Genomic DNA, 57,671 nt, shown 5'->3' with positions numbered 1-57,671 from the left:
TGCTCCTCTGGGTGGTCCTGGTGATGACGTTCGTGGTGATGTGGCAGTTCTTGAGCCCCGGGCATGCGCCGGAGGCTCCCCGCGTCGAGCGCGTGCGGGCGGAGCCGCTCTTCGACTTGCTCGACCTTGTCTGGCTGTCCCCGCTCGCGTTCATCGCGATGTTCGTCGGCATCGCGTTCGTCCACGTGGCGCGCATGCGGAAGGTCTCGCAGCGCTTCGTGGCCGCCCAGGTCGCCCTCGCGCGGGGGGAGGAGCAGCGCGGGAAACGTGAGCTCGAGGGCCTGACCGCGGGCAGGGCTCCCGTGGTCGCGGCGCAGGCCCACCTCTCGCTGGCCGAGCTGTCGGAGCGGCAGGGGGAGCTCACCGCGGCGCTCGCGGCGTGCGAGGCGGGGCTCGCGCGGCTCGACACCAACGTGGCGCGGGTGATGGCGGCGGACATCCTGCTGCCGGCGCTCCTGGCCGAGCGCGCTTTCCTCTTCGCGGCGATGGAGCGGAGCGCCGACGCGCGCGCCGAGATGGCGCTGCTCGCCGAGCGGTACGCGTCGTACCCGTACCTCGAAAGGGCGAGGCTGCGGGTCGCGCTCGCGCTGCGGGCGCGCGAGGGTGACATCGCCGGGGCGGCGCGCCTCACCGAGCGGGACGCGGACGTGCCGCTCAACGCGCGCGACGAGCTGCTCGCCGACGTGTGCCGCGCGGCGGCGAGCCCGGGGACCGCGGGTGCCGGCGAGGTGGAGCGGCTCCGCGAGGAGCTGCGCGTCGACGCGGCGAGCCGGCGCTGGCTCGCCGCGATCGCGCCGGCGGCGCTCGAGGCGTTCGAGAGGGTCGGCGACCCGGGAGATGCGGAGGCGAGCGCGGAGGCGGAGGCGCTCGCAGAGGCGGAGGCGAGCGCAGAGCGCGCCTGGGCGCCGGCGCGCGGCGCCGGGGCGGCGTGATCGAGGCGGCGCGTGGGTCGCGGGCGTGCGGAGCGGCCGCGGCGGCTCGAGGCCCGCGCCGAGCGCCTGGCGGCGCAGCGGAGGGCGCTCCGCGTCGAGCCAGACGACAGCGGCCCCTGAGCGCCCGCCTGCAGCCAGGCAGACGGTTCGCGGCTCAGTCCTTCTGCGCAGGCGCCTGCATCGGCTCCCTCGGCGTGCCTTGCTCCATCGGTTTTTCGGCCGAGCCCTCCACGGCGTCGCCGATGTCGCGCGCCACCTTCTCCACGGTGCGCAGGCTGATCCGCCCCGCGAGCACCAGGGTCGCGCCGAACTCGCGGCAGTCGATCGGCTCCAGCCGCACGGGTGACGTGAAGGCGTTGACCGCCGCCATCTGCCCCGCGGCGTAGTCGAGGCGCGCGCCGAAGACGAGATCGCCGTACCGGGTATACGACACCATGCCGAGCGACGCGTGCACGCCGCTCATCCGCTCGAGGAAGAGCCTCGAATCTGCGGGCACGGGCCCTCGCGGGCCGGACAGCGCGTTGAAATCGGAGACGACGCCGCCCAGCAGGCTGAGGTCACGCGTGAGGAACAGCTCGGCGCCGAGCCCCACGTTGACGATGGGCGCCGACGCCTCGACCATGTCGAGCCGGCTCTGCCTCCGGCTCGCCACCGCTCCCCCCTCGATCGCGACCTCCTCCCGATCGGCGGCGACCCGCGCGAACTCGCGCTGGCCCATGTAGAAGAAGCCGTCCAGCTCCAGCCGCAGCCTGCTCCACTCCGCGCTCGCGCCCAAGGCCACGCGGGTCGGAGAGGGAGCCGTGAACTCCCCCTCACCGGCCCAGTAGCGCACCGTCGCCGTCTCGGCGGCGAGCGTGTCCTGGTGGCTCGCGTCCAGCGAATCGAAGACATGGAGGCTGGGCGTCCGCAGGCTGATCCCGGCCGAGAACACCTTGCTCAGCCGGTACGTGACCCCGAGGTGCGCGAGGACATCCCAGGAGTCCGCCGACAGCGCGGCCAGGTACGTCGCGCTGCTCGCCGAGCGCGTCCCGGTGTCCTCGACGAGGCTGGCCACGCTGAGCTCGCTCGAGTAGCGGGTGCGCACGACGGAGAGCGAGACGCCCAGCGCGAGGCGCTCGGTCGCGCTGTAGCTCCACGAGGGACCCGCGCTGTAGCGTCCCCACTCGTAGCGGAGCGTCTGCGCCTGGTTCACGCGGCGTGACGCGGACTCCCCCGAGAACCCGAGCGCGTCGAACCCGAACTCGTTCTGCTCCGTCTTCGCGAGGCATGCAGCGAGGGTGTGGCGACCGACCGGCACGCGCGTCCCGTCCCCTGCTCGCGCGCCGCTCCTCAGGTCGAAGAAATAGCAGGTCGCGTCGGGCAAGGTGCTCAGGCCCTGGTCGATCACCGTCGTCTCATCGAGCCGGAGCTCCCCGTACCGGGCGGCGTCGACCGGGCCTGGCTGGTGCCACGACTCCAGCGTTCGATGCCTGTAGCGGAAGAACGCTGACGAGAACGCGATGTTCCGGTCCTCGATGCGGACGATCGTGGCCGGGTTCAGGAAGGGCGCGGCGCCGTCGACGCCCAGCACCACCCCTGTGCTCCCCAGGAGCGCCGATCGCCCGCCGAGGAGCGCGGACTCGTACCTTCCCTGAGCCTGCGCGGGAGCGCTGCCCAGCGCGCCGAAGACGCCGAGCAGCGCGCCGGCGACGCCGAGCAGAGCTACGCGACCTCCGGAGCGGCGCAGGCGAGCGCACGGCCTCAGCGGCATGGCAGGCGCCAGCATGGATCGCGGCGCCGTGACCGCAACGGCAGCAGCGCCCCGCTGTGGCAGGACGCGACGTGCGCGCGCGTCGGAAGCTCCCTCGGGGCTCTGGTGGAGCGCATGCCCCCTGATTAACGTCGCGCCGCCAGCGCGCCCAGGCCGAAGGCGATGGCGTCCTCGACCATCGCTCCGACCGGGGCGGGAACGCGGGTCCTGCGGTTCAGCCACACGCGGGCGCGGTTCCCGACGACGGCGCCCACCGCGGCGGCGACGGCGCCGACCACGGCGCCGGCGATGCGCATGTTCTTCTCGGGGCTCTGGGAGCCGACGGCGGCGCCCAGGAGCGCCCCGATCACGAGACGTCCGCTGAGCGGGCCTCTCGAGAGGCGGCTCGGCGCGGACGGCAGCTTGTCCATCAGGAGCTCTCCGCCCGCGAGCAAGCTCATCACGCGCTGCGCGACGGGCGAGCGAAGCGTGCGCCAGAAGCTCCCGCGCTGCCCGTCGAACGCGCCGCGCTCGGCGCTGGACGCGAGGATCCTCACGCCCAGCATGGAACGCATGCCCGTCACCAGTCCGAGCCCTGCCGCCTGCCCCAGGATGACCATCTCCGAGGAGCGGGGTCGCAGGGCGCCTCCCATCACCGTTGCTGTCGCCATGGCGACCGATACAAGCAACGCACATGCCCCGGTCGGGGTGCCCCTCTTCGTCTGAAATGCGGCGCGCTCCGGACGACCTACGCCCGCGCCGCGCCGGCGTTCTCCCGCTGCCGGCGGGCGTCGACGCCGCCGCCGCCGCGACGCGGAGCTCCCTGCGTCCGCCCGCTCCGCGCCGCCCTGAGAAGCGCGGCGACCTCGCGCCGCTCCGGAGAACGCAAAGGGCGCAAAAGTGCCTCGGCCGGGGCGATGGCCGACCCCGCTGCACCTCTGGCATCGCGGTCGAAGGGAGCGCGGAGTACGCTACGAGAGCCATCTCGTCCGGATCCCGGAGAACGGTCCGCCATGCCTGTGACACCTCTCACCACGCTGAAGACCGTTGATCTCGAGGAGGAGCGGCTGAAGCGCCTGAACGCGCTCGGGCATTTTCTGGACAACGCGATCCGCATCCCCGGCGTGGGTTACCGGGTCGGCTACGACGCGGTGATCGGGTTGATCCCGGGCGTCGGTGATCTCATCGGTTTCGGGCTCTCCGTGTACATCGTGCTCGCGTCGACGCGTTACCGTCTCCCTGCGTCGACGTTGCTGCGCATGGTGCTCAACGTGGGGCTCGAGACGGTGATCGGCACGGTCCCCCTCCTGGGCGACCTGTTCGACGCGACCTACAAGGCGAACGCGCGCAACCTCGACCTCTTGCGGGCGCACCTCGCCGCGCGCAGCCAGGGCGGCGCGCGGCCCTCGGATGCCCGCTTCTACGCGGGGCTGCTCCTCGCGCTGGCGGGCGTCCTCGCGCTGGCGGGCCTGCTGCTCTTCACGTTGGTGCGAGCGGCGCAGGGCCTCCTCGGCTCCTGAGCGGCGCCGCCGATCGGCCCTGGAGGGGCAACCTCGCTACTGGACCGATACCGACAGGTGCGCCTGAAGCGACGCCATCTGGGGTGCGTCGGCCCCGCCTCGCGGCTCGAGCGACGTGAAGTAGCTCTTCCAGGAGGGCCCTGCGGCCCAGTAGGTCCAGCCCACGTAAACGTCGCTGTTCTGCTCGAGGTAGACCACGACGTTGGCGATGGCCTTCAGGCATACGGCGCCCGATCCGCCGCTGAACTCGCCGAGGAACCCCTTCTTCCCGTGCTTCCTGAGCCACGCCGTGAACACCTTCAGGCGCTCCACCCCGACGGTCTCGCTGACGCAGTCGGGCGATTTTCCCGAGGAGTCGTCGTCGAGGTGCTGGTGGACCTCGAACGCGACGTGGTGCTTCGGGTCGGCGACCTTGAGCAGCGCCTCGGCGTTCGACGTCCCGTAGAACGTCGCCTCGAAGCTGTGCGCCCCTGACCACCCGTTGCCGGGGACGATGATGAGGTTCGTCGCGCCGGAGCTGCGGATGGAGACGATCGCCGCGTTGGCCGCCTCGATCCACTGCTCGGTCGGCATGTCGTGCGGCTCGTTCATGAGGGCGAAGACGACCCTCGCGTTGCCCTTGAACTCGACGGCCAGCCGCCCCCAGAACTCTGCGAAATCCGCGATCGGGATCTCTGCGCCGACGACGCCCGTCCCGTAGCGACCGTAGTTGTGCACATCGAGCACCACGTAGGCGCCCTTCGCGACCAGGTTGTTGACCGTGGTCTTGAGCCGGTTCAGCTCCGCGGCGTTGAGCGGCTGGTTGCGCGCGGGCTGCAGGCGCTCCCAGCGGAACGGCACCCGGAAGGTGTTCATCCCCTTTGCGAGGAAGTAATCCGCGGACGTGTAGCCCTTGGAGAACGCGGGATCCGGATAGGCGTAGTGGACCCCCGGGTTCCCTGGCAGGGACCCCTTCCCGAAGGGGTCCACCGCGAACTCTGCCCCTGCGAGGCTGATTCCCCGGAGCGAGAGCGGCTGCGCGAGCAGATCGACGCCGGCCGCGCCGCTCACGTTGACGGCGGCGTTCGCAGTGGCGGCTGGCTCAGCCTTCTTCTCCGAGTCCTGCCCCCGGCACCCTGGAGCAACGGCTCCGAGCCCCACCAGCGCCCACGCCAACGCTTTCCTCACAGCTCCACCTCGGCCCCGCATCAGACCCCGGCGTGAGCTGCCGCGCAAGCGTCCCGCCCACCGCTCCGTCCTCCCCCGCAGCGACCGCCCTCCCCCGCGCCGTCCACGCGGAGGACGTCGAGCGGGGCGCGCCCGCACAGGAGACGGGCCCAGATCGGCGTTTTCGGCGCGCAGGCGTACTCCTGTACGCCGAGCACCGAAAACGTCGAGGTGGGCCCGTCTCCTGTGCGGGCGCGCCCCGCTCGCTCAGTCGCGGGAGCTGATGAAGAGCCGGAGGATGTACCAGAAGAGCATGGCGACGGACGCGAAGAGCTCGAGCGCGGCGCCGACGTACCGGTCCTCGGGGAAGTGGTGCAGCACGTTCGACGTGTCGTAGAGGATCGCGGCGCCGGCGAACGCGACCATGGCGACGCTGAAGAACGTGCCGAGCTGGAAGCTGAAAAGCGCTCCGGCCAGCATCAGGACGATCGCGCAGATGCCGCCCCAGCGGAGCAGGGCGCCGAGGAAGGAGAAGTCCTTGCGGGTCACGAACGCGATCGCGGTGAGCCCGGCGAAGCCGGCCATCGTCGCGAGCCCGGCGCTCTGGATGGCGCCGGGAGCGACCATGTCCGCGATGTAGAGGAGCGGCACGAAGATGATCGCCTGGGCGAGCACGTAGCCGAACAGCGCGGCATACTGCACCGGCTTCGACAGGGAGGTGTGCGCCGCGCGGCTGGCCAGCCAGCTCACGAGCATGAACGCCCCGAGCACCAGCAGCCAGCTCGTGCCCATCATCGCCCTGGCGATGACCGAGGCGGCGCCGGTCTTGAAGAGCGCGAACTCGATCCCCGCGAAGAGAACGATCGCCCCGAACAGGTGATTGTACGTTCGCACGATGAAGCGCTCGCGCGAATCGGCGCCGGCACGGAGCACCGAAGAACGGTCCCCGTATCCTACGTAGTTCTGGTCCATGTTCCCTCTCGTCGGTAGTAGGCCTCGACCCTGGCGACAGCTGACGATAGCACGCCGCATGCCGACGATGCCGTCGCCGGGCGAAGACGCGTGGCGCCACGGTACACGGAGCGCAGGCGCCCGTGCGCGGCCTTTTCCGGCGCTCGCCGGTCGCAAGAAGCCGGGCTGATTCCACCAGCGCCGGTACCGCTGGAGGCCGTCAGGGGACTCCCGCAGCGACCGCGGCGGATGATGGAAAGGCTGACGTAACTCCGTCCGGGACCTCGTCGAGGTCCCCCATGAAGAGCTGACTTAGATCCCCTTCGGGATCTTGTCGAGGTCCACCTGGGAGAGCGCGTGCCGGATCAGCGCGCTCCGGTTGGCCTTCGTCATCCCGCGCCCCTTGAGCGCGCTGACCATCTCGTCCAGGCGCACGAGATCCTCGGTGTACATCGAGATGCAGATGACCTTGTAGTGCTGCGGCCTTTCGGGCGCCGGCGCGGCGCCTGGCTCGGACGCGGCGCCCGCCCGGGCTGGCCGGCTCTTCGCGCGCGAACGGGGCCCTTCCGTGGGCGTATAGAATGCCCCGGACAAAACACCTTCCACCTCATCGCGATCGAGCAGCGCCCGCGCGGCGCCCCCGAGATCGCCTTCGCTCTTCATTGCTTCCTCCAGCTCCCTGCCCGCTCCAACCCCGGCCGGGACTCCGCGTCAGCGGGTCCCTTCGTCCTGTGGGACTCCGCGTCCGCGGGTCCCTTCACGCACCCGCCGCCGCGCCCGGCCGCTCCGTCGCCGCGCCCGGCCGGTCGGTGCTCCACGACCCCCCTGCCTCGGAGCCGACGACGCCGCGCTCGCGGCTCTCGATGATGCGGTCGACCACGGCGAGGTAATCGTCCGCCGCCGGAGTCCCCGGCGCATACTCGAAGATCGTCTGTCCCTGCGCGGGCGCCTCCTTGACCTTGATCGCCTGGCGGACCGGCGCGAGGCAGCGCTCCCCGAAGTGCTGCTTCATCGTGCTCACCGCCTCGCGCGCGATCTTCGCGCGACCGTCGAAGAAGGTCGGAAGCACGCCCCAGATGTGCACCGGATGGTGCAGCAGCGCGTTCACGTTCTTCACCGTCTTGATCACCTGCCGGACGCCGACGAGCGACAGGTAGTCGCACGCGACCGGGACGAGCACGCTGTCGGCGAACACAAGCGCGTTCTGGTTCATCAGCGAGAGGCTCGGCGAGCAGTCGAGCACCACATAGTCGTAGTCGACCGCGGCGGCAGAGAGCCGATCCGAGAGCACGCGATCCCGGTTCTGGCGACCCGCCAGATAGAGCTCCGCCGCGGCGAGCGTCTCGTTGGAGGGCAGGAGATCCAGGTTCGGGCGCACCGTCTTGATCGCGTCCGAGATCCGGAGCCCCATCACGAGCACGTGGTAGAGCGACCGCTCCGCGCCGGCGCCGAGCGAGACGGAGACGTTCCCCTGTGCGTCGGTGTCGACGAGGAGCACCCGCTTGTCGCGCGCCGCGAGCCCGGCCGCCACGCTCACGGCCGTGGTCGTCTTGCCCGTGCCGCCCTTGTGGTTGAAGACGGCCAGATACCGCGGCACACCGGCCGGCCGCGGCGGCGGCGACGCCGCCGCCCGCTTCGCGCCCCCCGCCGGCGACAGGGACACCGCGACAGCGCCCTGCTGCCCGCGAGGCTCCGCCGGGCGCGCAGCAGACGCGGCCGGAGCGGCCGGCGCCCCGACCGCCCCTTGCGCGCTCGCCCAGGCGGCGGCCAGCTCCGGGGACGCCGGCTCGCCCGCCTCCTCGGGGGCGCGGGCGCCGGCGCGGGCCGCCGGTGCCTCACGGCGGGTCGGCGGCAGCCCCTCCGCAGGCGCAGGCGCAGGCGCCGAGGCCGCTGCCGCGATGTCGCCGAGGCGCACCCCCTTCGCCTCACGGATCAGCTGCGTCCGGCACCCCAGCGAGCACGCGTAGTGCCGCCGCCCGGTCACGTAGAGCACCTGCGACACGAGATCCGGGGTGAAGCGCTTCGCGCACGCGTCGCACGTGGCGAGCGCGGCGCCGGTTTCCCCGCCGAGCTGGCTATTTTCCAGGCACTTCTGCGAGCAGAAGAAGGAGAAACCGCCGTCCTTCTCCTCCATCTGGTACCGGAACTGGACCTCGAATCCGGTCCCGCACACGCTGCACGTCTCGCTGATTCCGCCCACAGCTAGCTCCTTCGCGCCGCGCACAGCGCTTTGCCCAGGCGCAGCGTTGACCATCATCACAGTCAAGGACCAAAGGTCAACTTTTCTGCGAGCGGTGCACACGCTTCCCCCGGATGGAGGAACGCGCAGCGCGCCTCCGCCGCAGGGCGGGGCGCGCCAGGGGCGGCGCAAGGGCCGCGCCGGGGCGGGGCGTGCCGGCGTGGCGCCAGGCTGAGGAAGCCCCTCATTTGCAGCCATTTTCAGCAGGGAAATTGAACAGGGAGGCGGGGAGACAGGGAGTATTTTGAAGGTTTTCCTCCCCGCCTCCCCGCCTCCCGGTGAATTTCCGAAGAATTTGAGGGGATGCCTCAGGGCGCCAGGGCCGCGCCGGGCCGGCTCAGTGACGGAAGTGCCGGGTCCCGGTGAGGACCATCGCGACCCCCGCCGCGTCGGCAGCGGCGATGACCTCCGGGTCCTTCACGCTACCTCCGGGCTGCGCGACAGCGGTGATCCCGTGCTCGGCGGCCACCATCAGGCCGTCCGGGAACGGGAAGTAGGCGTCCGACGCGAGGACGCTCCCGCGGGCCCGCTCGCCCGCCTTGCTGCAGGCGATGCGCACGCTCTCGACCCGCGACATCTGCCCGGCGCCGACCCCGACCGTGCTCCCGGGCACCGCGAGCACGATCGCGTTGGATTTCACGTGCTTGCAGACGCGCCAGGCGAGCTCGAGCGCCTCGATCTCCCGCTCCGTGGGGGCCCGCTTGGTCGCGACCCGGCCCCCGCGCACCTCGCCGGCCGCGGTCGCGTCCCGGTCCTGGACCACGAGCCCCCCGCCGACGCGCTTGAACGTCAGCTCCCGATGATCCGCGGGCAGGAGCGCGCCAGTCGCGAGCACCCGCAGGTTCTTCTTGGTCCGGAGCACCTCCAGCGCCTCGGGCGCGTAGGCGGGGGCGATCACGCACTCCAGGAACGTCTCGACCAGCACCTCGGCGGCCGCGCGGTCGACCTCGCGGTTCAGCGCGACGATCCCGCCGAAGGCGCTCACGGCGTCCGCGTTGCGCGCCGTCCTGTAGGCGGTCGCGAGGTCGCTGCCCGTCGCGACGCCGCACGGGTTCGTGTGCTTCACGACGACCGCCGCGGGCTCGCTGAACTCCCGCACTGCCTCGAACGCGGCGTCCACGTCGACGAGGTTGTTGAACGAGAGCTCCTTGCCGCCCGCGCCCAGCGACTCCGAGAGCGCGAGCGAGCCCGCGGCCGCGCCCCGCTCGCGGTAGAAAGCGCCCGACTGGTGCGGGTTCTCGCCGTACCGGAGCGGATAGGCCCGCTCGAGGGCGAGCGTCAGGAAGCGCGGATACGTCTCGCGCTCCGCGGCGCTCGGCTCGCCCTCCTCGGGCAGCGAGGAGAGGTAGCCGGCCACCATCCCGTCGTACGCCGCCGTGTGGGCGAACGCCTTCGTGGCGAGCCGGCGGCGGGTGGAGCTCGACACCGCACCTTCCCTGTCGATCTCGGCGAGCACAGCCTCGTAGTCGGCCGGGTCGACCACCACCGCCACGCGCGCGTGGTTCTTCGCCGCGCTCCGCACCATCGACGGGCCGCCGATGTCGATGTTCTCGATGATCTCGGCGTGCGAGACGCCCGGCCTCCGGACCGTCGCCTCGAAGGGGTAGAGGTTGCAGATCACGAGATCGATCCGCTCGCCCCCGAGCCGCGCGAGGTCCTCGTCGTCGATCGCGCCGCGCATCAGGATGCCGCCGTGCACCCTGGGGTGGAGCGTCTTCACCCGGCCATCCATCACCTCGGGAGAGCCGGTATAGGCCTCCACGCCGACGACCGGCACGCCCGCGTCCTGGAGCGCCCGCTGCGTCCCCCCGGTCGAGAGGAGCTCCACGCCCCTGTCCGCGAGCCGCCTGGCCAGCGGGAGCAATCCCGTCTTGTCGGATACCGAAATCAGTGCGCGTCGAATCATCGCGACGCCAGCTAGTGCGTCTCGGCGCCCGCCGCCAGTCTATCCGTCCAGCGCCGCGCCCGTGGGCCGCGACGCTCGCGCGAGCGGCGCCGCGCTCGCGCTCGGCGCCGCTCAGGCGGCGGGCGGCGCGGCCGGCGTCGGCTCGCCCGCCGGGCCCGGAGGCGCCATGACCGGCGCTTCCTCGGTGACGAGCTCGCCGTCCCGGTACTCCAGGACGCCCTTCGGCGGCCCGAAGATCGCGTTGGGATCGGGCAGCATGAGCGCCTCCCGGAGCACGTCGTCGACGTGCTCGACGAGCACCAGCCGCAGCGACTTCAGCACCCGCCGCGGCACGTCCCGGAGATCCTTCCGGTTCTCCTTTGGCAGGATCACGGTCTTGATGCCCCCGCGGTGGGCCGCGAGCAGCTTCTCCTTGAGCCCGCCGATCGGCATCACGCGGCCGCGCAGGGTGATCTCGCCCGTCATCGCGAGGTCCCGCCGGACGGGCACCTTCATCAGCGCGCTCACGAGCGCGGTCACCATGGTCACGCCGGCGCTGGGCCCGTCCTTCCGGACGAAATCGGGGAAGTGAATGTGGACGTCGACCTTCTGATAGACGTCCGGCTCGAGCCCGAGCCGATCGAGGCGCGAGCGCACGTAGCTCATCGCCGCGTGCCCGCTCTCCTCCATGCCCTTCTCGAGCAGCCCCGTGATCACGAGCTTGCCCTTGCCCGGGACCACCGTCGCCTCGGCCGGGAGCAGGTCGCCGCCGACGTTGGTCACGGCCAGGCCGTTCACGAGCCCCACCTCGTCGCGCTCCTCGCGCCGGCCGAGCCGGTACTTCGGCACCCCGAGGTACTTCGGGATGCTCTTCGCGACGACCTCGATCGGCTTCTCCTTGCCGTCCGACACGACCTTCCGGGCCACCTTGCGGCACACGCTCGCGATCTCGCGCTCCAGCGAGCGCACGCCGCTCTCCTTCGTGTAGTGGTGGATGATCGTCCGGAGCGCCCCCTCCGTGAGGTCGAGCGACACGTCCTCCAGGCCGCACTCCTTCCGCTGCCTGGGCACGAGGTACTTCACCGCGATGTTCAGCTTCTCGAACTCCGTGTAGCCCGAGAGCTGGATGACCTCCATGCGGTCCTGGAGCGGCACCGGGATGCCAGAGAGCGTGTTCGCCGTCGTGATGAACATCACGTCGGAGAGGTCGTAGTCGAGGTCCAGGTAGTGATCGTTGAAGGTGTGGTTCTGCTCCGGATCGAGCACCTCGAGCAGCGCCGCCGCCGGATCCCCGCGGAAGTCCGTCGACATCTTGTCGACCTCGTCGAGGAGGAAGACGGGGTTGTTCGTCCCGACCTTCTTGAGCGACTGGATCAGCTTGCCAGGCAGCGCGCCGATGTACGTGCGCCGGTGGCCGCGGATCTCCGCCTCGTCGCGCACGCCGCCGAGCGACAGCCTCACGAACTTGCGCCCCGTCGCGCGCGCGATCGACTTCGCCAGGCTCGTCTTGCCGACGCCGGGCGGGCCCACGAAGCAGAGCACCGGGCCCTTGAGCTTCTTCGTGAGCGCCTGGACCGCGAGGTACTCGAGGATCCGCTCCTTGATCTTCTTGAGCCCGTAGTGATCCTCATCGAGGATCCGCTCGGCCTCGACGAGGTCATAGCGCTCCTCGCTCTTGTCGTACCAGGGGAGCTCGAGGATCCAGTCGATGTAATTGCGCACCACGGTCGCCTCGGCGCTCGTGGGGTGCATCATCTTGAGCTTCTTGAGCTCCTTCTTGACCTTCGCGGCGGCCTCCTTGCTCATCCGCTTGGTCTTGAGGGCCTCCTCGATCTCCTGGATCTCGTTCTTGAACTCGTCGCGCTCGCCGCCGCCCAGCTCCTTCTGGATGGCCTGCATCTGCTCGTTGAGGTAGTACTCCTTCTGCGTCTTCTCCATCTGCTTCTTGACGCGACTCCGGATCTTCTTCTCCACCTGGAGAATCTCGATCTCGGCCTGCATCAGCTCGATGAGACGCTCTAGCCGCTTCTGCGGCTCCTCCATCTCGAGCAGCGCCTGCCGGTCCGTCAGCTTGATGGTCGGCAGGTTGGCGATGATCGTGTCGGCGAGCCGCGAGGCCTCGTCGATGGCCTGCACCGCCATCAGGACCTCGGGCTGGATCTTCTTGTTGAGCTTGACGTACATCTCGAACGTCGACTGGACCGAGCGCATCAGCGCCTCGACCTCGACGCTCGCGACCGAGCTCTCGACGATCTCGTCGTACTCGATCAGGAAGTACGCATCGCTCTGGACGTAGCGGCGGATGCGCGCGCGGCGCTTGCCCTCGATGAGGACCTTGACCGTCCCGTCCGGCAGGCGGAGCAGCTGCATGATCGCGCCGACCGAGCCGACGCCGAAGATGTCGTCGGGCGTCGGATCGTTCGTCTTCGCGTTCCGCTGCGCGGCGAGGAAGATCTCCTTGCCGCGGTTCATCGCCTCGTCGAGCGCGGCGATGCTGCGCTCGCGGCCGACGAACAGCTGAGAGACCATGTGTGGAAAGACGATGATGTCGCGTAGCGGGAGCAACGGGACGATCCCGCGCTCGGGTGCGTTCTTGCCGCGATCACTGTCGTTCTTGAAGAACATCCGCCGTCTTTCCGGGAGTGTCAGGAGGCCGGGGCAGCCCCGCCTCGGTTGTCACGAGTGTCCTGGTCTACTGCTGATCCGCCGCCGGGTCGGCCCGCGTCCTCGAGGGACGCGCGCGGTGCCGGCATGCTCGAGGGGCTCTGGGGGGCGAAGGCGAAGGCGCGCTGCGCGCGCGCCCTTCATCGCGGTGACCGCGGCGCGGGCTCGCGCCGTGGCCCACGACCCCCCGGGGGAAAGCGCTACGCGAGCTCCGCCTCCTTCGTGTACACGATGAGCGGCGGCTCGTGCTTGACGATCACGTCCTCGCTGACGACGACCTCCTTGATCCCGGTGCGGGACGGGACGTCGTACATGATGTCGAGCATCGCCGACTCGAGGATGGCGCGCAGGCCGCGGGCGCCGCTGTTCCTCTCGAGGGCCAGGCGGGCCACCGCCACGAGCGCCCCGCGGGTGAACTTGAGCTTCACCCCGTCCATCTCGAAGAGCTTCTGGTACTGCTTGACCAGGCTGTTCTTCGGCTTCGTGAGGATGTCGATGAGCGCCTCCTCGTTGAGCTCGTGGAGCGTCGCCACGACCGGCAAGCGCCCGATGAACTCCGGGATGAGCCCGAACTTCAGGAGGTCCTCCGGCTGGACGACGCTGAGCAGGTCGCCCAGCTTGAAGTCCTTCTTCGCCTTGATGTCCGCGCCGAACCCGAGGGTGTTCTGGCCGATGCGCCGCTGGATGATCTGATCGAGCCCGACGAACGCGCCGCCGCAGATGAACAGGATGTTCGTCGTGTCGACCTGCAGGAAATCCTGCTGCGGGTGCTTGCGGCCGCCCTTCGGGGGGACATTGGCGATCGTCCCCTCGATGATCTTGAGCAGCGCCTGCTGCACGCCCTCGCCGGAGACGTCGCGCGTGATGCTGGGGTTGTCGCTCTTCCTGCTGATCTTGTCGATCTCGTCGATGTAGACGATGCCGCGCTGCGCGCGCTCGACGTCGTGATCCGCGTTCTGCAGGAGCTGGACGATGATGTTCTCGACGTCCTCGCCGACGTAGCCGGCCTCGGTCAGCGTCGTCGCGTCCGCGATCGCGAAGGGGACGTTGATGATCTTGGCGAGCGTCTGCGCGAGGAGCGTCTTGCCGGAGCCCGTCGGGCCGAGCAGCAGGATGTTCGACTTGGACAGCTCCACGTCGTCCGAGGAGACCCGGCTGTCGATGCGCTTGTAGTGGTTGTGCACCGCCACAGCGAGGATCTTCTTGGCGCGGTTCTGGCCGACGACGTACTCATCCAACGTCGCTTTGATGTCGGCGGGCTTGGGCACCGGGGTCGACCCCGCGTACGGCTCGTCCTTCTCGACCTCCTCCGCGATGATGTCATTGCAGAGCCCGATGCACTCATCACAGATGTACACCGTGGGGCCCGCGATGAGCTTCTTCACCTCTTTCTGCGATTTGCCGCAGAAAGAGCAGCTTAGATTGCCATTCGAGTGATCGTCCCGCCTTCGCTCCACTTCGACCCTCAGTGCGGTCTGCCGACGCTGCCGCTTCAACGAGAGGTGGGGTTCCGCCGTCGCGGCCCCGCCAACTAGGGACGGGGACGGCTTCCACCGTCCCCTGGATTTTCAGCGATGCGCAGCCAAACGCCGCGCTCGGATTCTAGTCCGGTGCCCGTACCGTCGCAAGCTAACGGGGGTGGTCTCCAGCCTGTGGCCGAAGTCAGGGAATCGCCCTATGGCGCCCCGGCGCGAGCCGCTGACGAGATCGCACGCCGCGGGAGGAGCAGCGGCTCGAGCGAGCGCCTCACGGCGCGCCAGCCGCCGCCGCGCGCCGCGATGCCGCGCGCCCACGACGTAGCCCCCGCGGCGGCGCACCTGCGCGCTGCGCGCTCCGCGGCGGCACGTTCCCACGCCGCCCCTCCGCGCGAGCACCCCCGCCAGCCGAGGGGGCGCAGGCACCTACTTGTTCCGCTTCGGGAAGACCTCGTCGATCAGGCCATACTCCTTGGCCTGCGTCGCGCTCAGGTAGAAGTCGCGCTCGATGTCCTTCGCCAGCTCGTCCCGGTTCTTGCCGGTCGCTTCGACGAGGATGTCGATCAGCGTCTCCTTGATCTTCTTGATCTCGCGCGCCTGGATCTCGATGTCCGTCGCCTGGCCGCGCGCGCCGCCGAGCGGCTGGTGGATCATCATCCGCGCGTGCGGCAGCGCGAAGCGCCGGCCCTTGCGGCCCGCGCTGAGCAGCACGGCGCCCATCGACGCGGCCTGACCGATGCACATCGTCGACACAGGGCAACGCACGTACTGCATCGTGTCGTACATCGCGAGGCCCGACGTGACCACGCCGCCCGGGCTGTTGATGTAGACCTGGATCTCCTTCTCGGGATCCTCGCTCTCCAGGAAGAGGAACTGCGCGATCACGGCGTTCGCAACGAAGTCATCGATCTCCGTGCCGATGAAGACGATGCGATCCTTGAGGAGGCGGCTGAAGATGTTCCACTCTCGCTCGCCGCGGTGGGTCACCTCCGTGACCGTCGGGAGGATGTAGGCCTTCTCGCGTTCGAGAAACTCGATGGCTTGGGTGCGGGTTTCGACTCGTCGGGTCATCCGGTGCTCCGGGGGGTTTCCTGCCGCGCGGCAGGGTCTCTACTCCTGGGCCAGACTGCGTCCGATCGCAAGACCGAACGCGCCCGAGGTTACCGGAAATCTCGGCCACACGCAGGGCGACGCACGGAACACGCGCCGCCCGGCGAGCGATGGACGCGCCCGATGCCGTCCGGTGAGCGCGCCGCGACCCGGACGATCAGCGCGGGTCGCGGCAGGTCGGCCAGCGATCGGCCGCGGCTAGCCCGCGTCCGTGACCTTCGCCGCGGCCTCGATGATGTCGAGGATCTTGTCCTCGAGGATCATCCCGGCGAAGAGCTCGCGCTTCTGGGGCTCGCGGTACTCGGCCTTGATCTTCGCGACGTTCTTGCCCGTCTGCTCGGCGAGCTCCTCGTAGCCCTTCTCGAGGTCGGCCTCGGTGATCCTGACCGCCTTCGCCTTCGCGATCTCGGCCATGACCAGGCCCGCGCGCACCTTCATCTCGGCGTCGAGCCGCACGCGGGCGCGGAACTCCGGCGTCGGATCGACCCGCTGCCCCTGGCGGCGCGCCGTCGCGAGCAGCTCGCGCTCGGCGAGCTGCGCCTGCTGATCGACGAGCGACGGCGGGACCGGGATCGGGTTCGCCTTGCAGAGCTCGACCACGAGCTGCTCGGCGACCGCGTCGCTCGCCCGCTGCGTCAGCTCCTTCTCGATCTTCTTGCGGACCGACTCGCGCAGCGCGGGGAGGCTCTCCTCGCCGCAGTCCTTCGCGAACTCGTCGTCGACCTCGGGGAAGATGCGCTCGCGGACGTCCTTCAGCGTGATGTGGAAGAGCGCCTCCTTGCCCCGGAGGTCCGCGTTCGAGTGCTGCTCGGAGAACGTCACCGGCACGTCCTTCGACTGCCCGGGCGTCATCCCGAGCAGGCCGTCCTCGATCTCCTTGAAGATCTGCCCGCTGCCGAGCTCGGTCTCGATCTCCTGCGCCTTCGTGTCGCGCAGGGCGCCGCCGATCTCCAGCGTGAACGAGATCGTCGCCAGGTCCCCCTTCGCGGCGGGGCGCTCCGGCTCCGGCGCCTGCAGCGTCGAGTGCTCGCGGCGCAGGGAGGTGATCTCGGCGTCGATCATCTCCTCGCTCGGCGTGGTCGAGGGGCGCTTCACCTCGAAGCCCTCCCACTTCACCTCGGCGATGTCGGGGCGGACCTCGAACCGCGCCTTGTAGGAGAAGTTGTCGTCGGGGCGGAGCTCGGTGGGCGCGATCGCCGGCTGAGACAGCGGCTGCACCTGCTTGTCGGCGAGCGCCTGGTTCAGCGTGGCGTCGACGAGCCGCTGGGCGACATCGGCGTGGATGCGGCCGCCGTAGAGGTGCGCGAGCACCTGGCGCGGCGCCTTGCCAGGCCGGTAGCCCCGGACCCGAGCCGTCCGCTGGAGCGCCGTATAGGCCTTGTCGACCTCGCTCCGGACGCGGTCCGCGGGGACCTCCACCTGAAACTCCATCAGCACGGGAGAAAGCTTTTCGACGTTGACTTGCATGGCGTTCTTTTCGAAGGGCGGCACTCGTGCCACGCGTCGCCGGGGGGGTCAAGACGACCGACAGGACGCTGCTTTAAAAAAAGGAGCCCCGGCGGAGAGGCGGCCGCCGGGGCTCGGGATCCCGGGAGGGATCGTGCAAGCTGATGTGCATCGCCGCGCCGCGCGGCGATGCAGCGACGGGCGCGCGCGGGGAGCCGAAGGGGCTCGTCCGCGCCGCGCCTCGCGCTCAGTCGTCGTCCGAGACGTCGAAGGGGTCCTTCTCGAAATCGAGCTCAGCGTCGAAGGACCCTTCGTCCTCGACGATGTCCTCGAGCGAGAAGCCCACGCGGCTCGGGCGAAGAATCTCCCGCTCGAACTCGGCGAAGTTCTGATACGACCTGGGAAGCGGCATCTGTCCTCCTCACATGTGCCGAGGCGACGTCGGGGCGTCGGTCTGCTCGGCGAAGCTGGGCGTCACGTCCGTGGATCAAGGGCGGTCAGCGCCGGTCCTCGACGCGCGTCGAGGGCGGACGGCGGAGCGGAGCCGATCGCCGACCTGCGTTGAAGCGAAGGCGAAAGCACGAGGACCTGCGCAGGAGCGAGCAACGTAGGCTCGCGCCCGTCGCACCAGAACGCGCGGGCAAGGACGCGATCGATCGGGCCGGCGTCGCCGCGAGCCAGCAGCGCCCCCCCGAGGCCGAAGCAACGGCCCCGCCTCGAGGCACGCCCGCGGGTCGACGGCCCCGTCGTTCGCTTACCCTTGCACACACCAAGCGACATGTGGGTCACTGTAGATGGGCCTGCCGTTCAGGCCAACAATCCGGCGCGCGGATGGCCAGCCCACGGCGGGGGCGCGGGCGGTCCGGCGGTGGGAGCGCGGCGAGCCGGAGGTCGCCGCGGGTCGCTCGAGCGCTTCCTGGGGCAGGACCGGACCGGTGCGTCCGGTCGAACCTGCGGCCGAGACGCCCGCATCTCTCGACGTGCCGGTAGGGGTCGTGTAAGCAGCCGGGTCGGACGCGACACAGCACGATGCCATCGCCCAAAGAGGGGGGCGCGCCCGGCAAGCCCGGCGCCGCCTCCAAGCCTTCGCCTGTCGTCTTTGCCGTCGCCAACCAGAAGGGGGGCGTCGGCAAGACCACGACCTCGGTCAACCTGGCCGCGAGCTTCGCCGCGGCGGAGCACCGGACGCTGCTCGTCGACTGCGATCCGCAGGGGAACGCGTCGAGCGGCGTCGGCGTGCGGCGCGGGAGCTTCGAGCTGTCGCTCTACGACGTCCTGATCGGGCAAGCGACGCTGAAGGAGGCGATCGTCGCCACCGAGGTGCCGCTGCTCGACGTGGTGCCCGCGACCCAGGACCTCGTCGCGGCCGAGCTCGAGCTGGTCGACGCGGACGATCGCGCGGTGCGGCTGCGCCACGCGCTGCGCCCGCACCTCGACGGGTACGCCTTCGTCGTCCTCGACTGCCCGCCGTCGCTGGGGCTGTTGACGCTCAACGCGCTCACCGCGGCGCACCGGGTGCTCGTGCCGCTCCAGTGCGAGTACTACGCGCTCGAGGGGCTGACGCACCTCATGGCGACCATCGACAGGGTGCGGAGCGCCTTCAACCCGGAGCTCACGGTCGAGGGCGTCGTCCTCACGATGTTCGACGGGCGCAACTCGCTCACCCACCAGGTCGCCGACTCGGTGAAGGCGCATTTCCGCGTCTTCGACTCGATCATCCCGCGCAACGTGAAGCTCAGCGAGGCGCCGTCCCACGGCAAGCCGGCGCTGCTCTACGACGCGCAGTCGAAGGGGGCGCAGGGCTACCTGAGCCTCGCGCGCGAGATCCTGGACGGCGCGCCCGCCGCCGCGGCGGACTCGAAGAAGAGGCAGCGCGGGGATGACGCCGAGGCGGAGCCGCAGGCCGAGGCCTCGCCCAACACCGGAGCGCGCGCGAGGGACGCGCGACCCAGATCATGAATGCCGATCAGAAAGGGGCGCGGCGCGCGCTCGGACGAGGGCTCGACGCCCTGCTCCCGGCGCCGCCGCCGGCGACATCGACGGCGGCCGAGGGGCGCAGCGTCTTCGTGTGCGCGATCGAGAAGATCGTCCCGCAGAAGGGGCAGCCGCGGCAGCACTTCGACGAGACCGAGCTCGAGGAGCTCACCGGGAGCATCCGCGAGCACGGGCTCATCGAGCCGCTCATCGTGCGCAGGACGCAGTCCGGCAACGACAGCTTCGAGCTCATCGCGGGCGAGCGGCGGTGGCGCGCCGCGCAGCGCGCCGGGCTCCGGGAGGTGCTCGTCGTCGTCAAGGACGTCTCGCCCAAGGAGGCGTTCGAGCTGGCGCTCGTCGAGAACGTGCAGCGGGCCGACCTCAACCCGATCGAGATCGCCGAGGCGTTCGATCGGCTGCTGCGCGAGCACAGCTACACGCACCAGACCCTCGCGGAGCGCGTCGGCAAGGACCGCACGACGATCGTCAACTCGCTCCGGCTCCTCCGGCTGCCGCAGCGGATCCGCAGCATGGTGATCTCGCGCGAGCTCAGCGAGGGCCACGCGCGCGCGCTGCTCGGGGCGCCGAGCGACAAGGTGATGGCCGACGTCGCCGAGCGGACCGTCCACGGCAAGCTCCCGGTCCGCAAGGTCGAGGCGCTGATCAAGGCGGCGAAGGAGAAGGAGAGCCGGGCGGCCGATGGCGGCGAGGAGCCCGGCGAGAAGAAGCGCGAGGGGAAGTCCCCGGCGATCAAGGACCTGGAGGCGCGCCTCATGCGGCGGCTCGGGACCCGGGTCGAGGTGCGCGACGAGGGCGGCCGCGGCGAGCTCGGCATCACCTACGGCTCGCTCGACGAGCTCGACAGGATCATCGCGCTGCTCGGCGCGTGAGCCGCCGCGGGCGGGCTGAGCCTACGCCGCGCCCGCCCGGCGCCGGCTCGCGGGGCGGGCTGTGACGCCCACCCCGCGACCAGCTCTCCTATTTGATCCGGGCGCTGAGCTGCTTCACCTTGGCGCGGGCGCGCTTGCCGATCTCGGTGTCGCCGCCGTGCTTCCCGGCCTCCGTGAGCGCCGCGAGCGCGCTCTGGGGCTTGTGCTCGGCCAGGAACGACAGGCCGAGGTAGTAGTGCGCGGCCGCGAACTTCGGCTCGACCTTGATCGCCGCCTGGTAGTCGGCGCGCGCCCCCGGCTCGTCGCCGAGCTCGTGGCGGCACGTCCCGCGGCGCACGTGGAACTCGGCCTCCGGCTTCAGCTTGATGGCGCGGTCGAAGGCCGCCACGCAGTCGGCGTACGCCTTCGCCGGCCCGAGCATCCGCCCGATCGTCGCGATCGTCGCCACGTCGTCGCCGGTGGCGGCGAGCGCCTTCTTGAGCTCGGCCGCGGCCCGGTCGAGCTCCTTCGCCTCGAACAGCATCGCGCCGTAGGCGAAGCGCGTGGCGGCCGCGTCCTCGGCCTTGAGCGCCGCCTCGTAGTGCTTGCTCGCGTTCGGGACGTCGCGCTTCAGGCCGTACGCGTAGCCGAGGTTCTGGTGGAGCGCCGCCCGGCCCGGCGCCTGCTCGATCGCCTTCGAGAGCACGGCGATCGCCTCGTCGGGCCGCGGCGGCTCGTCCAGGTAGAGCGCCGCCAGGTTCAGCGCGGCGGCCTCGAGCTTCGGGTCGCTCGCGAGCGCCTTCTTGTACGACGCCTCGGCGCCGGCGCGGTCGTTCGTCTTCTCGCGCGCGAGCCCGAGGTAGTAGTGCGCCTCGGCGCTGCCCGGCTCGTGCTCGATCGCCTGGAGGAGGTGCTGCTTCGCCTCCTCGTACTTCTCGTTCTTGATGTAGGCGATGCCCCGATCCAGCGCCGTGGACGACGCGCCCTTCGAGGTCGCCTCGTCGCTGCCGTCAGGGGGATCGGCGAAGAGCTGCTCGCGCGGGGGCTCCTGCGCTCCACCACACGAAAGGGCGCACGCCGCCGCGCTCGCCGCGAGCGCCACGACCGCCATGACCTGCCGCGCGGACGCCGCGCGCGAGAACCACCTGCCGTTCATCCGACACTCCCTTCGCCGTCCAGGCCCTGGAGCACCGCATGGAGCCGCTCCTCGACCTCTTGCATCCGCTTGCCGTTCGCGAGCTTCGCCCCGTCCGCCTCGCTCACATAGAACACGTCCGCCACGCGCGTCCCCTCCGTGTTGATCTTCGCGATCGAGATCGAGAGGCCGAGCTGGTAGAGCGCGTCCGAGACCGCGAAGAGGAGGCCGGGGCGATCCCGCGTGAGGACCTCGATCACCGTGTGGTGGGAGGCGCGGTCGTCGATGGAGATCTGCGTCCGGACCTTCGGCGTCGGGCGCTCGCGCAGCGCGCCCCCCCGCCGCTTCTTGGCGAGATCCGCGCCGGAGATCTGGCCGGAGAGCGCCGCCTGGATGTCGGTCATGAGCTTCGGGATCGCGCGGGCGACCCCCCCTACCCCTTCGCCGCGGTCGCGCACCCAGAACAGGTCGACGGCCTGCAGGCGCACGCCCGCGGGCGGAGACGAGCCCGCCCTCCCGCGGATCACGCCGCCCTCGTCGCCGCTCACGTCCTCGCACGCGCGCGAGTGGATCTGCGCGGCGTGGACCTCGAGGCGCGAGGCGGCGAGCGCCGCGGTGATCGCCGCGAGCAAGCCGGGGCGATCCGGCGCGACGACGCAGAGCTCCGCGGCCTCCGGGTGGCGCGACGGCACGAGCGCGACCGACACGCTGTTCCCGCCGGACTGCTGCTGCCGCGCGAGCTCGGCGTGCGCGGCGATCGCGGCCGGGCTGTTCGCGAGGAGGTAGCGCTCGGGCATCGAGGCGAGGTAGCGGGCCAGGAAGTCCCGCTGCGCGCGCCGCTCCGCGTCGTTCGCGGCGGGGAGATCCTCGAGGGCGCCCACGGTGCCGCTGATCGCGCGGGCCATGCGCTGGTCGTCGATGCCGAGCGGCCCGCCGTCCTCCCGCGCGCCGCGCAGGGCCGCGTCCGCGGAGAGGTACAGCTCGTCGAGCATCCGCGCCTTCCACGACGTCATCGACGTGGGGCTCGTGGTCGACAGATCGGCGACCGTGAGCAGGTAGAGGTCGCGCAGCCCCTCGCGGCCGTGCACCTCCTGGCAGAACTCCGAGATCGTCGCGGGGTCGTCGAGATCGCGCCGCGTCGCGATGAGGTACATCACGAGGTGCTTCAGGATGAGGTGACACGCCTCGTCGACGTCCTCCGGCGGGAAGCCGAGCCGCTCCAGGATCTTCCTCGCCATCTCGGCGCCGCGCCGGCTGTGATCGGTGCCGCCGATCGCCTTGCCCACGTCGTGCAGGAGCGTCGCGAAGAACAGCATCGTCGGCCGCGTCGCCTCGGCGGCGAGCCGGCACGGGAGGCCGAACTCGCCCGCGAGCTCGCCGCGCGCGAGCGCCGCGAGCCGATCGACGGCGGCCACCGAGTGCACGTCGACGGTGTACACGTGGTAGACGTCGTGGTGGACGCGCCCCACGACCGGCAAGAACTCGGGGATCATGGCGAGCAGGAGGCCGAGGTCGTGCAGCTCGCGCACGACCGAGCCGCTCTGCAGCGCCGTCTCCTTGCACGTGGCGACGAGGGTCCGGAAGCGCTCGGCGGCCTCGGGGCTCTCGCGGAGCGCCGCGCAGAACGCCGGATCGCCGGCGGCGCGGACGATCGCCCCGCGGGCGTAGGGCAGCAGCGGGACGCCGCGCTCCACGGCCTCGGAGACGAGCCGCAGCGCGATCGCCGGATCGGTCCGGAGCAGATCCGGATCGCTCATCGTGATGCAGCCGTCGAAGAGGCGGACGCCGCGGCCGAGGTCCTCGTCGCGGCGGCGGCGCCGCGTGAGCGTCGGCGTGGCGCGCGAGACGATGACATCCAGGGCGCGCGAGATGGTCCGCGCGCTCCGGTAGTAGTCGCTCATCATGCGCTCGATCGCCTCGGGCGAAACGGAGGGCTCATCGGGAGACGACGCGTCCTTCTGGCCGTCGCCGACAGGCCCCGCGCCCTTGCTGTACCCGAGCGCGCCCGCGCAGAGCTCCTGCTCGTCGAACGTGAGCCGGTCGGTCCGCCGCCCGGAGTGGGCGTGGAGGAGGTTGCGGGTGCGCCAGAGCATCTCCGCGGCGCCGCGGATCTCCTCGGCCTCGCGGGCGACGAGCGCGCCGAAGCGGACCAGCGCGTCGAACTCGCCGACGCCGTAGCGCGCCTTCGCGGCCCAGCGGGCGACGTCGAGGTCGCGCAGCCCGCCCGCGCCGTTCTTCACGTCGGGCTCGAGCAGGTAGACCGAGCCGCCGAAGCGCTCGTGGCGCTGCGAGATCTCCTTGCCGAGCCGCTCGATGAAGCGGGGCAGCTCCGAGTGCGCGAAGATGCCCATGGCGGCGCGCTGCCAGAGCGACTCGGACAGCGACGCGTCGCCGACGACGTGGCGCCAGTCGAGCAGGCTCGTCGCGGTCGGCAGGTCCTCGCGCGCCCCCTCGACGAGGTCGTCGATGGTGACGACCTGGTGCCCCACGGTGACCCCCATGTCCCAGAGCGGGTAGAGCAGCGCGTCCGCGATGGCGCCGGCGCGCTGGGCGTCGCGGGCGAGGATGCGCACGTCGAGGTCGCTTCGCAGCGCGACGGCGCCGCGGCCGTAGCCGCCGACCCCGGCGATCGCGACCGAGTCCCACGCGGCGCGGCTCGGGGCGCCGGACTCGCGCAGCAGCTGGAAGAGGCGGACCAGGAGGTCGTCGAGCAGGCGCGCGTGGCGCCGCCCGAGGGCGACCCCGAGCGCGGCGGGATCCGCGGCCGGCGTGGGGCCGCTCGGCACGGTGCGATCGAGGTTCGCGCGCTCGCGCGCGTAGGCGGCGCGGAGCTCGGTGAGGCCGCTGGGCCTGGATGTGGGGGAGAGGTCGAAGCTCATGCGATGTGTGGTTCCCTCTCAGGAGCCCGGGGCGCGGAAGGCGGTGACCTGTGCGTTGACCCTGACCGGGGTGAGGCCAGCGCTGCAGAGCCGCGGCGCCTCGCTCGCGGCCGAGAAGAGCAGCCCACCCGGGCCGAGCTCGGCCGCGAGGCGGCGGGCCACCGCGTCGCCGGCGGGCTCGGCGAGGTACAGGAGCACGTTCTTGAAGAAGATGATCTGGAAGCCGCCGCTCGGCACGGCGTGGACCAGATCGCAGACCTCGAAGGACACGACGTCGCGGAGCTTCTGGCAAACGTGCAGCGCTCCGCCCTTCTGCTCACAATAGCGCTGAAGCAGGGCCGGGGGGAGCTGGTCGGCGGCCTCGGCGGAGTAGACGGCCTCGCGCGCCGCCTCGATCGCCGGGGCCGCGCGGTCGACGCCGAGCACGCTGAAGCGGCGGCCGGTGCTCGCGAGGAGCATCCCCAGGGTGTAGGCCTCCTCGCCGGTGCTGCAGCCGGCCGAGAGGCCGGCGATCGGGAGGTCGGGCGGGAGCCTGGGCAGCACCGAGGAGGCGATCGCCTCCCAGATGATCGGATCGCGGTAGAACCGCGTCTCGCCCACGCGGAGCGCGCTCACGACCTCCTCGATGGCCCCCCTGTCGTCGTGCAGCCGCTCGGCGGCCGCGAGCGGGGACACCCCGTGGCGCGCGGCCACGCTGCTGAGGACGGCGAGGACCCGCTCGCGCACCCAGCCCGGGGCGGCGAGGCTGCGGCCGAGGCCGAACCGGCGCTCCAGCTCGGCGAGCGCGAGATCGACGGCCCGCTCGGCGGACCGCGCCGCAGGACCTCCTCCCGCTCTCGGCGACCTGGACATGGGAAGCGCCGCGATCAGCCCAGGAAGCCGGCCTTCCGGGCCTGCGCTCCCTTGCCGCCGCCGTCGAGGGCGATGGCGAACACGTCCTTCAGCGCGAGCACGAAGGTCTCGCCCTTGGTGCTGCGGGCCTTCAGGAGCCCGCCGACGCTCGACACCGCCTCGATCTTGGTCACCGGGAGCGACACGCCTTCGTGGGCGGCGTAGAGCGTGAACACCCGCCCTTCGGGGAGCTCGGCCCAGCCATCCTTGTCGATCTTGGCCTCGGCCGTGTCGAGGGCTGCCTTGAGTATGTCGTCGGTCATGAGCAACGTTTCCGTCCCACGCCCGGCCGCGTCAAGCGCGTGCTGAGCCTTACGGCAATGCAAGGGGATCTGCGTCCCGCGGGGGCCCCCTCCGTGGTACCGTGACCCGCCGATGTCGAGAAGGCCGCCCAGCCAGGCCCCCCAGAACGGGCAGCCCCCCCAGAACGGGGCCTCCGCCGCACCGGAGGGGGCGCAGCAGGCGCGCGACATGCCGCCGGGGTGGCAGCCTGGGGATCACCTCTTCGTCGATGACATCAAGAAATCGTTCGGGCCGACGAAGGTGCTGCACGGCATCACCATGCACCTCCGGCGGAGCGAGACGGCGGTGATCATCGGCGGGTCGGGCGCGGGCAAGACGACGCTGCTCCGGCTGCTCATCGGCCTGGAGCGGCCGACGAGCGGGCACATCTGGGTCGACGACGTGGATATGGGCTCGCTCCAGGACTACGAGATGAACCGGATGCGCCAGCGGTTCGGGATGGTGTTCCAGTACGCGGCGCTGCTCGACTCGCTCACGATCTTCGACAACGTGGCGTTCCCGCTGCGCGAGCACCGGAAGCACATGTCGAAGAAGGACATCCGCGACAAGGTCGTGGACATGCTGAACTCGCTCGGCCTCGAGAACAAGGAGGACCGGATGCCGTCGGAGCTGTCCGGCGGGCAGCGCAAGCGCGTGGGCCTGGCGCGCGCGCTGATGCTGGAGCCCGAGATCCTCATCTACGACGAGCCGACGAGCGGGCTCGATCCGCTGACGAGCCGGATGGTCGACGACCTCATCGAGGAGACGCGGGCGCGCTACAAGGTGACGAGCGTGGTCATCTCGCACGACATGGCGAGCACGTTCCGCATCGCGCACCAGGCGTTCCTCGTGATCCAGGGGCGGGTCGTGGCGTCGGGGACGCCGGACGAGCTGGCGTCCGGCGACAACGAGCAGGCGCGCCAGTTCATCGCGGCGGCCGGGGTGGCGCCGGATCAGATCTCGCGGGTGAACCGGCCGGCGCTGGCGGACAGCAGCAAGGGCGACGGCGGCCAGGTGATCGAGTTCAGGAAGGCGGCGGAGTAGGTCGCGCGGGCGCGCGCTCCCGCGGCGGCGTCGCTACAGGCGCAGCGGGGAAGCAGCAAGCGAGCTGCCGCCGACCACAATGGTCGCGACGCGCGCGGTAGAGCAAACGAATGGATCGGTGGTTCTGGATCGGTCTCGGCGGCGCCGCGGGCACCCTCGCCCGCTACGGTCTCTCGACGTGGTGCCAGCAGCGCTTCGGCGCCGCGTTTCCGTACGGAACCCTCGCCGTCAACGTCATCGGGTCGTTCTTGCTCGGCGTCATCCTGCAGATCGCCGCGTCGACAGAGCTCGTGTCGCCGACGCTCCGCCTCGGCTTGAGCACCGGGGTGATGGGTGGGTTCACCACGTACTCGAGCTTCAACTACGAGACGATCAAGCTCTTCGAGGAAGGGGCGTGGTGGGTGGGCGCGCTGAATGTCCTCATCACCGTGGCCGGGTGCATGATCGCGGGCGTGCTGGGGATCGTCGTTGCGAGGCGGCTCGTCGCGAGCTGAAGCGGTCGATGCGGATAAGGTGACCCGCGCGGGCGGCGGCTGGCCGAGGTGCGGACAACACCGCGGGGCGGCAGCGCCTCCGGCCCCCCAGTCTCCAGGGGTGAGACGCGTGCGAAATGACCGTGTCTGGTGAATCCCTCGTCACGCGATGAGCCCGCGCTCCCTCGCCGCCTCGTCCAGCCGCACGAAGCGCGCGCCTCTCCGCGCCGTCTCCTCCACGAACGCCCCCAGCGCCTCGAGCCGCCTGCCCAGCGGGACGCGCAGCTCCGGCTGGTACCGCGCGAGCGCCTCGAGCCCGTCGCTCCGGTCGAGGAAGTCCATCCCGTGCAGCTCCAGGTTGACGAGCGCCTCCCCGGCGCAGGCGCGCGCAAGCCAGCGCGCCCCCGCCGCGCCGGCGAGCGCCACGCTCGCCCCGATGACCGGCAGCCGCGGCCCGGGCGTCACCTGGATCGGCAGCTCGACGAAGCGCCGCCCGCCCCGCCGGTACCACGGTCGACCCGGCCGGTACGGACGGCGCGGCGCCGCGAGGACGCACGGGGTGTCCAGGACCGCCGCCGATCCCCTCCCCTGCGCGCGCTGCACCCCCATCGCGAGCGCCTTCGCGGCGTAATACGGCGGGCACGGGAACACCGAGGAGTCGAACTCGACCCCGATCGTGTCGAGCACGTCGAACAGCGCGTCGCTCACCGTGTACCCCGGCGCGCGAAAGCCCGTCGGACGCCTCCCGACCGCCTCCGCGATCGCCTCGGCGCCCAGCAAGACGTCGCGCGCTATATCGGCGCGCGGGAGCCGCGACAGGTCGTAACGATGCCCGTACGAGTGGTTCTCGACCGCGTGGCCCGCGTCGCTCAGCGCGCGCAGCGCCGCCGCGCTCGCCGGACGCGCGAGGTCGCGGCCGATCGCGAACAGCGTGACAGGGATGCCGTGGGATGCAGCGAAGCCCGCGACGCGCGGCAGCGCCTTCTCATAGACGGCGTGCAGCGCGCCCGCCGCCCCGGAGCGCTCCGGGACGGCGAGCCCGTGGAGGGCGAAGTAGTTCGGGACCTCGTCGAGGTCGATCGAGACGGCGGCGAGGCGACCCGACATTGGACCGCGTCAGCCGGACCGCCTCAGCTCGCGGCCATCTTCGCCACCTCGGCGGCGAAGTCGTCCTCTTTCTTGGCGATACCCTCGCCGCGCTCGTACCGCACGAAGCGCGTGAGCGTGAGCTCGCCGCCGGCCGCCTTCGCCGCCGCCTGGCGCAGCTTGTCGATCGTCTGGCCCGCCACGCCGCGCGACGCCGCCTCCACCGACTCCTGCTCGAGCAGCGCGACCTCCGAGTACCACTTGTTGAACTTGCCCTCGATGATCTTCGGCCACGCCGACTCCGGCTTCGGCTTCGGATCCTCGCGCAGCTGCCCCTCGAAGATCTCCTGCTGCTTGGCCTTCTGCTCCGCCGTGACCTCCTCGCGGCGGAGGACGAGCGGGCTCATCGCGGCGGCCTGCATCGCCGTCTCGTCGATGAACTTCTGCACCTCGGGGTGCTCCGCGACCGCCTGGCTCGACGCCTCGACCGCCACGAGCACGCCGATCTTGCCGCCCAGGTGCACGTACGCGTGCGCGACCCCGTGCTTGCCCTCCGGGATCGACACGCGATCCCAGCGGCGCACCGCGACCTTCTCGCCGATGCGCGCGGTCAGCTCCGTCGCGGTGTCCGCGACCGACTTGCCGCCGATCGAGAGCTGGCTCGCATCCGCGCCCTCGGGCGCCTTCTCGGCCGCGGCGAGCACCTCGCCGACGAACTGCCGGAACGCGTCGTTGCGGGCCGCGAAGTCGGTCTGGATGTTGACCTCGACCATCGTCGCGCTCCGCCGATCGGCCGCGACCGCCGCGCGAACCTCGCCCTCGGTGGCGGACGCGCCGGCCCGCTTGGCGCTCTTCGCGAGACCCTTCTTGAGGATGATCTCGACCGCCTTCTCCATGTCGCCCTCGGCCTCCGTGAGGGCGCTCTTGCAGTCGCTCATCCCCGCCTGGGTACGCTCACGAAGCTCCTTGATCGCCTGAGCATTGATGCCGGCCATGGCTCTATTCTCCTTCAACCTGGATAGAGAGGCCGCGCCGAGCGGCCCCTTTCATCGCACTTCAGACTGGTGATCACGTGGGCCCGGGCGCCGCACCGGTCGAGCCGCAGAGGCACAAAGGGCGCAGAGCGGTGAAATTTGCATTTCTGTCCCTGCGCCCTCTGCGCCCCGCGGTCCACCGGACCCAGGCGGGAGGCGACCTCATCGCCCCGCCGCCCGGGCGCCGAGCCGCTCCGATGCGGCTCGCGCCGCCGCTAGGACGGCTGCTGCTGGCGCGGACCGCCGCCGCGGCCGCCGCGGCCGCCCTGGTACACGTTGATCTCATCGCGCTGGCCGCGACCGCCGCCGGCCGGCGGCTGCGAGCCGTGCGCGCCCTCGCTGTGATCCTTGCGGCGCTGCGCGCCCTCGACGCACGCGTCCGCGACGCGGGCCGTGATCAGCCGGATCGAGCGGATGGCGTCGTCGTTGCCCGGGATCACGAAGTCGACGAGATCCGGGTCGCAGTTCGTGTCCGTGATGGCCACGACCGGGACGTTGAGCTTGCGCGCCTCGCTGATCGCGATCGACTCCTGGTGCGGATCGATCACGAAGATCGCCGCCGGGAGCCCGCCCATGCCCTTGAGGCCGCCCAGGTACTTCTCGAGCCGCTCGCGCTCCTTCTCGAGGCGGACGACCTCCTTCTTGAGCAGCTGCTCGTAGGTCCCGTCCTCCTTCATGCGCTCGAGGGTGCGCAGGCGATCGAGGCCCTGCTTGATCGTGCGGAAGTTCGTCAGCGTGCCGCCGAGCCAGCGGTTCGTGACGAAGTACATGCCCGACCGCCGGGCCTCCTCCTGCACGATGTCCTGGGCCTGGCGCTTCGTGCCGACGAAGAGCACGTGGCCGCCGCGGCCGACAGCGTCGGTCAGGAAGTCGTACGCGCGCTTGAAGAGCCGCGTCGTCTGGTCGAGGTCGATGATGTGGATGCCGTTGCGCGCGCCGTAGATGAACGGCCGCATCTTCGGGTTCCAGCGCTTCGTCTGGTGGCCGAAGTGCACGCCGGCGTCGAGCAGCGAGCGCAGCGGGAGCGGGAAATCCCCCGGCTGGGGGGCAACGGCCTGCATGGTGTCGGCCGCGGGAGCGGATTCGGAGAAGCTTGTATCAGTCACGGCATGTCCTTTCGGTTGGTCCGCCGCTCCCCCTCTCGCGACCAACCCCACGAGCGGACAGGAGCGTCCGCGTCGATGGGGCACCGGGCCGCGAAATGCCGTGGGTGCCAGGAGAGCGTGTGGATTCGGTCGCTGCGACGGCGAAGGCGAGGATTCGTCCTCCGCTGTCCCCCTCGTCACGAGACCGCGAGAAGGGGGCGGTTTGCTACCCCGGTGCGCCTCGCTTGTCAAGCGGACGCGGCGCCGCGTCACCCGCCGCTGTTTCCCGCGATTTCTGCCCAGATTCGCCCTGGATTCGACGCGCTCGACCTCCCCCGGGACCGCCCGGGAGAGACGCGCCGCGCGCAGCGGGAGCGCCGCGCGCAGCGGGAGCGCCCGCGCCGTGTGCCGGCATCCTCGATGATGACGTACACTCCGCTCGTGCGAACCGCCTTTCTTAGAGCACGCTTCGCCCCGATCTGCGCGGGCCTCGCGGTCGTGTCCGCCTGCATCGCCTCGGCGCCCGAGGGCATCCGCCGGCAGACGGACGACGAAGGCGACGGCGGCGACTTCGGGGTGGACCCGCAGGCCACGTCGTCGTCCACGAGCGCCGGGCTGCCGAGCGCCGACCCGCACGCCCTGCTCGGCGCCGACCCGACGCACGGCCCGTTCAACGGCGGCCAGCGCGTCCTCCTCCACGGGAACGGCTTCAGCTCCAAGGTCCGCGTCTGGTTCGGCGACGTCGAGGTCGATCCGTCGGCCATCGTGCCTGTCGATCCCAGCCGGGTCCAGGTGGTGGCGCCGCCTGGCGCGGCGGGCCCCGTCGAGCTCACGGTCCAGAACGGCGACGACGAATCGACCCGGAGGGCGCTGCCCGGCGGCTACGTCTACGACGCGCTCTACGCGTCCCCGTCGAGCGGGCCGATCTCCGGCGGGACGACCGTCGAGCTCATCGGACAGGGCACGCAGTGGGACGCCACGACCGTCGCCAGGATCGATCAGAAGCCGTGCACGTCGCTCGCGGTCGAGGGGCCGACCCGGCTCCTCTGTACGGTGCCCCAGGGCACGCCGGGCGCGAAGACGATCTCGGTGACGACCGGCGACGAGACGATCCTCGTGCTGGACGGCTACACCTACGAGGACAGCGCGAACGGCTACAAGGGCGGCCTCAGCGGCGCGCCCCTCGCGGGCCGGCTCAGGGTCCTCGTCTACAACAACTTCACCGGCGACCCGATCCCGGGGGCGCGCGTCGTCGTGGGCAGCAGCATGACCTCCGCGCTCACCGGCGAGGTGGACGCGTCCGGCGTCGCCGTGTTCGCCGACGCTTCGCTCGACGCCCCGCGGACCGTCACCGTCGCCGCGACGTGCCACAGCCCGATCTCGTTCGTCGACGTGCCGGTCGACACGGTGACCGTGTACCTGGATCCCGTGCTCACGCCCGCGTGCGGCGCCTCGGGCGATCCACCTCCCCCGGTCGGCGGCAAGGTGGGCACCGCCGGCGTGCTCTACGGCGAGCTCGTCTGGGACCAGTCGCTGGACCCTGGCGCCGGCGTGTGGGGCAACGTCCCGAGCCCGCAGCGCGAGACCGAGCGCCGGGTCGCGTACGTGTTCACGACCGGGGGCGATCCGCTCGCGACCTTCCAGCTGCCGCCCGCGATCCAGGCGATCACCCCGGAGACGCCGGGCGAGCTCGGGCACGGCTTCTCGATGTACCTCGCGCCGGGCAACCGAACCATCTACGCGCTGGCGGGCATCGAGGATCGATCGCCGAGCCCGCCTCGGTTCACGGCGTACGCCATGGGCGTCGTCCGCGGGATCCCGCTGCTCCCGGGCAAGGCGACGGAGGACGTGTTCGTGCGGATGAACCAGCCGCTCGACCACGCGCTGGCCATGGACGTCGCCGCGCCAGCGAAGGGGCCGAAGGGGCCGGATCGCATCCAGGCGAACGTGTCGCTGATGATCGGCAATGACGGGTTCGCCACGCTGCCCGTCGGCGCCCAGAGCCCGCTCATCCCGTTCGACGGCCGGCTGACGTTCGTGGGCGTCCCGCCGCTCGACCACGACCTGCTCGGCGCGCGCTACCACTCCTCGGCGCGCGCTGTCACCGGCCAGGCCGGGCTCGCGCCGCTGTCCGTCGTCGGGCGGGTCCTCTCGACCACCACGAGCGAGCCGGTGCGCATCGGCGATTTCGTGGGTGTGCCGACCCTGGAGGCGCCGGCGCCGAGCACCGCGTGGGACGGCGCGCACCTGGCGACCTCGTTCAGCGCGGGCGCGCCCGTCGACCTCAGCGTCTACGACATCGCGAGCGGGAACGGGCTCATCCGGTGGACCGTCGCCGTGCCGGCGGGGTCGCACGCCGTCGAGGTGCCGGACATCCGGCAGCTCGAGGTCGAGCACGGGGCGCTGCCGCCGGGACCGCTCACCATCGGGGTGTACGGGGCGCGGATCGACGGCTTCGACTACGGCAAGCTCGTCTACCGGCAGCTCAAGCCGCAAGGGATGACGGCCTACGCCCTCGACAGCTTCGGCGCGCACCTGTGATGCAGAAGCCGCTCCACACGAAGCGCGCTCGCCGGCCCGGCCGCCGCGCCCGGCGCTCTGCAGCGGCCGCGGCCCTCACCGCCGCGGCCGCGTGGCTCGCGCTCGCGCCGAGCTGCTTCGACAGCGGCAGCCGGTGGGGCGACATCTCCGTGGAGCCGCCGCCCGAGCCGCCCTGCGCGGCTGGCGAGTCCCGGTGCGGCGCGGAGCTCGTGCGGTGCGAGGAGACAGCGGCCGGGCTCGCCTGGGTGACGGTCGACGACTGCGCCGCCAAGGGCCTCGTGTGCGCGTCGGTGGAGCTCGGCTGCAGGGCGTGCCTGCCCGGCACGTCGTCGTGCCGCGGGCAGGACGTCGTGGCCTGCGAGCCGGACGGCAGCTTCGGCGGCGTGCTCGACACGTGCGACACGGGCGCCGGCGAGGCGTGCCGGGGCGGGAGCTGCCTCCCGCTCTGCGCCGTCGCCGAGGTCGAGCGGAGCAACGTGGGGTGCGAGTACTGGGCGGTCGATCTGGACAACGCGCTGATCGACGCGACGAGCAACGCGGCGGCGCAGCAGTTCGCGGTCGTGATCTCGAACCCGCAGCCCGACGTGCCGAACGAGGTCCGCATCTTCCAGGACGACGGCGCGCCAGGCGATCCGCCCGCCCCCGTGGAGATCGCGAGCGCCATCATCGCGCCGCTCTACCTCCAGGTGTTCAAGCTCGGGCCGCGCGAGGTCGATGGCAGCCCCGAGGGGGAGTACAACACGGGCACGCACACGGCGCTCACGCGCCACGCGTACAAGATCACGTCGAAGTTCCCCGTCGTCGCGTACCAGTTCAACCCGCTGGAGAACGTCAACGTGTTCTCCAATGACGCCTCGCTCCTCAAGCCGCGGGAGGCGCTGACGTACAACCCGGGCACCCTGTCGACCGCGTACGTCGTGTCCGGGTGGCCGCAGACCATCGCGAGCACCGACGATCCGGACACGAACTTCGATCCGCTGAACCCGACCGATCTCCGGGCGTTCCTGACCATCGTCGGGACGCGCGACGACACCACGGTGCAGGTGCGGACGACGGCGAGGGTCGTCGGCGGCGGGCCCGTCCCGGAGACGCCGGCGGACGGGTCGATCGAGGTCAAGCTCGGCGCGTTCGACGTGCTCAACCTGGAGACCGGCGGGTTCAACGCGGACTTCACCGGCTCGGTCGTGAAGGCCGATCAGCCGATCGCGGTCTTCACCGGCGGCGAGGCGTCCGACGCGCCCCACTTCAGCAAGCTCGCGGACCGGCGCTGCTGCGCCGATCACCTGGAGGACCAGCTCGACCCGATCCGGGCGACCGGCAAGCGGTTCGCCGTGCCGCACACCCCGAACCGGTCTCAGACGGCGAAGCAGGCCGGCGCGCAGATCGAGGTCGTGCCCGAGCCGGAGTACGTCCGGATCATGGCCGTGAGCGGCAAGGGCGCCGAGATCACGACGACCCTGCCGCCGCCGGACGACCGGATCACGCTGACGTCGCTGGGCCAGTTCCACGAGGTGACGGCGTGGGGCGACTTCCTGATCGAGAGCTCCGAGCCGGTCGTCGTGTCGCAGATCATGGCGAGCCAGAGCGCGACCGGGGTCAAGCAGGGGCTGCCGGGCGGAGATCCGAGCCTGATCATCCTGCCGCCCGTCGAGCAGTTCCGGCAGGACTACGTGTTCCTGACGCCGGACAAGTACGCGTTCGACTTCATCTCCGTGATCGCGCCGCCGTCCGCCGTCGTGCAGCTCGACGGCGTGACGCTCGGGCCCGAGGAGTGCGAGATCGCGCCCGCGGACGGGCTCACCGACGAGCAGCGCGGGGGCGGCGCGCCGCCGTTCGTCGTCTACCGGTGCCAGCTGAGCTTCGCGGCGATCGATCCGGAGAAGCTGGCGCCGGACAACGTGCTGCCCGGGAGGCAGCGTGACGGCGTGCACCGGATCGCGGCCTCGGCGCCGGTGGGGCTGCTCGTCACGGGGTTCGACTCGTTCGTGAGCTACGCCTACGCGGGCGGCACCGAGCTGCGGGAGATCGCCGCGCCGGACTGAGCCGGCGCGCCGGTGACGCCGCGGTCACCTGACACCTGTCACCGCGTGTCACCCGCGCCGCTGCCGAGCAGCCCCTTCAGCTTCACGACGAGCTTCAGCGCGTCGAGGGGCGCGAGCCGATCGACGTCCACCGAGCGCAGGGTCTCGATGACGGCCGTCTGCTCCGGCGGCACCGCCGCCTGCGCCGGGGCGAACAGGTCGAGCTGCGCGGCGCCCGCGCGCGTGCGGCCGCGCAGCGACGCGTGCTTGCCGCCCGGCAGCGCGGCGCCCGACTCCAGCGTCGCGAGGATGGCGCGGGCGCGCGCGAGCACGCCCTCGGGGACGCCCGCGAGGCGCGCGACGGCGACGCCGTAGCTGCGGCTCGCGGGGCCCGCCTCGAGCTTGTGGAGGAAGATCACGTCGTCGCCGTGCTCGCGCGCGGCGACCGAGTAGTTCGCGATGCCCGGCGAGCGCGCCGAGAGCTCTGTCAGCTCGTGGTAGTGCGTCGCGAACAGGGCGCGGCAGCCGATCGCGTCGAACAGGTGCTCGGCCACCGCCCAGGCGATCGCGAGGCCGTCGTACGTGCTCGTGCCCCGGCCGATCTCGTCGAGGATCACGAGCGATCTCCGCGTCGCGTCGCGGAGGATCTCGGCCGTCTCCCGCATCTCCACCATGAACGTGCTCTCGCCGCGCGCGACGTTGTCGCTCGCGCCGACCCGCGAGAGGATCCGGTCGACGAGGCCGATCTCCGCCTCGCGCGCCGGCACGTAGCTGCCCATCTGCGCGAGGACCACGATCAGCGCGACCTGGCGCATGAGCGTCGACTTGCCCGCCATGTTGGGGCCCGTGATCAGCCAGAGCCGCTCGCCCGAGAGGTCGAGGCGGGTGTCGTTCGGCACGAAGTGCCCGGCGGCCGCGAAGCGCTCGACCACCGGGTGGCGGCCGTCGCGGATCGCGATCGCCTCGCCCGAGGTGACGTGCGGCCTCACGTAGTCGTTGCGGTGGGCGACGTCGGCGAGCGCGGCGGCGACGTCCCACGCCGCGAGCTTGCGCGCGAGCGCGCGGAGCCGGCCCTCGCTCTTCGCGACGGCGGCCCGCAGGCGCTCGAACAGCGCCGTCTCCCGCTCCAGCGCGCGCGCCCCGGCGTGCTCGATCTTGTCGGCCAGCTCGTCGAGCTCGTCGCTCGTGTAGCGCTCGCCGGTCGCCACGGTCTGCTTGCGGCGGAAGGTGTCCGGGACCTTGGCGATGTGCGCGCGCGTCACCTCGATGTACCAGCCGAACACGCGCGTGTACTTGACCCGGAGCGACGGCGCGCCCGTCTGCGAGCGCAGCTTGGCCTCGAGCGCGAGGATGAGCTCCGTCGCGTTCTTCTCGACGGCGCGCGCCTCATCGAGCTCCTTGTCGTACCCCTCGCGGAAGATGCCGCCCTCGCGCGCGTTCGGCGGCGGCCGCTCGACCAGCGCGGCGGCCAGCTCGGCGCGCACGTCCGCGACGACGTCCAGCGCCGCGGCCTCGGCGAGCAGCGGCTCCGCGCTCGAGCCGGCCGCCGCGCGGCGGCGGTCCTCCGCGGGGCCGCCGCCGCGGGCCGCCGCGCGCTCCTTGCCCCGCTCCGCCGTGGGTCGCTCGGCGGCGCCCGCCCTGCCCCGCTCCGCCGCGCCGTCCGTGCCCCGCTCCGCCGCGCTGCCGAGGTCGGGGATCGACCGGACCGCGGCGATCGCCGCCGGGGCCGCCGTGAGGCCGTCGCGCAGGCAGCCGAGGTCGCGCGGCGTCGCCTCGCCGAGGAGCGCGCGGACGCTGAGGCGCTCGAGGTCACCGACGCCGCCGAGCGCCTCCCGCAGCTCGCCCCGGGCGCGCGGGTGCGAGACGAAGAGCTCCACCTCGTCGAGGCGCCGGCGGATGGCCGCCACCTCCGCGAGCGGCGTGAGCAGGCGGCGGCGCAGCAGCCGGGCGCCGCCGGGGGTGACCGTGCAGTCGATGACGTCGAGCAGCGTGCCGCGGCGGCCCCCGTCCGCGGCGCGCGCGAGCTCCAGGTGCGACTGGGCCGTCTCGTCGATGCGCAGCGTGCCCGAGGTGTCGTGCGGGGCGATGCGGCGCACCGGGATGCGCGCGCCGGGGCTGCAGCGCCGCGCGAAGCGCAGCGCCCGCGCCGCCGCGCGCACGGCCGGGAGCGGGTGCTCCTCCAGGGCCGCCGCCGAGATCGGCTCGAGCGCGGCGTCGTCGAGGATCGACGCGATCTGCGCGCTGTCGAGGTCGTCGTCGTCGCGCAGCGCCGCGCGGCAGGCGAGCGAGGTCGCCGCGGCGCGGACGTCCGGCAGATCCCGGGCGATCAGCGCCTCGCGCGGATCGGCCCGGGCGAGCTCCGCGAGCAGCGTCGCGGCGTCCGGGATGGAGGTCGCCGAGAGCTCGCCCGTCGAGAGATCGAGCAGCGACAGGCCGTACGGTCCGCCCGCCGCGCCGCCGTCCCCGCGGGGGACGCCGCCGCCGTCGACGGCCGCCAGGTAGTGGTTGGCGCGCGCGTCGAGCTGCTCGGAGTCGGTCACGAGCCCCGGCGTGACGACGCGCACCACCTGCCGCGGCACGAGCCCCTTGATCTTCGACGGATCTCCGCACTGCTCGCAGATCGCCACCTTGTGGCCGAGCGCGAGGAGCCGCGCGATGTACCCGTGCGCCGCGTGGTGCGGGACGCCGGCCATCGGGACCTCGTCGGGCTCCCCCTTGTTGCGGCTCGTGAGCGTCAGGTTCAGCGAGCGCGCCACGAGGACCGCGTCGTCGTTGAACATCTCGTAGAAATCGCCCATCCGGAAGAAGAGGATCGCGTCAGGGTGGAGCGCCTTCGCCTCCTCGTACTGGCGCATCACCGGCGTCAGCTTCTTCCTGGCCGCAGGCTGCTCGGACGGATGCATCGCCGGCGTCTTAGCCTCGACGCCCGGTGAGGTCTACGCGGGACTCGCGCGTTTGCCCCGTGGTTTACGTGGAAAAATCGGGATCGAATCCGGAATGAACCGCGCGATCGTCGCGCGGGCTCGGCGCGCCGATCAGTGGAACCGGCGCGCGACGCCGACGCTGCGCGCGCTCAGCAGGATCAGGCCCTGGAGCGAGCCGTCGGTCACGGCGAGCTCCCCCGTCGCGGGGACGAGCCGGATGGCCTGCGGCTGCAGCTCCACGTCGTCGCTGAGCTCCACGAGGAGCGGCGTGAACGCCCCCTGGGTGCCGAAGCGGAACTGCATGTCCTGCTCGGGCGCGCCGCCCGTGATCGCGAAGCGGAACATCGGGCTGGTGAACGCGCCCAGCTCCCCGTCGGTGACCCGCCCGTCCTCGGGCGTGTGCACGACGCGCCCGTTGAGCCGCGCGAGGCGCTCGTCGCACGCGTTGCGGCACCGGCCCGTCTCCGGGTCGGCGACGACGTGGTGCAGGAAGCCGACCGCGTTGCTCCGGACGATCCACTGGCCCGCGGCGCGGACGCCGAGCTGCACCTCGCCGGGGAAGCAGCACGCCGCGAGCGCGACCTCGTCGACCGCGGGGTCGCGCGACTCGAGCGTGAGGCGATCCTCGTAGGCCTCGGCGATGCGCAGGCCCGGGCGCGACGTGATGACGCTGCCGTAGCGCGCGTCGCAGACCTCGAACGAGCACCCGCCGGAGGACTCGGCCTTGGCCCAGTGGGCAGCGTCCTCGCCCGGGAGCGCGGACGTGACCTGCACGAAGTCGGCGAGCTCTGCGGCCCGCGCGGCGGCCTCGCCCGCCTCGACGCCGGCGGCGAGCAGCTGCTCCTCGACGCTGGCCCGGCTCTGCACCCCGCGGCCGCAGAAGCGCGCGTCCGCGCTCCTCACGGCGGCGCCCCCCTCGAAGTGGACGAACGTCCGGGTGAACCCCGGGAGGACGCCCTCGTAGGTCGCGATCCACGTCTCGTTGACGAGGTGCACCCGCGGGTCCTCGAGGTTCATCGTCAGCGCGTGCTGCGGCTCGCCGGACCTGATCACGAGCCCCTGATCGTCGACGTCGGTCTCGCCGCGGTCGGTCGCCACGATCGTCTCGCGCTGCGCCCCCACCGCGAGCGCGAGCGCCGGCGAGGCCGTGCCCTCGGACGGGAACGTGGCGCGCATCTTCGGGCTGTTCGCGGAGAGCGGCACGAGCGTGCCGGTCCGATCGTAGAGGATCGGCAGACCCTGCACGCCGGGCTCGAGCTGGCCGGAGCCGTCGCTCGTCACGACGTAGTTCGCCGAGCGCAGCGTGTGCGGGATGACGACGTTGCACGAGGCCTCGCCGCTGGTCACGAGCGGCTCGTCGCCCGCCTCGGCGCAGCCCGCGCGCGCGCTGCCGACGGCGGGACCGCGGCAGGCCGCGTCGAGGTCGTCCACGTCGACGATCGCCACCTGGCCGTTCGTGAGCACCAGGTAGGCGAACGAGCCCCGGAGCTTCAGCGGGCCGGCGCCGGCGTCGCGCTCGGCCGAGGTCCGGTACAGCGTCTCGATGTCGCACGAGGCGACGCTGCTGTCGCACCGCCTGAGGCCCGGATCGGGGTCGCACCGGATCCCCTGCGGCGCCACGCCCGTCGCCGGGAGCGTGGCCGGGGCCTCGCGCTGCACGACGGCGAGGTCGCGGACCGGCGCCGGCAAGCGGATCCGGTCCGGCGGCTGGAACGGGTTCCACTCCGCGTGAGGGCGCGAGAGCGGCGCCCGGCCGAGGGCGCCGTCGCTGACGTCGAAGACCATCACGCTGCCGTCGCCCGCGTCGACCGCGTAGAGGTAGCGGCGGAAGTCGGGGGGCGACGCCTGGCTCACCGCGACGCGGCTGGTCGTGACGACGCGCTCGGGGTCGAGCGTGGACTCGGGCAGGAGCGGGGGCAGCTCGAGCGGCTCGCACGGCTCCGAGAGGTCGACGACGTGGATCACCGGCGCGTCGAGATCGGCGACGAACAGCCGGTCGCCGGAGAGCGCGAGCCCCGCGGGCCGGGGCTCCTCGACGGCCTGGGCCGAGGCGGCCGAGGCCGCCGGCGCCGCGCACTCCGGGCCGTGCGGCGCGCTCTCGGGCGGCGCGGGCGGCGGGAGCGAGACGTCGAGAGGGAGCCACCGCTCCACCTCGCACGGCGCGAACCCGCCCTCGGCGTAGCGCTCGTCCTCGAGGAGCGTCTGCGCGTCGATCACGGCGAGGCCGCCGAGCTCGGGCATGCTCACGATGAGCTTCTGCCGGCCGAGCCCTTCCTGGCTCAGGTCGCCGTTCGCGCTGCCGCACGCGTCGCCGCCGGCCGCGGCCTCGCCCGGGCTCGTCGGCTCGACGTCGTAGGCGCCCAGGCACGAGCTCCGCAGCTTGCCGTCGGGGCCCGGCGGATCGGAGACGAGCAGGACCTCGCCCGGCGCCGAGCCGAGCGAGCAGGAGGGCCAGGAGCTGAGCGACGGCACGGGGCAGCCGCCGCGCGGCAGCACCTTCGCCGACGGGAGCGCGAAGATCCCCTCGCGCCCCGGCTCGGCGACGGCGACGAACGACGCGGTGCCGCCCGGGGTCGCGACGATGTCGACCGGCTGCGCGCCCACCGGGAGGAAGCTCGCGCCGGGCGTGCCCGTGTCGTGATCGAGGATCGGCGAGCGCTCGGTGGTCATGTCGATGACCGCCACCTCGCCGCGCGACGTCTGCGTCACGAGCGCGTAGAGGTGCGGCAGCTTGGCCGCGCCCCCGTCGGCCGCGTCGACCTGGAAATCACTGGGTGAATCCGCGGTGCGGGACGAGCAGTCCGTGATCGGCAGCGAGCGCAGCACGCCGGGCTTCTCCGGATCCGGCCGGTCGATGGCGAGGCAGACGAAGGCGCTCCGGCCGGACTGCGCCAGCGCTTCGACGGCGGCCGGCGTGGACTCCTCGGCGCACCCGGCGAGCACAAGGACGGAGGTGGGGGCGAGGAGCGCGGCGCGCAGCTTCATTGGGACTCCCGGGGCGGGACCGGCTTGCCCACCGTGAGGATCATCGTTGCGGACGTGTTCGCCTTGCGCAGGTCGAGATCGACGACGCCGAGGTACGAGTCGGTGAAATGCGCGATGTACATGAGGGAATAGGGTTCGCAACCGTCGCTGCCGGGCGCGCAGTCGCAGCGCTCCCTGTCGTCGCTGCAGGTGTGGCCCGTGTCGAAGGCGATCGCCTGGGGACCGCGCCCGGTGGGGATGACGGCGTCGACGCGGTGCGCCTCCGGGTTGTAGGAGAACGCGAGCCCCGAGTCGAAGGCGAGCGCGAAGACCCGCCGGTGGCGCGCGCCGTCGGCGCCGATCACGTCGCCCACCTCGACGCGGGACGGGTAGGCCGCGAGCGGCGCGGCGTCGCGGATCGCGATTGTCTCGTACGCCGCGATCCACCTGTCTTCGGGCTTCTCCGCGTCCTTCTCGATCAGCGTCGTGATCACCTCGCCGATGAGCAGCGAGCTCGGGAAGCGGTGCGCCACGAACACCGGGATCGGGATCGCCGCGCACCGCGCGAGGCACTCGTAGTCGCCGTCGCCGCAGCCCGCCTCGCACGCCTGCCGCTCGCTCGCGTCGACCGCGATCCCGCGGGAGTCGGTGCCGCTCGCGAGCGCCGTGATCGGGGTCGTGGTCGACTGGTACAGCAGCGCCGGCGCGGTCGACATGGGCTCGGGCTCCTGGTACCGGAGCAGATCGAGCTGCGACGACGCCACGTACGTGAGCACGAACGCGGGCTGGTAGTCGATCGCCTTGCTCGCCGCCTTCAGCTGCGTGATCAGGCGCGGGCGCGGCACGGCCGCGAGCTCCGTCGGTCCGGAGGCGAGATCCTCGAGGATCCCGGCCAGCTCCGGCCGCTGGCCCTCGTTCCACGAGTTCGCGATGACGCTGGCGGAGTTCAGCGTCTGGTGCGAGACGACGATGCTCGTCCCGTCCGTGCCCGCGGCGATGCCGAACGGCTCGAGCGGGAGCTTCTCCTTGACGCGCCCCTGGCCCGGGTCCTCGCCGATGCGGTGGTCCCTCGGGCAGCGCCCGCCCGACTCGGTGGCGCCGCAGTCGAGCTGGAAGCAGGCGTCGCCCTGGCAGCGCTGCGCGTCGGGGGCGTCGAGCCGGTCGTCGGCGACGTCGAAGTAGGTCACCGAGGGGTCGCCGCGGACGGGCACGAACAACCGAGCGTTCTGTTCCCCTGGCGTGGCGCCGGGCTCGGTGAGCGGCCTGTGCGCGAGGGCGAGGTTCGACGCGAAGGCGCCGATCACGGCCGAGCGCCGGACGATCTCCTCGTCGCCGTCGAGGGCGGCGATGTCGAGCGGCGAGCACGGCCCCGGGTAGAGCAGCGGCGCGGGGTTGGCGCCGAGGCCCACCGCCTCGCACGCCGCGCGCGCGCTCGCGCCGGCGCCCGCCTCGCGCGGGTTGAGCGACGCCTGGAGGGCGAGCGCCCGGCGGCGCAACCGCTGGAGATCCAGCGCCTGGACCGTGCCGCCGTTGTACTGGAGATCGAAGTCCGAGTTCGCGACGTAGAGGACCCGCCCGCCAGGGGAAGCCGCGATGCCTGCCGGGAAATAGAACCCCTCGACCGGCGGCGGGAGCCCCTCGCTCTCGACGAAGCAGCCGGCCACCCCGAGCCCGCCCAAGATCGAGGCCGCGAGGCCCGCACCAAGAATGCGAGGTGTCCGGAGAAGTGTGCAGGCGAGCGTCATGCGGGCGCGGAGACTAGTCAGCACCACGAGCACTGGCAACCCGCTCCAGGAGTTCGTTTACGGTGGACGCGCGACGAAGACGCCGGCGCGCGTCCCCGCGAGAGGCCGGCGTCGGAGGCCGGAGGGACGCGCAGGGCGGCTCGGGGGTGAAGGGAGCGCCCTGCCGGGAGCGCGGGGAGGCCTTCGGCGCGAACGCGAGTCGCCTCGAGCCTCTCTAGAGGAGAGCCCCTCTACCAGAGAAGATCCCCGGAGAGCCAGGCCGCGCGGGGCATGACCTCGTGCTCTCGCCGCGCGGGGCCGATATCCGTCGGGGAAGCGAAGGGGCGCGCTCTCCTGCACAGCCTGCCGCAGCGCAGCACGCGCGCGGGCGGGCCCGGCCGGCGTGCAGCCCGGCAGACGCGGCCTCATCACGAGGCTCGCAGCGGCGGCCGCCCGCCACGGGGCCTCGCCATCGCGGACGGGGCGGGGGCGCATCTCTGCGCTGGCAGGCGCCGAGGTGCGCCTCAGGTACGCGCCCAGCGGACGAGGCCGAAGCCAGGAATGATCGCCGTCGTCCGTCCTCCTGCACGTTGATCTCGGAGACGCGGCGCGCCTTTGCTACGTTGGTCGCCGGGACATGGCCGATCTCGCAGCCGCCCTTGTCATGGGAATCGCCCTTCTGGGGCTGATCTATTGGTATTTTCGTTCAAACAACGGCGACCGGGCCCGGCCCCGCGCGGCGATCGCGCCGTCGCAGGGTGGCCCAGGAGCCCAGGCCCTCGACGAGGGGGAGGCAGATCTCGAAGGTTCTACGACGGGTTCGGGCGCAGTCGGCTCGCAGGACGGCGCGCATGCGCCCGCGAGCGAGGTCTCCCACGCGAAGACCACGGGAGGACAGGGCCGCGCGGAGCGGGTGTCGAGCGCCGAGTGGAAGCGCCCGAACGGGGCGTCGCGCCGCGACGACGACGATGACGGCTTCGACGATGATGACGACGATCTCACGCTGATCACGCTGGCGCCGCCGGAGGTGTTGCAGAGCGCAATCAAGCGCCCGAGCGCCCCGTCGTACGGCGGCGACGAGGAGGACGACGACGACGATCACGAGCGCGAGGAGCCTTCGGCTGTCCCGATCATCTACGACGACGAGGCCGCCGTCGACGAGCCGACCAGCTCGTCGCCGCTGCTGCTCATCAGCGCCGTGGGACAGACGGACCCCGGCCAGAAGCGCAAGAAGAACGAGGACTGCTATCTCTGCCTGGACGAGCACTACCTGTTCGCGGTGGCGGACGGCATGGGCGGCCACGCGGGGGGCGACGTCGCCAGCCGCCTCGCGGTCGACACGATCGCGCGGGCCTTCAAGGACCCGTCGTTCGTGGACAGCGACGCGGAGACCGCCTACCCCGACGTCCCCCGTCGCGGCAGCGAGCTCGCGGTCGCGATCCAGCGCGCGAACCAGGCCATCTACGAGCGGGCCCACGCCGAGCGGAGCCTCAACGGGATGGGCACGACCCTCGTCAGCGCCCGCTTCTCCCCCAACAAGCAGCGCCTCTACATCGGCCACGTGGGCGACAGCCGGTGTTACCGCCTCCGCGACAACGAGCTGACGCAGCTGACCACCGATCACACGATGGGCGCCGCGGGGATCACCGGGCCGATGGCGAACCACCTGAGCCGGGCGATCGGCATCTCGCCCGCGGTCAAGGTCGACCTGATCATCGCGCGCCCCCACCCCGGCGATGTCTACCTGCTCTGCTCCGATGGCCTCTCCAAGATGGCGACGCACGAGGCCATCCGCGACATCCTCCTCGCCGAGCCCGACCCCGAGAAGGCGTCCCAAGCGCTCATCGAGAAGGCGAACGCGAGCGGCGGTCGCGACAACATCACCGTCATCCTCGTCCGGGTCAGCGACCCCAAGGACCTCGCGCGGCTCGCCTCGCGCGCAGGTGCCATCGCGGGCGCGAGCGCGAGCTGACCGCTCGCGGCGCGCGCTCTCCTCTCCCCTCTCCCTCTCCTCTCCCCTCTCACTCGAGATCGATCCCCGCGCGGCGCCAGCCGGACGCCTGCGCGCCCGGCGGAGCGCGCCCGTCGCGACCCGTCGGCTCGCGCGGTCGCCACGAGTCTGCTCGCGAGCATGATTACGGACAACGTGTCTCGATTGCCACGGATACAGACACGCTCGCGCGTCGGACCGCAGAGCAGTGATGTACGGACAGCTGGCGCCAATCGTCACGAATAACGCGCATGCTCGCCTTTACAGTCGAATCGAGCGCCCATTACGGCGCGCAGCCTTCGATTATCACGCGCAGGCAGCATAAAGGGCTCGAGATTACGCGAGGAGAAACGTCATGAGCTCTTGACTCGCTTTGGCTCGAGAGCGCTCAATGGCCGCCACGAACGACTCGCTCAGCGGAGCTATTGACTCGGGATGCAACGACCTCTTCTCTGCAACATTGTTTTCGCCTCTCTCCTGCTCGGCGCGCCCGCGCTCGCCGCAGAGCCGACGCGCCGCGTGCTGCGGTTGCACTACAGCGAGGATGCGCCAGCGGCGTCATGCCCTGGAGAGGCCGCGCTGCGCGAGCAGATCCAGCTGCGCACCGGCTACGACCCTTTCCGGGAGGACGCGCCCGAGGAGGTGACCATCGCGATCGGCCCGCGCGGCGACGACCTCGTCGCCACCGTCAAGTACGGAGACGCCGGCGGGAAGGTCTCCACCCAGCGCGAGTTCGACGTCCCGAACAGCGACGCTGCGTGCGATCTGCTCACCAGCTACGTCGCGCTCTCGATCGCCTTCACGCTGACGCCCTTCGGGCTCGACGGGCGCGCCCCGGCGGCGGCGCCGCCGCGCCCCGCGGCCCCGCCGCCCGGACCGCCGGCGCCGCCGCGGAGAGGGCCGCCGCCGCGGAGAGGGCCGCCGCCGCGCCCGGAGCCCGCGAGCGTGCCCGGGAGGCCCTGGAAAACGATGCTCGCCGGCGTCGGCGCGCTCGCGCGGATCGGGGCGGGCAGCGAGCTGCTCGGCGGCCTGTCCTGCATCCTGCGCGCGCGCTGGTCGAGGCGGCTGACCGTGTCGCTCGAGAGCCGCTACGTCTCTCTCCCGCCGGCGACAGACGCGCGGAAGGTCAGCGGTGAGTCGGCTCCGGACACCTCGGCCCCCGGCGGGAGCTCGGAGGCGCGGACGCTGTACACGCGGTCGATCCTCTCTGGCGCCCTGGCCTCGTGCCTCCACACGAGCGACCTGTTCGTCACCTGCGGCCTCGCGGAGGCCGGCACGCTGCTGCTCTCCGCGCAGCCCGACAGCAACCCCGACACGGCCCTGCTGATGATGGCGCTGGGGCTGCGCGGCGGGATCGAGCTCGCGCTCGACGACACGCTCTGGTTCTACGCTCACACGGAGCTCCTCGCGGCGTTCAGGCTCGAGGACGCCCCGTCGATCGGGGCCCTGAGGACACCTCACCTGACCGCCTCGGTGGGCGCCGGGCTCCTCGCGGCGTTCTGAGGGCGCGGAGGGCGGCTCGGGCGGCGGATGGGGCCCGATGGCCCGACGGCCCGGTTCGTGGCTGGAAATTTCGAGCGCCGGGCCTGCCTCGACGCGCCCCCTCCCGGGGCCGCGCGGCGCGCGGCGCGAGCGTCAGCCGCGCGGCTCCGGGAGGGGCGCGTCAGCCCAGGTCGCCCGGCGGCGCGCGCGGCGTGCCAGCAGCGCGCGGAATGCCTTCTCGCTGGCATGAGGCTGCGAAATTCGCGTAGCCTTTCCCGACGGTGCTCCCGGAGTTCACCGATCCGACCGACCGCTTCATGATCGAAGCCCGCAGCCGAAGCGGCGGCATGGGCGACATTTTCAAGGGCACCGATCAGACCACCGGCGCCCCGGTCGCGATCAAGATCCTGCGCGCCGCCGCGTCGGACCAGGAGCGCGCCCGCTTCGCGCGCGAGATCGCGATCCTCGCCGATCTGCGGCACCCGAACATCGTCCAGTACATCGCCCACGGCACATGGCTCGACGGGCGCCTGTTCTTCGCGATGGAGTGGCTCGACGGCGAGGACCTCGGGCAGCGCCAGCGGCGCGCGCCGCTCGGCCTGCGCGACTCGGTGGAGGTCGTCCGGCGCAGCGCGGCCGCCATGGCCGCCATCCACGCCCGCGGGGTCGTCCACCGCGACCTCAAGCTGTCCAACATCTTCCTCGTCCGCGGCAAGGGCACGGCGATCAAGCTGATCGACTTCGGCGTCGTGAAGCTCGCGATCCCGGACGACTGCCCCACCGAGCGCGGCACGATCATCGGCACCCCGCACTTCATGGCGCCCGAGCAGGCGCGCGGCGAGCCGGTGGACGCGCGGGCCGACGTCTACTCGCTGGGCTCCGTCCTGTTCCGCCTGGTCACCGGCCGGAACGTGTTCGAGACCGAGCACGCGATCGCGCTGCTCGGGCGCCTCGTGCTCGAGGACCCGCCCCGCGCGCAGCAGATCCGCTTCGACGTGCCGGAGGCGCTCGACGAGGTGATCACGCGCGCCATCGCGCGCGATCGCGAGAAGCGGTACGAGAACGGCGGCGAGCTGGCGCGCGCGCTCGCGCGGGTCGGGGAGCTCAGCAACGACCCCCCCGCGACGGACAGGTCGGCGTCGGCGGTGCGACAGGCGGCGGCGCCCGAGATCAAGCCGAGCCCGGCGAGCCCCGCCGGGCCGAGCGACGAGCGGCCGCAGGTGCGGCTCGCGACGAGCGAGCGGCGCGTCGTCGCCTGCGTGCTCTTCGAGCTGGGCGCGGGCCCGCTCCGCCCCGACGTGGACGCCTCGCTCCGCGAGGTCCTCGGCGACGACGCGCGGCTCGAGCCGCTCCTCAGCGGGAAGATGGTCGCGGTGCTCGGGGTGGAGCGCTCGCGCGGGGACGAGGCGATGCGCGCCGCGCGGGCGGCGCTGACCGTCGCCCGGTCGACGCCGGGCGCGCGGGTCTCGGTCGCGGTCGGGCACGCCGTCCGCGGCCGCGCGAACCTCGCCGGCGAGGCGCTCGAGCGCGCGGCGCAGCAGCTCGAGTCCGCCGTGCCCGGCGCGGTCCGGATCGACGTGTACGCGACCGCGGCGCTCGAGGGGCGGTTCGTGGTCCAGGAGGACGCGCGCGGCGGCGTGCTCCTCCACGAGGACGCGACCGGCTTCGACGCGCGGAAGCTGCTCGGGCCCCCCACGCCGACCATCGGGCGCGACAACGAGATCGCGAGGCTCCAGGGCATCTTCAGCGAGCTCGCCGAGGACGGCGTCCCGCGCGCCGCGCTGGTGACAGGCCCCGCCGGCATCGGCAAGAGCCGCGTCCGCGCCGAGCTGATCCAGCGCCTCGACATGGCGCCGCACGCGCCGGTCATCCTGCTCTGCCGGGGCGATCCGATGAGCCAGGGCTCGGGCCTGCCCGGGCTCGGCCGCGCCCTGCGCGCGCTCATGGGCATCCACGACGGCGAGCGCCTCGAGGACCAGGTGCAGAAGGTGAACGCCCACGTGGCGATGCGCCTTGCCCGCCCGCTGCGCTTCCTCGCCGCCTTCATCGGGGAGCTCACCGGCGTGCCGTTCCCGGACGAGGGCAACGAGCCGCTGCGCGCCGCGCGCGAGAGCCCGCAGCTCATGGAGTCGCGCATGCGGATGGCGATCGAGGCGTTCTTCCGCTCGAAGTCCGAGAGCACGCCGCAGATCCTGGTCATCGAGGACATGCACTGGGCCGACAGCACGACCGTCGACCTCGTCGACTGGCTGCTCGGCTGCACCGACCTCCGCTTCGGCGTCTTCGGCTTCGCGCGCCCCGAGATCGGAGGCCGGTTCCCGGCGCTGTGGGCGCAGCGCAACGTGACCCGCCTGTCGCTCGCCCCGCTGTCGCCGCAGGCCGCCGACCGGCTCGTGGCGACGGCGCTCCCCCAGGCCGACCCGGCCACGCGCGGCGCCATCGTGCGGCGGGCCGGCGGCTACGCGCTCTTCCTGGAGGAGCTCATCCGGTACGCCGCCGACGGGCGCGACGACGTGCCGCTCAGCGTGCAGGCGCTGGTGCAGCTCCGCGTCGATCGCATGTCGAAGGGGGTGCGCGAGGTGCTGCGCGCCGCGTCCGTCTTCGGCCAGGTGTTCTGGAGCGGCGGCGTCGAGGCGCTGCTCGAGCGCGCCGTGGGCGCCGAGCTCGCCGAGCTCGAGGCGGGCGAGATCATCGCGCGCCAGCTGGAGCCGCGCGTCGCGGGGCAGGTGCAGTGGACGTTCCGCCAGGCGCTCGTGCGCGACGCCGCGTACGCGTCGATCCTCGAGGAGGATCGCGCCGCGCTGCACCTCGCCGCGGCCGCCTGGCTCGAGTCCGCGGGCGACGTCGACCCGGGGCTCGTCGCGCGGCACGCGGAGGCCGCCGGCGACAAGGCGCGGGCCGCGCTGCTCTACGCCCGGGCGACGCGCGCCGCCGTGGCGACCGGCGCGGAGCTCGACGTGGCGCTCGAGCTCGCGACGCGCGGGCTCGCCTGCGGGGCGGAGGGGACCACGCGCGCGACGCTCCTCGTCCACCGCGGGGAGATCTGCGAGCTGATGGGCCGCGTCCCGGAGGGCCTCGACGCGGCGGAGGAGGCCGCGCGGCTCGCGCTGCCCGGCTCGGATCTGTGGGGCGAGGCGCAGGTGCTCGCGGTGACGTGCATGATCGAGGCGGGCCAGAGCGCCGAGGGCGACGCGCGCGCCGCCTCCGCGCTCTCGCCGCACTTCGCGGCGGCGCTCTCGCCGTCGATCCGCGCCATGCTGCTCGCGTCGCGCGTCCGCGGCCTCGTGGACCTGAGCCGGCCCGCCGAGGCGCTCCGCGCCGCGGAGGCGGCCATCGAGGTCGCGCGCGCGAGCGGCTCGACCGGCGCGCTCCTCCGCACCCACGAGGCCCACCTGGCGGCGCTGATGAACGTCGGGGACCTGTCCGCCGCGGTCATCGCGGGCACGGCGCTGATCGCGGCGGCCGACCAGGCCGGCGACGCCGTCGTCGCGACGAAGGCCCGCCTGAACACCGGCTCGGTGCTGAACCACCTCGGCCTGTTCGAGGACGCGCAGGCGATGCTCGAGCGCGCGCTGCTCGACGCGCGGAGCCGGAAGCTCCGGGCGCTCGAGGGCTTCGCGCTTCACAACCTCGGCATGTCGTACGCGCGGCTCGGCAACATCGAGGAGGGCGTCGCGCACCAGCGCCAGGCCGGCCGCATCGCCGACGAGTGCCAGATCGCCCGCCTCAGGATCGTCGGGCGGCTGTACGAGGCGCTCTTCCTCGTCTGGCGCGGCGCGCCCGGCGATCACGGGACCGCCCACTCCATCGCTCGCTGGCTCTGCGAGGAGACGGCGCGCCACGCGACGTCGCTGCAGGCGATGGCGAGCTTCGCGCTCGCCCGCGTCCAGCTGGCGCGGCGCGAGCTCAGGGCCGCGGTCGACGCGGCGCGCGAGGCCTCCCGCCGCCTCGAGGGCGGGCCCATCGAGGAGTGGAACGACGCGATCCGCCTCACGCTCGTCGAGGCCCTGCTCGCGACAGGGGACGAGGCGGCCGCGAACGCCGCGCTCGACGCGGCGTTCACCGCGCTGGCCGCGCGCGTCGAGGCCCTGCGGGATCCGCGCCACCGCGAGGCGTTCCTGCGCGGGAGCGACGACATCGGGCGGCTCATCGCGCTCGCGCGCGAGCGCCTCGGCCGATCGCTGCCCGCGTCCTCGGCGCCGCAGCGCGCGCCGGGCGCGGAGCCGGCCGCGCGGCCGACCGCCGCGGCCGCCGCGGCGCCGTCGCGGAGCAAGGTCACGAAGGCCGCCGGCGTCACGGCGCGGAAGGACCGCGCGGAAGCGCAGGGCAGCGAACCGGCGGCGCAGCGCGGCGCGGGCCCTGCCCAGAGCAAGGACGCTCACGGCGACGGCGCGGCGGCTCCGCCGCGCGAGAAGGACGCGCCACGTTCTTGACGTTGGGTGGCCGGGTAGCTAAGGCCATCCGCGATGCAAAACAACGTTGCTGAGCGGTCCTTCGTGCGCGGCTCCACGTCCTCCGGCTCCGCGCGTCCGGCTGGCCCGCGCCGGTTGGATCGACGGATCGCGGGGCGCTTGCTGCCGTTGCTCGCCGCAGCGGCGATGGGCGGGGCGGCGCTGCTCGCGCCCGCGCCCGCGTCGGCGCAGTCGAAGATCGCCGTCGTCGACGTGCGGCGCGCCATGCTGGAGACCGAGGAAGGCCTCCGCCTCCAGGCGACGCTCAAGAAGCTGTTCGACAGCCGCCAGGTGGAGCTCGACACGAAGCAGCGCGCGCTCGCCGACGAGCGCGACAAGCTCGACAAGGAGGCCCAGGCGGGCAAGACGCCGAAGGACGCGCTCCAGCGCCGGTTCGAGACCTGGCAGCGTCAGGCCGCGGAGCTCCAGGCGACGATGGTCGACTACCAGCGCGAGATGCAGCGCAAGGAGACCGAGCTGACCACGCCGATCCTGCAGAAGGTGCTCGGCCTGCTCCGCCGCCTCGCCGCGCAGGAGGGCTACGACCTCATCCTCGACAAGTCGGCCGCGCCGTACTACCGCGCCGATCTCGAGCTCACCGATCGCGCCATCCAGCTGTACAACAGCGGGCAGACCGGCGACGCGGCGCCCGGGAAGGCTGCGCCGCCGGGCAAGGGCGCGGCGCCCGCGGCCCCGGCGAAGCCGGCCGGCCCGGCGCCCAGGCCGGCCGCCCCCGCGGCCCCTGCCAGGAAGTAGCTGGCTCCACGCCGCGGCGGCCCCGCGCGGCGCCGCTCAGCGGCTCGGGCGACTCTACATCTCCGGATCTCCGACACCCCACGACGGGTGACTCCACACAACACGATCGCGTCGAAGGTGGTACCGCGCGCCGCCGTGTCCGCCCGCTGGCTCGCGGCGTTCCTCGCGTTCGGCGGGGCTCCCGTGCATTGCCATCCCGCGCCGGAGAGACGTAGAGTCCATCGTGCGAGCTGCTCTCCTCGCTCGCCTCGCGCCGTCGCGCACGCGCTGCCGCAGGGGGCACAGCGCGTGGCTCCGCGCGGCGGGCAGCCTGCCAGGGAGGTGATTCGGTGAGCTCTTTTCTCGTCGGCCGGAGAGCGCACCTCGCGGCCTGGCTCGGCCTCTGCGCCTCTGGCGCGCTCGCGGCGCCGGCAGCGTGCCTGTACCCCGAGTACACCTTCGATGAGCCCGAGCCCTCGGGAAGCGCCGGCAGCAGCGCCAGCGGGGACGGGGCGGAGGACTGCGCGAACGGCGCCGACGACGACGGCGATGGCCTGGTCGACTGCGCGGATCCGGCGTGCGGCGACTTCGTGTGCACGACCGCCGTGCCGGAGGGCTGGAGCGGCTACTTCGCGCTGTTCGATGGAGAGCCCGCCATGGACCCGGGCTGCCCTGCCGGGTTCACCGCGGGGCCGCCGTTCGTCGGGAACCGCGGCCTGTCCGCGCCGCCGGCGGCCTGCGCGTGCTCGTGCGGCCCGGCGCAGGGGCAGGAGTGCGGGCCGCTGAAGATCAGCGTCAGCGACTCGCCTTGCGGCGCGAGCTGGGATTGCGCCTGGGATCTCAAGCCCATCTCCGGCTGGAAGGCCGGCGAGTGCGCGGGCCCCGACGGGGTCTTCGGCGGCGGGGTAGCCTGCGAGCCGGGCGGCGCCTGCGACGCGACGCCCGAGGCGCACCCGTGCGTCGCCTCGGTCACCGTGGAAGTGATCGCGGCGACCGGCGGCAGCTGCGCGCCGGGGCCCGTGCAGATGCAGAGGCAGGACCCCACCTGGACACGGCTCGGTCGCGCGTGCGTCGCAGCAGAGCGGACGGGCGAGGGCTGCAACCTCGGCCGGGTCTGCGCGCCCAGGCCGGCCGCGCCGTTCGAGGACGGGCTCTGCATCGCGAAGGAAGGCGACAACGCGTGCCCGCCAGGCGCGTACACCGAGAAGCACGTCTTCTTCACCGGGATCGAGGACACGCGCAGCTGCGATGACGACTGCGCGTGCGGCGAACCGTCGAACGGGACCTGCCCGACGATGGTCACCCTCTACTCCGATACGCAGACGGACACGTGCGAGACGCCGCTGTTCGCGCTGTCCACCGGGGAGTGCGGGGACCTCACCGGCAACCCGTCGATCGTCGGGCGCATGGCGATGTCGCCCGGCACGCCCACCGGGGGCGCGTGCATCCCGAGCGGCGGAACCGCTGCCGGCGCGGCGCGGGGCGCATCCCCGAGGACGTTCTGCTGCCAGGGCTGACCGGCTCGCGAGCCCCGGGCGCGCCCGGTCTCAGAACCTACCGGCGACGCTGAGGCCCGCGAGGTCGGCGCCCGGCGCGTGCGGCACGACGGCCGCGCGAGGAACGCCCGCGGCGCCGCCGCCGCGGCTCGTCACGAGCAGCGCGATCCCCGCGGCCACGCCGGCGACGCCGAGCCCGATCCCGACCTCGGCGACGCCGGTGTACAGCCGGCCGCGGTCGGCGGTAGGCCTGGCCGACGGAGGGCAGCTCCTGTCGCCGCCGCACAGCGCGTCGAGATCGCTCAGCGTGCCGGCGCGGAGGCCGAGGAAGACGCCGCCCACGACGCCGCTCGCGATCCCCGCGCCGAGCACCACGAGGCCCGGCACCTTCGACGGCCGCGCCGCCGGCCTCGGGGCCTCGGGCGGCGCGGTGTCCGGCGGCGCGGCCGCGCGCGGCGGCTCCGGCGGCGCGGTGATCGCGACCTCCACGGTCTTCTCGTCGCGCTCGTCGAGCGTGACGGTCTCCCGCACCACCTCGCGATCGCCGATCCTGGCCGAGACGACGTGCGGCCCGGGGTCGACGGGGATGTCGGCGCTCATCTCCGCGGCGCCGAGCGCGGACCCGTCGAGCAGGATCGTCGCCGTCAGCGCCCCCGGGCCGCGGCGGATCGCGAGCCGCGGGATGCGCTGCTCGAGGTCCTCGATGCGCGGGCCGACGTTCGCGGTGACGTCCCTCGCCTTCGGGTCACCGTCGGCCGCGGCCGCGGCGATGCGGTAGTTGCCGAGCGCCGAGACGAGCTTGCCGAGCCGCGCCTCGCACTCGGCGATGTTGAACAGCACCTGCGGCGTGCGCCGCACGTTCGCGACCGCCTGGAATCTTGCGAGCGCCGCGGGGCAGTTGTTCGCCGCGCTGAGCGCGACGCCCTCCTGGAAGAGCGCGCGCGCCTCCGCGAGCTCCTCCTTCGTCTGGGCCCCCGCCGGGGGCGCGGCGAGCAGCGCGGCGCCGAGCGCCGCGGCCGCGATGATCTGCCTGCCGCTCTTGCGATGTCCGCCCTGCTCCATGCTCCCCCTCGGCGGGCGCAGCGCCCGGGCCAGGCCATGCGCCAGCCGCCGCGGCGCGGCAAGGCCAGCGGAGCGCGGCGGACGCGCCTCGCCGCGACGAGCGGCGGCGCCAGCGCTACGACGAGCGTCGGCGCCAGCGCCGCACGCCGCAGCCGCCGCAGCCGCCGCCGGCCTCACGCGACGCGCCGGCGCGGCCGGATCCAGCGGCCCGGGGCGCCCGAGGCGCGCGCCGCGATCGGGCGCCAGGCCGCGATCGCCTCCTCCTGGTCGACCACGAAATCGTGCGGATCGAAGCGCACGAAGTGCCCGGTGCGGACGATGAGCTCGCGCTGGAGCAGCCGGCGCTCGGCCGGTGTGACCCGGCCCGTGTCGAGCTCGTCGAGCACGACCTCGGGGGTGTAGGGGAGCCCGCGCCGGTACCGCGCGCCGAGGTCCCAGCCCTGGCAGCGCTCGATCCAGAAGGCCCGCCAGCGCGCGGCGTCCACCGTGGGCTGCTCGACCATCTCCGGCGCCGGCGCGGCGGGCGGATCGCGGGGGTCGCTGACCAGCTGCGCGAGCTTGAGCTGGCGTGGCTCGCCCACGTCCGGGTCGGGCGGGTCGGCGACGGCGATCTCCTCGTCCTCCACCGCGACCTCGTCCCACATCCCGGCGCCGGTGATCCGATCGAGCGCGTACGCCGCGGTGAGCTTCGCCGCCTTGTCCCCGTCGCGCTCGAGCAGGTCGATGAGCAGGGGCACGGCCGAGGCCGCGCCGGTCCAGCCCACGGCGGCGATCAGGCCGCGGCGCGGCGCCTCGAAGGCGCGCGCGACGAGGTGCCGCGCGTCCGCCTCGTCGCCCGCGAGCGCGAGCAGGAGCGCCGCCGCGTCCCCGCCCTCCGGCTCCTCCATCGCGGCGCGCAGCGCGAGCGAGGCGTGCGGGTGGTCCGAGAGCGCCATGGCCGTCCAGGCGGCCTCGCGCAGCTCCGGATCCCCGGCCGCGAGGGCCCGCTGGATCAGCTCGGGCAGGCGCTGGCCCGGCGCGCAGCCGAGGTGGTGGAGCGCGCGCGCCGCGACGGTGGCCGCGTCGTCCGAGGCCGCCGCCGCGAGCTCGTCCTCGGTCGCGAGGCCCCGGTAGGCGAGGACGTCGATCGCCATCGCGCGGAGCAGCGGCTCGGGCTCGCGGAGCAAGCTGCGCAGCGCGAGCGGCAGGAGCTCGTGCGGCGCGAGCTTCAGGGCGGCGCCGAGCTCGTCGATGAACGCCCGGTCCCGCTCGCTCCGGAGCAGCGCGTGCTCCGCCGCGGCCAGCGCGTCGCGGCCCGCGAAGCAGCCGAGCACCATCGCGCTCGCGAAGGCGACGCTCGGGTCCTTCACGGGGGCCTCCGCCACGAGGCGCGGCAGGTGCTCGAGCGCCGGCGCCCCGATCGCCGCGATCACGTCGATGGCCGCGAGCATGCGCCGCTCCAGGACCGTCGCCCCCCGGAAGGGATCGCCGAGCAGCGGCGCCCGCTGCATGCCGACCATCGCGACCTCCTCGAAGCACTCGCGGGTGCGGGCGCGGAGGAAGGCGACATCGTCGATCGCGGCGCCGATGTCCGGCGCGAAGCCGGGCGGCGGCGCCGGGCGCGCGGCCTGCTCGTCCGGGCGCCGCGGGAGCGGCCGCGCCTCCGCGGCGGCGGGGAGCACGCCGGGCGCGGGCGCCCGCTTCTTCAGCGCCTCGACCGCGGCCTTGAGCTCCTCGAAGGTCTTCGGCGGCGCGATCGGCGGCGGCGGCTTCGCGACGACCTCCGCCGGGGCCGGCTCCGGGACCTTGAGCCTCGGCACGAGCGACGCGCGCTGCACCGCGTGCAGCCGCGGCCGATCGCGGCTCGCCATGATCGGCGGCGGGGCGAGCGGCGGCGCGGGCGGCACGGCGGCGAGCCGCGCCTCGGCGCGCTCCAGCCAGCCGCGCGCGCTCCGGAGCAGGTCGCTCACGGCCGCGAGGCCCGCGTCGAGCCCCTTCGCCTCGCCGATCGGGACAGCGGCGCTATCAATTTCCGTCATGGCGGCACGCGCGGCGCCCAGCGGCTCGGCGCGGCCGTCGAAGGCGTCGTAGATCGCGCCGAAGGCCCGCTCGAGGGCGCGCGCGGGCCCGGTCAGATCGATCAAGGGCTCGACGTCGTGCTCGAGGGCCAGGGCTGCGCGGCGGAGCGCGGCGTGCGCCCTCTCGAGCTGGTCGTGAGCGGAGGGGGCCATCCCGGCGGGCGCGGAGGGCTGCCCGTCCTGACCGCCGGGCGTGACGAAGGGCAGGTACGAGAAGGACACGCTCCATGGATACACCTGCGCGGAGGAGGCCCCAAGCAGCGCGCTGGGGTAGCCTGGCGGCGCGATGAAGGATCCTCCGCGCGACGTGCTCGACCTCGATGACGTCGAGGTCTACGCGACGCTTGCCGCCCGGCTCGCGGACCCGAGCGCCGACCGCGCGGCGCTCCTCGCCGCGCACGGGCTCGACGAGGACCGCTGGGAGGCGCTCGACGACGCCTGGCAGGCGCGCCTCTCCGAGGCGGACGACGAGGACGGCGAGGACGTGGGCGTGCCGCCGCTCGTCGCGGCCTATGCCGAGACGTTCGCCAGGGTGCAGCGCGCCCGTGCGAGGAGCGAGCTGACGTTCGATCGCTTCCTCGAGGCGGCGCGCGCGATGAAGCGGGGGACCGACATGGCGACGGTGCTGAGCCGGCTCGACCTGACGCTCGAGGACTACCTGAGCGCGCAGCAGCGATGGACCGCGGCGATGCTCGAGGACGAGGAGCTCATGGCGCGGTTTCAGCGGGCGATGAAGTAGCAGGGACGGCCGCGCCGCGAGATCGGCCGGAGCCGCGGCCGCGCTGCGGGCGCGGCCTCGGGAGTATGCTCGGAGGGGAATGGTGGAGAGCGAGGGGAACAGCCGATCGATCACGCTCGAGGAGCTCGCCGCGGTCGCGGGGGCGCTGGAGGCGGGCGTCCCACGGGACGAGGCGCTCGCGGGCGCGGGGCTCTCGGTCGAGGCGTGGGAGGCAGCGCGGGAGCGCTGGCTGGCGAAGCTCGCGGCGCAGGCCGCGCGGGGGCAGCTGCGCTCGAGCCAGCGTTACCTGGAGCTCGTCGCCGGGCAGAAGGGCCGCGCCCAGGCGAAGCTGCGGGCGTCGCGCAGGAAGCTCGAGGGCCCGATCCCGGTGGCGCCGGAGGCCCACCTCCCGGCGCTCTCGGCGGCACCCCCGGAGGGGGCGCTGGCGGGGGCGGCGCCGCTGCATGCCGCGGGAGCGAGCGACGACAGGGCGGCGCGCTCGCCCTGGGCCAGGGCGAGCGCGGCGGGATCGCCGGCGCTCCCCCTCGCGGATCGGTCGCCGCTGCCCGGGGCGACGTCGTCGCCGCCGCCTGCGGTCGCGCCGACGTCCATGCCGCCCCCGGAGCCGCCGGCGACGGCGCCGCCAGGCCTCCTGAAGCGCGTCGACAGGCGGACCGCCGAGATCCCGGAGATGCCGGAGGCGCTGCCCGTCAGCCAGGGCGGGTCGAGCGCACCCCCGCTCGGGACGACCGTGGCGCCAGCCGCGGCGAGGCAGCACGGCGCCACGCGCATCGGCGCGGTGAACGCGCTGCCGGCGGACACGGCCCTGCCCTTCTCCCGCACTGCCACCGTACCTCCGGGGGACAGCGCCCTGCCATTCTCCCGCACCGCCAATGTGCCTGCGGGCGATAGCGCCCTGCCGTTCGCTCGCCCCACGCCTTCGCCTCCGGCCGACAAGGCGCTGCCCTTTGCTCGGACCGCCCCTGTGCCTCCGGCCGACAAGGCCTTGCCCTTCTCTCGCCCTACCCCTTCTCCGCCGGCCGACAACGCGCTGCCATTCGCTCGCCCCACCCCTCCTCCTCCGGTCGACAAGGCTCTTCCCTTCTCTCGCCCTACCCCTTCTCCTCCGGCCGACAAGGCTCTTCCCTTCTCGCGCCCCACCCCTTCTCCTCCGGCTGACAGGGCTCTTCCCTTCTCGCGCCCTGCCCCTCCGGCCGCGTCCTTGCGGACAATCAAAGACGAGACCGCGCCGCTGCCGCCCCTCGCCGAGATCTTGGCCGCCCTACCGTTCCAGCAGCCGAGCTCCACGGGCGGCCCCCCCCCGAACGCATCGCACGCCCAGCCCGCCGCGCGGGCGGACGCCGGCGTGGACGCGGAGACCAAGCGCCGCGTGGAGCGCATCTCGTTCGCGCAGTACGCGCGTATCTGCGCCGACATGCGAGACCATCCCAATCACATCGAGCAGATCCGGAGCCACTACGGGCTCGACCCGCAGGGCTGGGCCGCGCTCCACACGATGTGGCACGAGCGCTTCCAGTCCAATCCGACGCTCAAGGCGCGGTGGCAGGCGCTCGTCGAGCAGAGCGCGCGGCGCTGAGGCGCGAGCACGGCGGCGCGGCTTCTCGTGGACGCTCTCAGGCCGGCGCCCTCCGGCTCA

The 57,671-nt window shown here is 72.7% G+C and carries 40 protein-coding genes (2 of these 40 only partly in view); 15 read left to right on the top strand and 25 right to left on the bottom strand.

The annotated features are described in order from the left end of the window. On the top strand, positions 1 to 932 hold the final stretch of the coding sequence (locus WME89_RS18925; RefSeq protein WP_438010513.1) for a hypothetical protein. It extends 976 nt beyond the left edge of the window; 932 of the gene's 1,908 nt are visible here — the last part of the coding sequence; its start codon lies beyond the left edge, outside the window; it ends in the stop codon at positions 930 to 932. Between the two features lie 154 nt (positions 933 to 1,086). On the opposite strand, the gene WME89_RS18920 is transcribed toward WME89_RS18925, so the two are convergent. Together WME89_RS18920 and WME89_RS18915 are read right to left on the bottom strand one after the other, a co-directional pair. Then, the gene (locus WME89_RS18920) at positions 1,087 to 2,682 is read right to left on the bottom strand and encodes a hypothetical protein (RefSeq protein WP_438010512.1); all 1,596 of its coding nucleotides are present in this window, start codon (positions 2,680 to 2,682) and stop codon (positions 1,087 to 1,089) included. Between the two features lie 125 nt (positions 2,683 to 2,807). Further along, complete coding sequence (locus WME89_RS18915; RefSeq protein WP_438011946.1) at positions 2,808 to 3,281, bottom strand: DUF4126 family protein; 474 nt, start codon at positions 3,279 to 3,281, stop codon at positions 2,808 to 2,810. Positions 3,282 to 3,674: 393 nt separating this feature from the next. Between WME89_RS18915 and WME89_RS18910 the strand changes: the two genes are divergently transcribed. Then, positions 3,675 to 4,181 carry a DUF4112 domain-containing protein gene (locus WME89_RS18910; RefSeq protein ID WP_438010511.1) on the top strand — a complete coding sequence of 169 codons (507 nt, stop codon included), beginning with the start codon at positions 3,675 to 3,677 and terminating at the stop codon, positions 4,179 to 4,181. A gap of 36 nt (positions 4,182 to 4,217) precedes the next feature. Here WME89_RS18910 and WME89_RS18905 read toward each other — a convergent pair whose 3' ends face one another. The 10 genes from WME89_RS18905 to WME89_RS18860 form a co-directional block, all read right to left on the bottom strand. Then, the gene (locus WME89_RS18905; RefSeq protein ID WP_438010510.1) at positions 4,218 to 5,348 is read right to left on the bottom strand and encodes a glycoside hydrolase family 5 protein; all 1,131 of its coding nucleotides are present in this window, start codon (positions 5,346 to 5,348) and stop codon (positions 4,218 to 4,220) included. A gap of 246 nt (positions 5,349 to 5,594) precedes the next feature. Beyond that, on the bottom strand, positions 5,595 to 6,299 hold the full coding sequence (locus WME89_RS18900; protein ID WP_438010509.1) for a Bax inhibitor-1/YccA family protein: 705 nt from the start codon (positions 6,297 to 6,299) through the stop codon (positions 5,595 to 5,597). 291 nt (positions 6,300 to 6,590) lie between these two features. Next, the gene (locus tag WME89_RS18895) at positions 6,591 to 6,941 is read right to left on the bottom strand and encodes a hypothetical protein (protein ID WP_437626616.1); all 351 of its coding nucleotides are present in this window, start codon (positions 6,939 to 6,941) and stop codon (positions 6,591 to 6,593) included. 94 nt (positions 6,942 to 7,035) lie between these two features. After that, positions 7,036 to 8,478, bottom strand: coding sequence for an AAA family ATPase (locus tag WME89_RS18890; RefSeq protein ID WP_438010508.1), 1,443 nt, complete (start codon positions 8,476 to 8,478; stop codon positions 7,036 to 7,038). A gap of 376 nt (positions 8,479 to 8,854) precedes the next feature. Further along, entirely contained in the window at positions 8,855 to 10,423 is a 1,569-nt protein-coding gene (purH, locus tag WME89_RS18885) for a bifunctional phosphoribosylaminoimidazolecarboxamide formyltransferase/IMP cyclohydrolase (protein ID WP_438010507.1), read from the bottom strand. A gap of 111 nt (positions 10,424 to 10,534) precedes the next feature. Beyond that, positions 10,535 to 13,027 (bottom strand): endopeptidase La, encoded by a 2,493-nt coding sequence (gene lon / locus WME89_RS18880; protein ID WP_438010506.1) that lies wholly within the window; start codon positions 13,025 to 13,027, stop codon positions 10,535 to 10,537. A gap of 239 nt (positions 13,028 to 13,266) precedes the next feature. After that, positions 13,267 to 14,523, bottom strand: a complete 1,257-nt coding sequence (gene clpX, locus WME89_RS18875; protein ID WP_437628033.1) for an ATP-dependent Clp protease ATP-binding subunit ClpX — start codon at positions 14,521 to 14,523, stop codon at positions 13,267 to 13,269. Between the two features lie 444 nt (positions 14,524 to 14,967). After that, the gene (locus tag WME89_RS18870; RefSeq protein WP_437626612.1) at positions 14,968 to 15,612 is read right to left on the bottom strand and encodes an ATP-dependent Clp protease proteolytic subunit; all 645 of its coding nucleotides are present in this window, start codon (positions 15,610 to 15,612) and stop codon (positions 14,968 to 14,970) included. Between the two features lie 237 nt (positions 15,613 to 15,849). Beyond that, the gene (gene tig / locus WME89_RS18865; RefSeq protein WP_438010505.1) at positions 15,850 to 17,118 is read right to left on the bottom strand and encodes a trigger factor; all 1,269 of its coding nucleotides are present in this window, start codon (positions 17,116 to 17,118) and stop codon (positions 15,850 to 15,852) included. 226 nt (positions 17,119 to 17,344) lie between these two features. Then, entirely contained in the window at positions 17,345 to 17,509 is a 165-nt protein-coding gene (locus WME89_RS18860) for a transcriptional regulator (RefSeq protein ID WP_433936287.1), read from the bottom strand. 617 nt (positions 17,510 to 18,126) lie between these two features. Between WME89_RS18860 and WME89_RS18855 the strand changes: the two genes are divergently transcribed. Continuing rightward, positions 18,127 to 19,056, top strand: a complete 930-nt coding sequence (locus tag WME89_RS18855; protein WP_438010504.1) for a ParA family protein — start codon at positions 18,127 to 18,129, stop codon at positions 19,054 to 19,056. Then, positions 19,053 to 19,961, top strand: a complete 909-nt coding sequence (locus WME89_RS18850) for a ParB/RepB/Spo0J family partition protein (protein ID WP_438010503.1) — start codon at positions 19,053 to 19,055, stop codon at positions 19,959 to 19,961. Before WME89_RS18855 ends, WME89_RS18850 begins: the two co-directional genes overlap by 4 nt. 88 nt (positions 19,962 to 20,049) lie before the next feature. Here WME89_RS18850 and WME89_RS18845 read toward each other — a convergent pair whose 3' ends face one another. Genes WME89_RS18845 through WME89_RS18830 form a run of 4 tightly spaced genes read right to left on the bottom strand, consistent with a single transcriptional unit; the run spans position 20,050 to position 25,108 of the window. Then, entirely contained in the window at positions 20,050 to 21,096 is a 1,047-nt protein-coding gene (locus WME89_RS18845) for a tetratricopeptide repeat protein (protein WP_438010502.1), read from the bottom strand. Then, entirely contained in the window at positions 21,093 to 23,954 is a 2,862-nt protein-coding gene (gene glnD, locus WME89_RS18840; protein WP_438010501.1) for a [protein-PII] uridylyltransferase, read from the bottom strand. The genes WME89_RS18845 and glnD overlap by 4 nt, the downstream gene beginning before the upstream one ends. Before the next feature lie 18 nt (positions 23,955 to 23,972). After that, the gene (locus tag WME89_RS18835) at positions 23,973 to 24,806 is read right to left on the bottom strand and encodes a CheR family methyltransferase (RefSeq protein WP_438010500.1); all 834 of its coding nucleotides are present in this window, start codon (positions 24,804 to 24,806) and stop codon (positions 23,973 to 23,975) included. A gap of 14 nt (positions 24,807 to 24,820) precedes the next feature. Next, positions 24,821 to 25,108: a hypothetical protein gene (locus WME89_RS18830; RefSeq protein ID WP_437310713.1), complete on the bottom strand. Its 288-nt coding sequence runs from the start codon at positions 25,106 to 25,108 to the stop codon at positions 24,821 to 24,823. Between the two features lie 112 nt (positions 25,109 to 25,220). On the opposite strand from WME89_RS18830, the gene WME89_RS18825 reads away from it, so the two are divergent. Together WME89_RS18825 and crcB are read left to right on the top strand one after the other, a co-directional pair. After that, entirely contained in the window at positions 25,221 to 26,171 is a 951-nt protein-coding gene (locus WME89_RS18825; protein WP_438010499.1) for an ABC transporter ATP-binding protein, read from the top strand. A 110-nt stretch (positions 26,172 to 26,281) separates the two neighbouring features. Then, positions 26,282 to 26,665, top strand: coding sequence for a fluoride efflux transporter CrcB (gene crcB, locus WME89_RS18820; RefSeq protein WP_438010498.1), 384 nt, complete (start codon positions 26,282 to 26,284; stop codon positions 26,663 to 26,665). Positions 26,666 to 26,806: 141 nt separating this feature from the next. Here the strand turns inward: crcB and WME89_RS18815 are convergent, their stop codons facing one another. The 3 genes from WME89_RS18815 to rpsB form a co-directional block, all read right to left on the bottom strand. Beyond that, positions 26,807 to 27,751, bottom strand: a complete 945-nt coding sequence (locus WME89_RS18815) for a polysaccharide deacetylase family protein (protein ID WP_438010497.1) — start codon at positions 27,749 to 27,751, stop codon at positions 26,807 to 26,809. 23 nt (positions 27,752 to 27,774) lie between these two features. Further along, the gene (gene tsf, locus WME89_RS18810) at positions 27,775 to 28,725 is read right to left on the bottom strand and encodes a translation elongation factor Ts (protein ID WP_438010496.1); all 951 of its coding nucleotides are present in this window, start codon (positions 28,723 to 28,725) and stop codon (positions 27,775 to 27,777) included. A gap of 254 nt (positions 28,726 to 28,979) precedes the next feature. Further along, complete coding sequence (rpsB, locus tag WME89_RS18805) at positions 28,980 to 29,870, bottom strand: 30S ribosomal protein S2 (protein ID WP_437626601.1); 891 nt, start codon at positions 29,868 to 29,870, stop codon at positions 28,980 to 28,982. 477 nt (positions 29,871 to 30,347) lie between these two features. Here rpsB and WME89_RS18800 point away from each other — a divergent pair, with 477 nt between their 5' ends. Both WME89_RS18800 and WME89_RS18795 read left to right on the top strand, forming a co-directional pair. Then, positions 30,348 to 32,390, top strand: coding sequence for an IPT/TIG domain-containing protein (locus tag WME89_RS18800; RefSeq protein ID WP_438010495.1), 2,043 nt, complete (start codon positions 30,348 to 30,350; stop codon positions 32,388 to 32,390). Then, on the top strand, positions 32,390 to 34,432 hold the full coding sequence (locus WME89_RS18795; RefSeq protein WP_438010494.1) for an IgGFc-binding protein: 2,043 nt from the start codon (positions 32,390 to 32,392) through the stop codon (positions 34,430 to 34,432). Before WME89_RS18800 ends, WME89_RS18795 begins: the two co-directional genes overlap by 1 nt. A gap of 38 nt (positions 34,433 to 34,470) precedes the next feature. On the opposite strand, the gene mutS is transcribed toward WME89_RS18795, so the two are convergent. The 3 genes from mutS to WME89_RS18780 all read right to left on the bottom strand — a co-directional run bounded on the left by mutS (position 34,471) and on the right by WME89_RS18780 (position 41,978). Beyond that, on the bottom strand, positions 34,471 to 37,314 hold the full coding sequence (mutS, locus tag WME89_RS18790) for a DNA mismatch repair protein MutS (RefSeq protein ID WP_438010493.1): 2,844 nt from the start codon (positions 37,312 to 37,314) through the stop codon (positions 34,471 to 34,473). A 132-nt stretch (positions 37,315 to 37,446) separates the two neighbouring features. Beyond that, positions 37,447 to 40,320, bottom strand: coding sequence for a hypothetical protein (locus tag WME89_RS18785; RefSeq protein ID WP_438010492.1), 2,874 nt, complete (start codon positions 40,318 to 40,320; stop codon positions 37,447 to 37,449). Further along, a complete protein-coding gene (locus WME89_RS18780; RefSeq protein ID WP_438010491.1) occupies positions 40,317 to 41,978 on the bottom strand; it encodes a hypothetical protein in 1,662 nt (553 codons plus the stop codon). Before WME89_RS18780 ends, WME89_RS18785 begins: the two co-directional genes overlap by 4 nt. Before the next feature lie 709 nt (positions 41,979 to 42,687). On the opposite strand from WME89_RS18780, the gene WME89_RS18775 reads away from it, so the two are divergent. The 5 genes from WME89_RS18775 to WME89_RS18755 all read left to right on the top strand — a co-directional run bounded on the left by WME89_RS18775 (position 42,688) and on the right by WME89_RS18755 (position 52,198). After that, complete coding sequence (locus tag WME89_RS18775) at positions 42,688 to 43,995, top strand: PP2C family protein-serine/threonine phosphatase (protein WP_438010490.1); 1,308 nt, start codon at positions 42,688 to 42,690, stop codon at positions 43,993 to 43,995. 453 nt (positions 43,996 to 44,448) lie between these two features. Beyond that, the gene (locus WME89_RS18770) at positions 44,449 to 45,516 is read left to right on the top strand and encodes a hypothetical protein (RefSeq protein WP_438010489.1); all 1,068 of its coding nucleotides are present in this window, start codon (positions 44,449 to 44,451) and stop codon (positions 45,514 to 45,516) included. 326 nt (positions 45,517 to 45,842) lie between these two features. After that, complete coding sequence (locus WME89_RS18765) at positions 45,843 to 49,928, top strand: serine/threonine-protein kinase (RefSeq protein ID WP_438010488.1); 4,086 nt, start codon at positions 45,843 to 45,845, stop codon at positions 49,926 to 49,928. Positions 49,929 to 50,066: 138 nt separating this feature from the next. Then, positions 50,067 to 50,702, top strand: coding sequence for an OmpH family outer membrane protein (locus tag WME89_RS18760; RefSeq protein WP_438010487.1), 636 nt, complete (start codon positions 50,067 to 50,069; stop codon positions 50,700 to 50,702). Positions 50,703 to 51,031: 329 nt separating this feature from the next. After that, a complete protein-coding gene (locus tag WME89_RS18755; protein WP_438010486.1) occupies positions 51,032 to 52,198 on the top strand; it encodes a hypothetical protein in 1,167 nt (388 codons plus the stop codon). Positions 52,199 to 52,228: 30 nt separating this feature from the next. On the opposite strand, the gene WME89_RS18750 is transcribed toward WME89_RS18755, so the two are convergent. Together WME89_RS18750 and WME89_RS18745 are read right to left on the bottom strand one after the other, a co-directional pair. Next, entirely contained in the window at positions 52,229 to 53,239 is a 1,011-nt protein-coding gene (locus WME89_RS18750; RefSeq protein WP_438010485.1) for a tetratricopeptide repeat protein, read from the bottom strand. A 173-nt stretch (positions 53,240 to 53,412) separates the two neighbouring features. Beyond that, positions 53,413 to 55,518, bottom strand: coding sequence for a hypothetical protein (locus WME89_RS18745; protein WP_438010484.1), 2,106 nt, complete (start codon positions 55,516 to 55,518; stop codon positions 53,413 to 53,415). Positions 55,519 to 55,582: 64 nt separating this feature from the next. Between WME89_RS18745 and WME89_RS18740 the strand changes: the two genes are divergently transcribed. Together WME89_RS18740 and WME89_RS18735 are read left to right on the top strand one after the other, a co-directional pair. Continuing rightward, positions 55,583 to 56,035 carry a hypothetical protein gene (locus WME89_RS18740; RefSeq protein WP_438010483.1) on the top strand — a complete coding sequence of 151 codons (453 nt, stop codon included), beginning with the start codon at positions 55,583 to 55,585 and terminating at the stop codon, positions 56,033 to 56,035. A 79-nt stretch (positions 56,036 to 56,114) separates the two neighbouring features. Then, positions 56,115 to 57,611, top strand: a complete 1,497-nt coding sequence (locus WME89_RS18735; protein ID WP_438010482.1) for a hypothetical protein — start codon at positions 56,115 to 56,117, stop codon at positions 57,609 to 57,611. A gap of 57 nt (positions 57,612 to 57,668) precedes the next feature. On the opposite strand, the gene WME89_RS18730 is transcribed toward WME89_RS18735, so the two are convergent. After that, positions 57,669 to 57,671, bottom strand: partial view of a hypothetical protein gene (locus WME89_RS18730; RefSeq protein WP_438010481.1) — the 3' portion only. Its footprint extends 975 nt past the window's final position; only the last 3 of its 978 coding nucleotides appear in the window; its start codon lies beyond the right edge, outside the window; the stop codon is at positions 57,669 to 57,671.

Source organism: Sorangium sp. So ce321 (assembly GCF_051530195.1).
Taxonomy (GTDB): Bacteria; Myxococcota_A; Polyangia; order Polyangiales; family Polyangiaceae; genus Sorangium.
Note: the sequence above shows the minus strand (reverse complement) of the source record. Positions and strands in the feature narration are given on the sequence as shown.

Coding starts and splice junctions, on each gene's coding strand:
- WME89_RS18855 (WP_438010504.1), top strand. CDS start 18,127: ATGCCATCGCCCAAAGAGGGGGGCGCGCCCGGCAAGCCCGGCGCCGCC.
- WME89_RS18860 (WP_433936287.1), bottom strand. CDS start 17,509: ATGCCGCTTCCCAGGTCGTATCAGAACTTCGCCGAGTTCGAGCGGGAG.
- lon (WP_438010506.1), bottom strand. CDS start 13,027: ATGTTCTTCAAGAACGACAGTGATCGCGGCAAGAACGCACCCGAGCGC.
- WME89_RS18915 (WP_438011946.1), bottom strand. CDS start 3,281: ATGGTCATCCTGGGGCAGGCGGCAGGGCTCGGACTGGTGACGGGCATG.
- WME89_RS18815 (WP_438010497.1), bottom strand. CDS start 27,751: ATGTCGGGTCGCCTCGCCGCCGTCTCGATCGACCTCGACGAGGTCCCG.
- WME89_RS18825 (WP_438010499.1), top strand. CDS start 25,221: ATGTCGAGAAGGCCGCCCAGCCAGGCCCCCCAGAACGGGCAGCCCCCC.
- WME89_RS18830 (WP_437310713.1), bottom strand. CDS start 25,108: ATGACCGACGACATACTCAAGGCAGCCCTCGACACGGCCGAGGCCAAG.
- crcB (WP_438010498.1), top strand. CDS start 26,282: ATGGATCGGTGGTTCTGGATCGGTCTCGGCGGCGCCGCGGGCACCCTC.
- WME89_RS18920 (WP_438010512.1), bottom strand. CDS start 2,682: ATGCCGCTGAGGCCGTGCGCTCGCCTGCGCCGCTCCGGAGGTCGCGTA.
- WME89_RS18735 (WP_438010482.1), top strand. CDS start 56,115: ATGGTGGAGAGCGAGGGGAACAGCCGATCGATCACGCTCGAGGAGCTC.
- tsf (WP_438010496.1), bottom strand. CDS start 28,725: ATGGCCGGCATCAATGCTCAGGCGATCAAGGAGCTTCGTGAGCGTACC.
- WME89_RS18795 (WP_438010494.1), top strand. CDS start 32,390: ATGCAGAAGCCGCTCCACACGAAGCGCGCTCGCCGGCCCGGCCGCCGC.
- WME89_RS18870 (WP_437626612.1), bottom strand. CDS start 15,612: ATGACCCGACGAGTCGAAACCCGCACCCAAGCCATCGAGTTTCTCGAA.
- mutS (WP_438010493.1), bottom strand. CDS start 37,314: ATGCATCCGTCCGAGCAGCCTGCGGCCAGGAAGAAGCTGACGCCGGTG.
- WME89_RS18740 (WP_438010483.1), top strand. CDS start 55,583: ATGAAGGATCCTCCGCGCGACGTGCTCGACCTCGATGACGTCGAGGTC.
- purH (WP_438010507.1), bottom strand. CDS start 10,423: ATGATTCGACGCGCACTGATTTCGGTATCCGACAAGACGGGATTGCTC.
- WME89_RS18785 (WP_438010492.1), bottom strand. CDS start 40,320: ATGAAGCTGCGCGCCGCGCTCCTCGCCCCCACCTCCGTCCTTGTGCTC.
- glnD (WP_438010501.1), bottom strand. CDS start 23,954: ATGAGCTTCGACCTCTCCCCCACATCCAGGCCCAGCGGCCTCACCGAG.
- WME89_RS18765 (WP_438010488.1), top strand. CDS start 45,843: ATGGGCGACATTTTCAAGGGCACCGATCAGACCACCGGCGCCCCGGTC.
- WME89_RS18850 (WP_438010503.1), top strand. CDS start 19,053: ATGAATGCCGATCAGAAAGGGGCGCGGCGCGCGCTCGGACGAGGGCTC.
- WME89_RS18910 (WP_438010511.1), top strand. CDS start 3,675: ATGCCTGTGACACCTCTCACCACGCTGAAGACCGTTGATCTCGAGGAG.
- WME89_RS18895 (WP_437626616.1), bottom strand. CDS start 6,941: ATGAAGAGCGAAGGCGATCTCGGGGGCGCCGCGCGGGCGCTGCTCGAT.
- WME89_RS18750 (WP_438010485.1), bottom strand. CDS start 53,239: ATGGAGCAGGGCGGACATCGCAAGAGCGGCAGGCAGATCATCGCGGCC.
- WME89_RS18770 (WP_438010489.1), top strand. CDS start 44,449: ATGCAACGACCTCTTCTCTGCAACATTGTTTTCGCCTCTCTCCTGCTC.
- WME89_RS18835 (WP_438010500.1), bottom strand. CDS start 24,806: ATGTCCAGGTCGCCGAGAGCGGGAGGAGGTCCTGCGGCGCGGTCCGCC.
- WME89_RS18845 (WP_438010502.1), bottom strand. CDS start 21,096: ATGAACGGCAGGTGGTTCTCGCGCGCGGCGTCCGCGCGGCAGGTCATG.
- WME89_RS18775 (WP_438010490.1), top strand. CDS start 42,688: ATGGGAATCGCCCTTCTGGGGCTGATCTATTGGTATTTTCGTTCAAAC.
- WME89_RS18900 (WP_438010509.1), bottom strand. CDS start 6,299: ATGGACCAGAACTACGTAGGATACGGGGACCGTTCTTCGGTGCTCCGT.
- tig (WP_438010505.1), bottom strand. CDS start 17,118: ATGCAAGTCAACGTCGAAAAGCTTTCTCCCGTGCTGATGGAGTTTCAG.